General features: G+C 53.1%; 51 protein-coding genes (1 of these 51 running past the window's edge). 7 read left to right on the top strand and 44 right to left on the bottom strand.

From position 1 onward, the window contains the following. Positions 1–39 precede the first annotated feature (39 nt). The 3 genes from PEL01S_RS22670 to PEL01S_RS22680 form a co-directional block, all read right to left on the bottom strand. A complete protein-coding gene (locus tag PEL01S_RS22670) occupies positions 40–579 on the bottom strand; it encodes a GDYXXLXY domain-containing protein (protein WP_063183775.1) in 540 nt (179 codons plus the stop codon). Continuing rightward, the gene (locus tag PEL01S_RS22675; RefSeq protein WP_127461926.1) at positions 572–1,801 is read right to left on the bottom strand and encodes a DUF2157 domain-containing protein; all 1,230 of its coding nucleotides are present in this window, start codon (positions 1,799–1,801) and stop codon (positions 572–574) included. Before PEL01S_RS22675 ends, PEL01S_RS22670 begins: the two co-directional genes overlap by 8 nt. Before the next feature lie 243 nt (positions 1,802–2,044). Next, entirely contained in the window at positions 2,045–3,460 is a 1,416-nt protein-coding gene (locus PEL01S_RS22680) for a HEAT repeat domain-containing protein (protein ID WP_063183777.1), read from the bottom strand. A 450-nt stretch (positions 3,461–3,910) separates the two neighbouring features. Between PEL01S_RS22680 and PEL01S_RS22685 the strand changes: the two genes are divergently transcribed. Together PEL01S_RS22685 and PEL01S_RS22690 are read left to right on the top strand one after the other, a co-directional pair. Next, positions 3,911–4,828 carry an NAD-dependent epimerase/dehydratase family protein gene (locus tag PEL01S_RS22685; protein ID WP_127461927.1) on the top strand — a complete coding sequence of 306 codons (918 nt, stop codon included), beginning with the start codon at positions 3,911–3,913 and terminating at the stop codon, positions 4,826–4,828. A 66-nt stretch (positions 4,829–4,894) separates the two neighbouring features. Next, positions 4,895–6,172 carry an ATP-binding protein gene (locus PEL01S_RS22690; protein WP_239551340.1) on the top strand — a complete coding sequence of 426 codons (1,278 nt, stop codon included), beginning with the start codon at positions 4,895–4,897 and terminating at the stop codon, positions 6,170–6,172. Between the two features lie 78 nt (positions 6,173–6,250). On the opposite strand, the gene PEL01S_RS22695 is transcribed toward PEL01S_RS22690, so the two are convergent. From PEL01S_RS22695 to cymR, 18 genes are all read right to left on the bottom strand, one after another. After that, positions 6,251–8,056 (bottom strand): peptidoglycan D,D-transpeptidase FtsI family protein, encoded by a 1,806-nt coding sequence (locus PEL01S_RS22695; RefSeq protein WP_127461929.1) that lies wholly within the window; start codon positions 8,054–8,056, stop codon positions 6,251–6,253. 318 nt (positions 8,057–8,374) lie between these two features. Continuing rightward, complete coding sequence (ltrA, locus tag PEL01S_RS22700; RefSeq protein ID WP_164824312.1) at positions 8,375–9,517, bottom strand: group II intron reverse transcriptase/maturase; 1,143 nt, start codon at positions 9,515–9,517, stop codon at positions 8,375–8,377. Between the two features lie 578 nt (positions 9,518–10,095). Further along, positions 10,096–12,273 carry a methyl-accepting chemotaxis protein gene (locus PEL01S_RS22705; RefSeq protein WP_127461930.1) on the bottom strand — a complete coding sequence of 726 codons (2,178 nt, stop codon included), beginning with the start codon at positions 12,271–12,273 and terminating at the stop codon, positions 10,096–10,098. A gap of 382 nt (positions 12,274–12,655) precedes the next feature. Continuing rightward, a complete protein-coding gene (locus PEL01S_RS22710; RefSeq protein ID WP_063183782.1) occupies positions 12,656–13,945 on the bottom strand; it encodes a peptidase U32 family protein in 1,290 nt (429 codons plus the stop codon). Between the two features lie 33 nt (positions 13,946–13,978). Then, on the bottom strand, positions 13,979–14,920 hold the full coding sequence (locus tag PEL01S_RS22715) for a peptidase U32 family protein (RefSeq protein ID WP_063183783.1): 942 nt from the start codon (positions 14,918–14,920) through the stop codon (positions 13,979–13,981). A 31-nt stretch (positions 14,921–14,951) separates the two neighbouring features. After that, positions 14,952–16,010: an endolytic transglycosylase MltG gene (gene mltG / locus PEL01S_RS22720; protein WP_127461931.1), complete on the bottom strand. Its 1,059-nt coding sequence runs from the start codon at positions 16,008–16,010 to the stop codon at positions 14,952–14,954. Between the two features lie 85 nt (positions 16,011–16,095). Continuing rightward, positions 16,096–16,392, bottom strand: coding sequence for a DUF1292 domain-containing protein (locus PEL01S_RS22725; RefSeq protein ID WP_371860723.1), 297 nt, complete (start codon positions 16,390–16,392; stop codon positions 16,096–16,098). 69 nt (positions 16,393–16,461) lie between these two features. Further along, positions 16,462–16,788, bottom strand: a complete 327-nt coding sequence (locus tag PEL01S_RS22730) for a DUF1292 domain-containing protein (protein WP_010497099.1) — start codon at positions 16,786–16,788, stop codon at positions 16,462–16,464. 6 nt (positions 16,789–16,794) lie between these two features. Beyond that, positions 16,795–17,217 carry a Holliday junction resolvase RuvX gene (gene ruvX, locus PEL01S_RS22735; RefSeq protein ID WP_063183787.1) on the bottom strand — a complete coding sequence of 141 codons (423 nt, stop codon included), beginning with the start codon at positions 17,215–17,217 and terminating at the stop codon, positions 16,795–16,797. A gap of 27 nt (positions 17,218–17,244) precedes the next feature. Further along, positions 17,245–17,508 carry an IreB family regulatory phosphoprotein gene (locus PEL01S_RS22740; RefSeq protein WP_010497096.1) on the bottom strand — a complete coding sequence of 88 codons (264 nt, stop codon included), beginning with the start codon at positions 17,506–17,508 and terminating at the stop codon, positions 17,245–17,247. Between the two features lie 78 nt (positions 17,509–17,586). After that, entirely contained in the window at positions 17,587–20,208 is a 2,622-nt protein-coding gene (gene alaS, locus PEL01S_RS22745) for an alanine--tRNA ligase (protein ID WP_127461933.1), read from the bottom strand. Between the two features lie 385 nt (positions 20,209–20,593). Further along, complete coding sequence (locus PEL01S_RS22750; protein ID WP_010497092.1) at positions 20,594–20,878, bottom strand: hypothetical protein; 285 nt, start codon at positions 20,876–20,878, stop codon at positions 20,594–20,596. A gap of 32 nt (positions 20,879–20,910) precedes the next feature. Then, positions 20,911–22,191 carry an ArsB/NhaD family transporter gene (locus PEL01S_RS22755; protein ID WP_063183791.1) on the bottom strand — a complete coding sequence of 427 codons (1,281 nt, stop codon included), beginning with the start codon at positions 22,189–22,191 and terminating at the stop codon, positions 20,911–20,913. A 265-nt stretch (positions 22,192–22,456) separates the two neighbouring features. Then, on the bottom strand, positions 22,457–23,527 hold the full coding sequence (locus PEL01S_RS22760) for an AI-2E family transporter (RefSeq protein WP_063183792.1): 1,071 nt from the start codon (positions 23,525–23,527) through the stop codon (positions 22,457–22,459). A gap of 195 nt (positions 23,528–23,722) precedes the next feature. Beyond that, complete coding sequence (locus PEL01S_RS22765; protein ID WP_010497085.1) at positions 23,723–23,920, bottom strand: YrzR-like zinc ribbon domain; 198 nt, start codon at positions 23,918–23,920, stop codon at positions 23,723–23,725. A 10-nt stretch (positions 23,921–23,930) separates the two neighbouring features. Further along, on the bottom strand, positions 23,931–24,452 hold the full coding sequence (locus tag PEL01S_RS22770) for a PRC-barrel domain-containing protein (protein WP_010497083.1): 522 nt from the start codon (positions 24,450–24,452) through the stop codon (positions 23,931–23,933). Between the two features lie 35 nt (positions 24,453–24,487). After that, on the bottom strand, positions 24,488–25,639 hold the full coding sequence (locus tag PEL01S_RS22775) for a cysteine desulfurase family protein (protein ID WP_127461934.1): 1,152 nt from the start codon (positions 25,637–25,639) through the stop codon (positions 24,488–24,490). Positions 25,640–25,677: 38 nt separating this feature from the next. Next, positions 25,678–26,100, bottom strand: a complete 423-nt coding sequence (gene cymR / locus PEL01S_RS22780) for a cysteine metabolism transcriptional regulator CymR (protein WP_063183795.1) — start codon at positions 26,098–26,100, stop codon at positions 25,678–25,680. A gap of 173 nt (positions 26,101–26,273) precedes the next feature. Here cymR and mnmA point away from each other — a divergent pair, with 173 nt between their 5' ends. Further along, positions 26,274–27,365: a tRNA 2-thiouridine(34) synthase MnmA gene (mnmA, locus tag PEL01S_RS22785; RefSeq protein WP_063183797.1), complete on the top strand. Its 1,092-nt coding sequence runs from the start codon at positions 26,274–26,276 to the stop codon at positions 27,363–27,365. Positions 27,366–27,426: 61 nt separating this feature from the next. Here mnmA and PEL01S_RS22790 read toward each other — a convergent pair whose 3' ends face one another. The 3 genes from PEL01S_RS22790 to PEL01S_RS22800 form a co-directional block, all read right to left on the bottom strand. After that, positions 27,427–28,716, bottom strand: a complete 1,290-nt coding sequence (locus PEL01S_RS22790; RefSeq protein ID WP_127461936.1) for an extracellular solute-binding protein — start codon at positions 28,714–28,716, stop codon at positions 27,427–27,429. 236 nt (positions 28,717–28,952) lie between these two features. Beyond that, positions 28,953–29,675: a hypothetical protein gene (locus PEL01S_RS22795; RefSeq protein ID WP_063183800.1), complete on the bottom strand. Its 723-nt coding sequence runs from the start codon at positions 29,673–29,675 to the stop codon at positions 28,953–28,955. A gap of 51 nt (positions 29,676–29,726) precedes the next feature. Then, positions 29,727–30,353, bottom strand: coding sequence for a YhbD family protein (locus PEL01S_RS22800; protein ID WP_255320152.1), 627 nt, complete (start codon positions 30,351–30,353; stop codon positions 29,727–29,729). 259 nt (positions 30,354–30,612) lie between these two features. On the opposite strand from PEL01S_RS22800, the gene PEL01S_RS22805 reads away from it, so the two are divergent. Continuing rightward, complete coding sequence (locus PEL01S_RS22805) at positions 30,613–31,293, top strand: sensor domain-containing protein (RefSeq protein ID WP_163767975.1); 681 nt, start codon at positions 30,613–30,615, stop codon at positions 31,291–31,293. Positions 31,294–31,351: 58 nt separating this feature from the next. Here PEL01S_RS22805 and PEL01S_RS22810 read toward each other — a convergent pair whose 3' ends face one another. The 13 genes from PEL01S_RS22810 to PEL01S_RS22870 all read right to left on the bottom strand — a co-directional run bounded on the left by PEL01S_RS22810 (position 31,352) and on the right by PEL01S_RS22870 (position 46,757). Further along, a complete protein-coding gene (locus tag PEL01S_RS22810; protein ID WP_127461939.1) occupies positions 31,352–32,605 on the bottom strand; it encodes a replication-associated recombination protein A in 1,254 nt (417 codons plus the stop codon). Positions 32,606–32,738: 133 nt separating this feature from the next. Continuing rightward, positions 32,739–33,203: a hypothetical protein gene (locus tag PEL01S_RS22815; protein ID WP_127461940.1), complete on the bottom strand. Its 465-nt coding sequence runs from the start codon at positions 33,201–33,203 to the stop codon at positions 32,739–32,741. A 3-nt stretch (positions 33,204–33,206) separates the two neighbouring features. Next, positions 33,207–33,992, bottom strand: coding sequence for a hypothetical protein (locus PEL01S_RS22820; protein ID WP_127461941.1), 786 nt, complete (start codon positions 33,990–33,992; stop codon positions 33,207–33,209). A 138-nt stretch (positions 33,993–34,130) separates the two neighbouring features. Further along, complete coding sequence (locus tag PEL01S_RS22825) at positions 34,131–34,883, bottom strand: tRNA threonylcarbamoyladenosine dehydratase (protein WP_127461942.1); 753 nt, start codon at positions 34,881–34,883, stop codon at positions 34,131–34,133. A gap of 32 nt (positions 34,884–34,915) precedes the next feature. Continuing rightward, positions 34,916–36,703, bottom strand: coding sequence for an aspartate--tRNA ligase (gene aspS / locus PEL01S_RS22830; protein WP_127461943.1), 1,788 nt, complete (start codon positions 36,701–36,703; stop codon positions 34,916–34,918). A gap of 26 nt (positions 36,704–36,729) precedes the next feature. Continuing rightward, positions 36,730–37,992, bottom strand: coding sequence for a histidine--tRNA ligase (gene hisS, locus PEL01S_RS22835; protein ID WP_127461944.1), 1,263 nt, complete (start codon positions 37,990–37,992; stop codon positions 36,730–36,732). Positions 37,993–38,453: 461 nt separating this feature from the next. Continuing rightward, complete coding sequence (locus PEL01S_RS22840; protein ID WP_127461945.1) at positions 38,454–40,415, bottom strand: FAD-dependent oxidoreductase; 1,962 nt, start codon at positions 40,413–40,415, stop codon at positions 38,454–38,456. A gap of 74 nt (positions 40,416–40,489) precedes the next feature. Beyond that, complete coding sequence (locus tag PEL01S_RS22845; protein WP_127461946.1) at positions 40,490–42,028, bottom strand: coproporphyrinogen III oxidase; 1,539 nt, start codon at positions 42,026–42,028, stop codon at positions 40,490–40,492. 201 nt (positions 42,029–42,229) lie between these two features. Next, positions 42,230–42,475: a hypothetical protein gene (locus tag PEL01S_RS22850; RefSeq protein ID WP_127461947.1), complete on the bottom strand. Its 246-nt coding sequence runs from the start codon at positions 42,473–42,475 to the stop codon at positions 42,230–42,232. 70 nt (positions 42,476–42,545) lie between these two features. Further along, on the bottom strand, positions 42,546–42,992 hold the full coding sequence (dtd, locus tag PEL01S_RS22855; RefSeq protein WP_127461948.1) for a D-aminoacyl-tRNA deacylase: 447 nt from the start codon (positions 42,990–42,992) through the stop codon (positions 42,546–42,548). A 41-nt stretch (positions 42,993–43,033) separates the two neighbouring features. Continuing rightward, positions 43,034–45,229 carry a RelA/SpoT family protein gene (locus tag PEL01S_RS22860; RefSeq protein ID WP_127461949.1) on the bottom strand — a complete coding sequence of 732 codons (2,196 nt, stop codon included), beginning with the start codon at positions 45,227–45,229 and terminating at the stop codon, positions 43,034–43,036. Between the two features lie 134 nt (positions 45,230–45,363). Further along, a complete protein-coding gene (locus tag PEL01S_RS22865; RefSeq protein WP_127461950.1) occupies positions 45,364–46,434 on the bottom strand; it encodes a CotH kinase family protein in 1,071 nt (356 codons plus the stop codon). A gap of 92 nt (positions 46,435–46,526) precedes the next feature. Further along, positions 46,527–46,757: a hypothetical protein gene (locus tag PEL01S_RS22870; RefSeq protein ID WP_127461951.1), complete on the bottom strand. Its 231-nt coding sequence runs from the start codon at positions 46,755–46,757 to the stop codon at positions 46,527–46,529. Between the two features lie 431 nt (positions 46,758–47,188). Between PEL01S_RS22870 and PEL01S_RS22875 the strand changes: the two genes are divergently transcribed. Both PEL01S_RS22875 and PEL01S_RS22880 read left to right on the top strand, forming a co-directional pair. Next, positions 47,189–47,827, top strand: coding sequence for a hypothetical protein (locus PEL01S_RS22875; RefSeq protein ID WP_127461952.1), 639 nt, complete (start codon positions 47,189–47,191; stop codon positions 47,825–47,827). Positions 47,828–48,133: 306 nt separating this feature from the next. Beyond that, positions 48,134–48,796 (top strand): YwrJ family protein, encoded by a 663-nt coding sequence (locus PEL01S_RS22880; RefSeq protein ID WP_108532974.1) that lies wholly within the window; start codon positions 48,134–48,136, stop codon positions 48,794–48,796. 70 nt (positions 48,797–48,866) lie between these two features. Here the strand turns inward: PEL01S_RS22880 and PEL01S_RS22885 are convergent, their stop codons facing one another. From PEL01S_RS22885 to PEL01S_RS35605, 6 genes are all read right to left on the bottom strand, one after another. After that, positions 48,867–49,379, bottom strand: a complete 513-nt coding sequence (locus PEL01S_RS22885) for an adenine phosphoribosyltransferase (protein ID WP_127461953.1) — start codon at positions 49,377–49,379, stop codon at positions 48,867–48,869. After that, on the bottom strand, positions 49,376–51,829 hold the full coding sequence (recJ, locus tag PEL01S_RS22890; RefSeq protein WP_127461954.1) for a single-stranded-DNA-specific exonuclease RecJ: 2,454 nt from the start codon (positions 51,827–51,829) through the stop codon (positions 49,376–49,378). The genes PEL01S_RS22885 and recJ overlap by 4 nt, the downstream gene beginning before the upstream one ends. Before the next feature lie 23 nt (positions 51,830–51,852). After that, complete coding sequence (locus PEL01S_RS22895) at positions 51,853–52,803, bottom strand: cation diffusion facilitator family transporter (protein ID WP_127461955.1); 951 nt, start codon at positions 52,801–52,803, stop codon at positions 51,853–51,855. Between the two features lie 96 nt (positions 52,804–52,899). After that, a complete protein-coding gene (secF, locus tag PEL01S_RS22900) occupies positions 52,900–53,817 on the bottom strand; it encodes a protein translocase subunit SecF (protein ID WP_127461956.1) in 918 nt (305 codons plus the stop codon). Further along, positions 53,807–55,039, bottom strand: a complete 1,233-nt coding sequence (gene secD / locus PEL01S_RS22905) for a protein translocase subunit SecD (protein ID WP_082866851.1) — start codon at positions 55,037–55,039, stop codon at positions 53,807–53,809. Before secD ends, secF begins: the two co-directional genes overlap by 11 nt. Before the next feature lie 111 nt (positions 55,040–55,150). Further along, on the bottom strand, positions 55,151–55,843 hold the full coding sequence (locus PEL01S_RS35605; RefSeq protein WP_127461957.1) for a post-transcriptional regulator: 693 nt from the start codon (positions 55,841–55,843) through the stop codon (positions 55,151–55,153). Positions 55,844–56,025: 182 nt separating this feature from the next. On the opposite strand from PEL01S_RS35605, the gene spoVB reads away from it, so the two are divergent. After that, positions 56,026–57,591, top strand: a complete 1,566-nt coding sequence (spoVB, locus tag PEL01S_RS22915) for a stage V sporulation protein B (RefSeq protein ID WP_108532981.1) — start codon at positions 56,026–56,028, stop codon at positions 57,589–57,591. A gap of 13 nt (positions 57,592–57,604) precedes the next feature. Here spoVB and PEL01S_RS22920 read toward each other — a convergent pair whose 3' ends face one another. Further along, positions 57,605–57,671 carry the 3' end of a DUF421 domain-containing protein gene (locus tag PEL01S_RS22920; protein ID WP_127461958.1) on the bottom strand. The gene runs 608 nt beyond the window's last position, so only the last 67 of its 675 coding nucleotides appear in the window; its start codon lies beyond the right edge, outside the window; the stop codon is at positions 57,605–57,607.

Genomic DNA, 57,671 nt, shown 5'->3' on the forward strand with positions numbered 1-57,671 from the left:
GGAAGCCGAGTTTTTTCATATTTTATCATCAATGCAGTGTTACGACCGCTCTTCGAGCCCTTCGATTTTTGCCTGGCCCCACGGGGCCACTTTCATGTGGACGATTAGCCGGCTGGCCTTATCCTCAAGTGTTTTGCCGGTCCCCTCGGGCACGAAGTATTTTTCCACACCGTATTTGACGAGAATCTCTTCCCGCCAACTATTGTCAATCCGGCCTTTCATCACGACCTCGCCTTCCTGCGCCATGGGTTTCGAGCCATATGCACCCACCGGCTGGGCAATACCGTCCGCTCCCGGCTTCAGAACCACGTAGACGGGTTGGCCTTTCTCCGGCTTCCTTGCTGTGTCCTTCCACAGCGACGGGTCCAGACGGCTGATGTCATAGCCGAGGGTAACGTAATCGCCGTACAGCAAACTGCGCGGGTCCACCGGCACCGTTCGGACGCGGATATCCTTTCCGAACCAGCCGACCGCATAGACAGATAGAGCGATTCCAATCAGTACAAGCGCCTGTAGCACGACTATTCCGACCTTAAGCAGAGAACGACGGCTGCCACCGGTAACAGCTTTGTCAGACATGTCCGTTCCCCTCCTTCGTATCGTCGAAAAACCGTTTCTTCCGCCGGTTCAGGAACCAACTCAAGCCGATGAGAATACAGCCTCCGAGAATGAAAAACAGTGATTTGTCCATAAAGTCCCATGTCAGCTTGCCGTAAGCCACCATCGTACTGCAGATGAACAGAATCGTCCCGAAGTTGATCTTGAACCGCCATTCCTCGGCATAGCCGCGCCATAGCACGTACAGCGAGAAGAAGAACAGCGCAAGCAGATACAGGACGTCGACGCCGGAAGGCAGGTAAACGAACGGTGCGAGCAAAATCCATTCGAAGGCGCTGGACGCCCGGCCGTTTCGCAGCTTGCCGATTAGCGAGACGGCAAAGAGAAGGATGAGCGCCCCGAAGTAATAGAGCGGTTCGGCGAGCAGCCTGCTGTCATCCGCAAGCCCTCTTCCATTTCCAGCCATCACCATGACGATGGCGAAAATAAAGGCAGCGGCAAGCGGAGCCGTCTGCAGCGCGTAGCCCCCGTGACGTTCGTCCTTCAGCCAGTCGCCGAGGACGTAAAGCGCCATGGCCGGAATAAACATCCAGAGGAACGGCACGTCCGAGGCGATCGCCCACATCAGCGCCTGCACCGTTACGCTGAAGCTGAAGCACCAGATCAGCAGCGGATGACGCCATTTCCAGCCGTAAAACCCGAGACCGACAACCAGAAGCGCGAACGTGGTATAGCTGAAGGAACCGAACTCCGCTGCGCCGTACCATTGGGCGATATCGAATAGAAGCAGACTTAGCAAATACAAGTAGCGGCTGCGGTATATAAAGGTCGCGGCCATTCCCGCGCACGCCCACAAAATAAACGTTCCCGCATTGTACGAGACCAAATGAAACATTTGGCCGATTAGCACAATGCCTCCTCCGAAGCTGACGACCCCGAGGCTGACCAGCGCGATGCCCAGCTTATCGTGGCCGCGCCGCAGCGCCAGCTCGCCTCCAGCGTAAAAGCCGATCATCAGTAGCACGATCATGGCAAGGCGGACAAGCTGCGGGATATCCTGCCAGTTCGCAGCTATAAAACTGAGAATGCCCAATCCAACCAAAATGCTTCCGAGAATCGGCAGCAGGCCGACGGCATGATTTTTCGTTTCGTACATACTTAGAAGCTGATCTGCTTGCTCGCGGGTAACGATGCCCCGCTCCACCCAAATCGGGGTTTCTTTCTCCAACCATTTTCGGCTCATCGGAATGCACCCCTTGTTTGCGTAAAATCTTGTGTGAGTGTTGATACCTCAAGTATATCGCGTCCGAGAGGAAAAAGAAGTACTAACTTCCGCTAGTACTACGAACACTCGTTCCACTCGAAACATGCACAAAATTCATTCGGATCGTAAGCTTCTTTACCCGTCCGGCCAGTCCATAAACCCGAAAAACCCCATCCCGCATTTGCGGGACGAGGTTGAACGAGATTGTATCGAATAAAACCATTAAGGATAAAAGGTGCTCTGCGACGTTGTTGTCGGACACCAGCGGGAATTGAGCAGGAAACGGATCAGCACGTCCTTTGCCGCGTCGGTGCCGATGTAATGCAGCGCTTCGGCTGCATGTGCCCGAACGTAACGATTGTCGTCATCCAGCGCTTTTTCAAGCTGCGGCACTGCAGCCTCCCCGGCCGCCCCGACGCGGCATAACGCCAAGCCGGCCATGAAGCGGACCTGAGCATCCTCATCCTGAAGACAGCGGATCAAGGCGGAGACAACGCGGTCCGCAGGCGTGCCGATCATCCCGAGCGTCTCGGTGACCGTCTGCCGGACCGGTGCGGACGGATGATCGAGCAGCTTGACCAGCGACGGTACAGTTTGCGCCGCCAAGTGCCTCAATTCGCCGAGCGCGTAGGCCGCATGGACGACTATCTCATCCCGTTCGCTGCCCAGCGCTTGTTCGAGCGGCGCGACCGCTTCGGCCCCGGCAACCGCCAGGCCGTAAGCCGCCGTGCGGGAAACCTTCACATGATCGTGAAGCAGACCGCGCATCAACGCTTCTACCCCTTCGGGCCCTTTACCAGCAAGCTCGTATGCGGCATTCAAAGCATTTGGCTCGTACGAATCTTCCTGCTTGGCCGCCGTCGCTTGAACTGCCTCCGCTCCTCCCGAAACGATAGCGCCCGTCAAGCTCCCCAGCCGACCGGATAACCAATTCCACGTTTCTTTCCACATCGCTTCATGCTCCACAATCGGCGTACTGAACGAGGCCGGCCGTTTCCATTCGGTTTCCCGGCAATCCCAGCTCGGCGCTTGCGGCGCTTCCGTCCGCATGAACTCGAACTTGAGCATATACCTGTGCCGTCCGAGAAGGTTCGGGGTCGACCGATGCCAGATATCATAATGAATCAGCGCAAAAGTCCCCGCTTTTCCGCTCGCTACCGCCTCACCCTCCGGATTGTCCGCTTCGAAGGTCCGGCTCTCGTAATTTTGCGTGCCGGGCATGATGCCCGTCGGTCCGAGCTCAACAGGCGTATCTTGAGGAAAATACATAATCATCGCCCACCATGGATGATGATTGCGCATTCTGTTGTAGCCCCAATAGCTGTCTTTATGCCAGCCTCCGGCCACGGGAGAAGCGTTATAATGTCCGTGGCGGTGCGCGTGCAGCATATAATTCGGCCCGAGCACGCTGGTTAACGCTCCCGTAACGACCGGGTGATCGAATACTTTGTGCAGTTCGCGAATGCGCGGCAGCAGATTGTTCCCAGGGTTCCCTTCATGCTCGTACACATGATTCAACTGATCCGTCAGTGCAAGGTGAAATGACTCGGGGAAATCCGTTTGCAAGATCAGGAACCCTTCGGTTATAAACGTTCTCATTTGCTCATCGGTCAACAAAACAGGGGTTGGACGGCTCATTTCTTTTTCCTCCCAGGAAGTGAAGTATGTCGATGCCCTCATTATAGAAAAGAAGCCGGGCCGCGCCCATGCAGGAAGGTAATTCGGATTTACACAAAAATAAGGATTTTTCCGACGCTAATTCCATCCATTATGCATATTTTATTTTTACAAACGGTCCGATATAATGGTAAGATAGCTATTTTGAACCACACCCCGGTTTTTCCTGATCCGACGTGGATACATCGCGCTCAGCGGCGAATTGAACCATTTCGGCCGAACATCGAATACAAACCGCGAAGGCGTTCATGGACGCTTACAACATCACGATGATTATGATATTTGGCTGACGTCCGAAGGCGGCCATGTGTGGGTCAACGACGTTCATTGGATCATTTAACCAGCAGAATACTTTCCTTAGCTTACTGCGGCACATCAAATGAACGAAATTAAATTAATGGAGGTCTTTACATGAATATTTTAGTAACTGGCGGTGCAGGATTTATTGCATCTCACATTGTAGATGCATTGATAGAAGCAGGCCATCGTGTTTGCGTGATCGATAATTTGTCTACCGGAAACCGGGAGCATCTGAATGAACAAGCGTCTTACTACGAAGTAGATATTTTGGACGAACAGATTGCCGAAATTTTTGCCGAAACGAAACCAGAGATCGTCATTCATCATGCTGCACAAATCGATGTGCAGACCTCCATTCAAAATCCGATGTTCGACGCAAAAGTCAACATATTGGGAACGATTGCCCTGCTTGAACAGTGCCGTAATCATGGCGTTCGTAAAATAATTTATGCTTCGTCGGCTGCGGTTTACGGAACTCCGGAATATTTGGGCGTAGACGAACGCCATCCGCTGCGGCCGCTATCCTTTTACGGTATCTCAAAGCATACACCGGAGCATTACATTGAAGCGTTCTCTTATCTGTATGGTTTGGATTACACCATTCTGCGTTATGCAAATGTCTATGGCATCCGGCAGGATCCAAAAGGCGAAGGCGGCGTCGTATCCATTTTTGTGGACAAGCTTCTGCGGGGCGAGCAGCCGATCATTTTCGGTGACGGTGAACAGACCCGAGACTTCATCTACGTTAAAGACATCGTCTCTGCGAATATGGCCGCTTTGGAAAAAGGCAGCCGGGGATTGTTCAATGTAAGCTGTAATGAGCAAACCTCGGTTAAAGAGCTTTTACAGCTTATGAGCGAGCTGTGCGAGGCAACATTTGCACCGGAATATAGGGCACCGCGAGCTGGCGACATCGTACATAGCCGATTGGATAACACAGCTGCTGCACAGCTGCTTAACTGGCAGCCGCGTTATTCTCTTCGCGACGGACTGAAAGAGACATGTGATTACTATCGCAAATTATATTAAATCCTTGCCAGAAAAGGGCCGGAGAGGCTTCTCAAAACACGCTGCCCAAAGGTGATGACATTGAATTTGCTCCACCAATTGCTGTTAAACATGCTTATCGTGATTACGCCGGTCATGCTGTATCACCTGTTTTGGATAGACCGACTGCAGCATGTGAACGTGCGTACGAACCAGATCATCGTTACCGTCATCTGCACGGTTGCCTCTTTGGTCAGCATGATGCATCCGTTCGAGCTCTCCCCCGGATATTTGTTCGATTTCCGCTTGATTCCGCTCGCCTTGTGCTTTTTCTATGCCGGACCTTTGCCGGCGCTAGGCGTAGCCGCCATTATTATGGCTTACCACTGGAAGTCGGAACGGCTCGGACTTCATACGCTGCCGATTTCACTCGGCTTCAATCTCATCCTGCTGTGGTACTGCAAACGCCGGATCGCCGATGCGGCCCGGCTGCTCAATACGGCGACAGCAGCCGCACTGGGATTCGTTTTGTCATTGATTACGGCTTTTGTCGCCTTGTTCACGCTGTGGCAGGAGCACATTCCAGTTACAGGATACTTCTTCCTGTTTTTTGCTTCATTCAGCCTTATCCATTCATTTACCGCCGGACTTGTCGTCTATATCATCAGGCAGATCAAGCGAAATATCGATATGCGCAAGCAGTTGCAGCATAACGATAAAATGAATATGCTGAGCGAGCTGGCAGCCTCCTTCGCCCACGAAATCCGCAATCCGATGACCGTCGCCCGCGGGTTCGTGCAAATGATGCGTCAAAACGACTTGGCGGAAGACAAGCGGCAAATTTACAGCCAGATGGTATTGGAAGAGGTCGATAAAGCGCAGGCGATCATTAACGATTACTTATCCTTCGCCAAGCCCCAGCTGGAAGAGATCGAGCTGGTAGACGCCAAGCCGCTTATTTTACAGACGGTCCAAACACTGCAGTCGTACGCCGACCTTCGGGGCGTATCGGTGGAAATGCATCTGCAGGACAAGCTGATGATCAGTGCCAATCCGGATAAGTTCTCGCAGTGCATCATGCATTTGTGCAAAAACGGCATTGAAGCGATGCCCGGCGGAGGAAAGCTGCAAATCGTCGGCGTGCTGCAAAATCAGACGGTGTGCATCGACATTATCGATCAAGGGATCGGTATGACGCAGGATGAAGTCGGACGGCTCGGCACGCCGTTCTATTCCACCCGCGGCAAAGGGACCGGTCTTGGCATGATGGTCACCTATCGGGCCATTCAAAACATTCACGGCCGGATTGACGTAACGAGCGAAGTAGGCAAAGGCACCTGTTTCTCGATTTTGATTCCGTCTCTGCACTCCTCTACCTATCATTAACCTCAATGGAAAAAGGCTGAGTCTTCGCCGTATATCGCGCGAAAACGCAGCCTCCCTCATAATCCCCTTATCGTTCCACTACTTTTTAGAGTTATCAGCCAAAATATTCATCACTTCCTTAAAAAGCGGGATCGCCTTATGGCTGCTCCCTTCCGGGACGTTCTGGACGACCACCGCAGCGGCATAGCGGGGCTGTTCCGCAGGACCGTAGCCGATAAACCAATGATTCTCACCGCGCCGTCCGTTTTTTAACCTAACCTGCGCCGTCCCCGATTTTCCGGCCAGGCTCCATTTCGCCGATCGCAGCGTCTTCCCGGTGCCGTGCTCCACCGTCTCGGCCATCCAACCCAGCAGCCGCTTCGCCGTCGCCGGCTTGATAGGTTTAGCAGCCTGCTCAAGCTCATGAGGCGGGAACGACTGGTATAACCGATCGTTCTGGAACCGGATTTCCCGCACGATTCGCGGCGATGCAACCTTCCCTTGATTATACAGCGTCACGACCAAGTTAGCCGCTTGCAGCGGCGTCATTAACACGTCCCGCTGTCCGATGGCCGTCTGTACCAGCGCCCCTTCGTCCGACTTGTCCGAAGCAGTGGCATAGATTTGTCCCTGCTCCTCGGCATCCCATTGCCGAAAACCTTTCCGGGTCAGTACGTCTCCGCTCCAGCCAACGGGCATCTCCAGCCCAAGCCTGCGCGCGTAGGCCTCCAGCTTGTCCCCCCCGAGCCGCTGCGCCACCTTCGCAAACACGATGTTGCACGACTGGGCAAAGCCTTCTTCCAATGTCAGCGTGCCGTGTCCTTCCTTCTTCCAGCAGGTAAAGCCGTATTTCCCAAGTGCGCCTGTACACTCGAACGTTTCGTCCGCTTTGACTACCTTCTCTTCCAAGGCAGCCGCAGCAGTTACGGTTTTAAAAATCGATCCGGGGGCGACCGCTTTTAACGCCTTGTTGCTCCAGCTTCCTTGGGCCAGATCGACATGCTCCGGCTGGAATGCAGGCGTGCTGGCCATCGCGATCGTATCCCCGTTTTGAATATCTAATACGACGACGGCCCCTTCCCTCACGTGCAAGCGTTCCAAGGTCCGTTCGACTTGCTGTTGTATCCCGGAGTCGAGGGTCGTGACGACTTTAAGCGGGTAATACGGATTGCTTGGAGCGATTTGCCGCGTATCAAGTCCGGGCAGCGGACGCTTCCAGCCGTCGGTAAAAAGCGAGACGGAAGACGGCCCAATGCCCTGCAGCCAAGGCTCAAACGTTTTTTCCAGCCCGGCATTGCCGATTTTGCTCGTGAGCTGCAGCTCCCCCTTATGGAATTGGTCGGTGAACTGTCGCGTAATCCGCTCCGGATTTTGCCCGATGAAGCCGAGCACCTGGCTTGCCGGCTGCCACTCGGCGTAGCGCTGCTTGAAGGTCATCGCCCGGACGGATTTCAGACCCAAAGCCTCGATCTTGGCCGCCTGGGCGTCGGTCAAAGGGACCGGACGGCCGGACATGGACCAAACCGCCGGACCTTTCAACTGGCGGAAAAAGGACTGCCAAGAGGAAAGCGGAACGTTCACGATGCTTGCCACCCGGTCCATTACAGTAGACGTATCTGCGGACTCTTCCTCATGGATAGGGAAAACAATCAACACCTTCTGTGCCGTTCCCGTCAAAGGAACGCCGTTTCGGTCCGTAAAATCGCCCCGCCCGCTATCGAGTACAAGACCTTGAGCCCGCTGAATGACCGAATTTTCCACCAAGTCGATCTTTCGTTCCGTCAAGCTGCGGGAGGCCGCCACTTGAATCCAGAACAACCGTAAATTCCAAGCAACCAAAATCCCGATGACCAGCAGCAATACGATAAAAATCCGGTTCTTTTGCAGCTTTGTTCCGTTGTCCATCCCGAGCACCTGCCAGCACCTTGTATGATGATACAAGTATGGTCAGGAACCGCCCTCTGCAAACGGCTAGAGTAAAGGGCTGAATAATTTCAGCCCCTCCTCATCAAACCGTACATGAGGTTTTCCCTCATACGGCTTTCCGATGTTCGTCATTCATGGGCATGCAGATTACAAAAGCGTCTTTAATCCATGGAGTTTCGTCATGTACTTTACTTCTTGAAATGAACTCATCCATCTTTTTCGTTGTCTTTTCTTTGCGTACCATCTTGTGAACCGCTGAAGGATGTACCAATCCAGCTTGGCTAGCTTCTCTTGGCTTTAGACGGTGTAGTAATAGTTCCGCCAGCCTTGAATCTTCGGATTTAGCCACGCGACCTGCTCTTCCATTGATTTGGATCGCATGCATGGCGGAGATAGTCGTTCTTTCACCACGCCTCGAATTCGTTCCTCCGCTTTCCGGGTCAGCCACTGTTGGGTCGTGTAATAGACTCGTCCTTGTGACGTTTCCGCTTTCGTCTTCCGGTGATGCATGCCGAGGAAGTCGAAACCTTCCTCGCCCGTCCACAGCCCGACGATTCGCGTTTTGGTCGGATGTAGGGTCAGTTCCAGTCGCTCCATAATCGTTTGAATGAGGGCGTAGGCACGATCTGCATCCTTCTTCGTCTTGCAGACGACCACAAAGTCGTCTGCGTAGCGCGTCAGTTCTCCAACTCCTTGACCGTGGCGTTCCCACAATACATCGAAGTAGTTCAAATAGATGTTCGCCAAGAGTGGCGAGATGACTCCGCCTTGCGGAGTGCCTAAGTCGGCACGTCGAACGCTTCCTTCTTCCATTACACCTGCGCTTAGCCACTTTCGAATCAGCTTTAAGACTCGTCTGTCGCTGATCCGCATCGCGACCAGCTTCATGAGCTTCTCTTGGTTAATGCTGTCGAAGTAGCCTTGGATGTCGACGTCGACCACCCAATTCCCTTTGCGGTTACAGGCTTTTCGAATGCGTTCGAGCGCTCCCTTGGCGCTGCGTTTCGGACGGAAGCCAAACGAGGCTTCCTGAAAATCCATTTCAAAGACCGGTTCAATGACGAGCTTCGTTGCCATTTGTATGACGCGGTCTCGTACCGTTGGGATGCCGAGCGGTCTTTGTTTGCCATCCTTCTTCGGAATGTAATGTCTTCTTACCGGTGCTGGGTGGTATTCACCATCCTTCAACAACCGATGGCATTCCTCGATGAATACAAACTCCCCTCGCTTCTCGATCTCCGCGAGGGTTTGACCGTCGACACCCGCGGCTCCTTTATTGGCGCGAACTCGACGCCACGCTTCCCACAGAATATCTCTGCGGTACACCTTGTCATACAGGGCATGAAATCTACGCTTTTTGTTTTCCTTGGCCGCATGACCTAGCTTCTCTTGGAGTTGTTGAACGTTTTCTTTTGGTGTCGTTAGCCGTTTGGCATTCACTAATTCGTACCTCCTTAAGAAACATGAACAAAGCAGGGCTCCTTCCCTCCCGCAGGTTGTGTTGTCCTGCGCTCCTCGGTACTATGAACCCCTCGGACTCCCTTCCTGCAGACAGCTCACTTCACCTTCTGGGCTTATAGAATGTCTCTTTACGGATTCAAAAAAAAAAACTCGTGCAGGGGAGGGTCTCCCCAGTTCACTGCATGATCTTTCATGCCATACCGATCCCCTTACACCGGAGGATTCTTCGCTGTCGTTCCAAGTTCTTCACAGCTTCCATGGCCTTCGTCCAGTTTAGCGAGACTCGGCTTCCTCTTTTCCCCCTTGCGGGGCCTTTTTGACGATGCGGCAGGATTCACTTGATGTTACGGTCTGGTATGTTGCTCGCCCTGCCTCTGTCAGGTACTTTTGTCGATGCGCTTTTACGCACGGATTTCGCCATGCGCAAGCATCCTAGCTACGAAGGTGGCTTGGCCCCTCCTTCGGTTGGACTTTCACCAACTAGATCATGCGTGCCTCTGGGCACGCCAAAACAAAAAGCGCCTTCCCCACTGGAGAAGACGCTTTGCAGACCTGCATTAAACTTGGAATTTCGACAACTGTTCCTTCAACGAGTTTGACAGGTCTTCGAGACTGTCGGACAGCTTCACAAGACCGGAGCTAATGCTCATTTGCTCCGAGCTCAGAGATGCCACCTCTTGCGAAGTCGCGGACGATTCTTCGGCCACAGCGCTGACGTTCGACATCGCATCGCTCAGCACCATCTGCGACGCTTCAAGCTCGCTGATCGACTCCGTTACTTCGGACAACCGTTCAATGAATTCGCCCATCTGCGAATCGACTTGCTTAAAGATCGAATCGGCTTCTTTCACGGATTCGATTTGTTCCTGGAAAATCGGGTAAGCCTGCGAGAGCACGTTAACCGTCTCGTCAATTTCCTTCTGAATCGTTTCGGTAATTTGGCCGACGATCGCGATCGATTGTCTGGATTGGTCGGCCAGCTTGCGGATTTCGTCCGCAACGACCATGAAGCCTTTCCCCGCCGCACCGGCCCGGGCCGCTTCAATCGTAGCGTTCAACGACAAGATGTTCGTTTGCTTCGTCATGTTGCTGAGCACGTCCAAAATTTTGCGGATGGAGCGGGTGCTTTCCTTCAGGTTATCGACCTTCTCCACCATCGAGCGGGTCATCGCTTCGGTTGCGTTCGTTTTGCCGATCAGCTCGGACATATACTCGATCCCTTGCTTACTCGACGCTTGAACTTCCGAAGCCGCGGAGCCCATAACGATGTTGGCGTCGACCACGCTTTTCATCTGCATGCCGATATTGTGAGTCAGCTCGTTGCCGCGCTCGGATTTCATAGCCAGGCTGGATGCGCCGCTGGCGATTTCTTCAGTAGCGACGGCGATTTCTTTAGCCGACGTAGCCGTTTTCTTCGAAGCGTCCGACAAGCTCCCCGCCGTTTGCAGTACCTCTTGAGCGGAATGATTCGTCTGCTGTACCAGCGTCGTAATTTTTTCCATCATCTGGTTGAAGCTTTGACCAAGCTGTCCGATCTCGTCTTGGCTCGTAACGGTCATCCGCACCTTCAGGTTGCCTTGCTCCCCTTCTTTCATCAAGTTGCGGAGCTGAACGACCGGGCGTCCGATCATTCGTACGATGAAGTATCCGATGACAATGGCGATAATCATCGCCACAAAAGCCATCAGCCAAGTCATCCCGAAGATGACTCCCGCATCCTTCACAAGCTCCGCCACTGGCATCGCGCCGATCAAAAGCCAATTCGTTTTGGCCGACTTGAAATAAACGAGCTGCATGTCGCGGCTGCTGTTTTGCAGGTTTCCTTTGTCTTCTGCAAAGGCTTCCTTCGTTACCCCCAGATCGCTCGGTTTGCCAAGCACCGCAACGTCCTGGTTATAGATGTAGTTCATGTCAGGTGTGACGATGACCGTTTTTCCGCCTTCGCCCATCGAGATTTGACTGAGCTCCTTACCAACCGCTTCCAAGTTAATCTCCAACAGAAGCACGGACTGCACGGCATTGGTCGTCGTGTTCTTCAGCACGCGGCCCAAACCGAACGAAGCCGTGCCGGCATTGCCAAGCGAATCCGAGTAGCCCTTCGCTCTGGATTCCAACCAAGTCGCTTTACCGTTGCCTTCAACGATCTTCTTGAACCAATCTTCCTGTGCCAGGCTTTCCTTACTCATCGCTGAACCGGCCGAAGCTACCGGCTCTCCGCTTGCTTTAAACAAATAGATCGACTTGAGCGTTTTGTTCGAGTACGAATAAACGTTCAGCTTGTCGCCAAGCTTCTGCCGGAGCTGGAGAAAATCGTAGCTATTTTTATTCACGGTATCCATATCCGCAAGCAGCTTTTTCAAATCTTCGTCCAGCAAAATTTGCATCGACAAGTCTTCGTAGGTGGCGTAGAGCAGATCGAGCTTCTGCCCGGCTTGCATAATGGTTCCTTCCGACGCGTCGGCCACCTTTTTCTGGATTACTCCCTTGGAGATGTTATAAGAAGTCAGACCTACGGTCAACACGAAAAACAAGATGCTGATAAAAAAGATAAGGAACAGCTTGCCCCCTACCGACCTCAACAAGTTCAAAAGACCTACTTCCTTCAGTGAACCCACTACTTTAGAAGCACTCGAACCTTCGGAACGATTCGGGTCGGATGAATTAGGGAGCCCTTTTTTCAACGATTTGCCGGCTTTTTGCAGGCTGGCTTTAAGTGAAGACCATTGATCCTTCACAGGAAACACCACCTAGATATGTATTAGTTTTAAAAGTATGCAAGTATTTAACCGGTTAATGTTGGTATTCGACATGAACTGTCAAAATCCCTTTAGTTCATTGGATTGCGATCAAAAAAATAGTAGTTCCACCGCCTCAATTCATAATCGCCTTACGAAATATATAAATTTTTAATTAATAAAAAAAGAGTATCTTTATCTATATCGGGACCAAGTAGGTAAAATGTTATAGATATTTTAACAAAAAATACGATTGCATGACCGAAGGCGCATACTTGGGCCATTGGACCGACTCTCGCCGGGATTATCCGTCTGAAAGCGCAAAAAAGCTCCGTCCCTAAGGGACGGAGCGTCGTCAAGCGGCGGTTACAGCCGCGGCCATTTACGAATTTCTCATTTTTTTGCGCATCATATCAAACGGACGGACCGGTTGCTCCACCTTCATCCGGATGAGCTGCAGCGGATGACGCGCAGCGTCGAGCGATTTGCCCTCTTCATCGTGCAGCTCACCCACCGTCTGCTTGAAGAACGTGCCCTTCGGACCGAAGAACTCCACTTCCTGCCCCGGCTTAAAATGGTTCCGCTGCTGGATCAGCGCGGTCTCCGTCGCTTCGTCATACGCCATCACAACGCCGACAAAATCATACGGAGCCGCTTTGTCCTCAGGCTCGAAGATGTGGTCCTCGTGCCCCGGGCGGTCGTAGAAAAACCCGGTATTGAGCGGACGGTTAGCCGCCTTCTGAATCTCGTACAGCCACTCCGGCTTCATCTCGTAATGCTCCGGATCGGCAAAATACGCATCGATCGCTTGACGGTACGCATTGACGACCGTGGCGACGTAATGAACGCTCTTCATGCGGCCTTCGATTTTGAAGCTGTCGACGCCGGCGCGAATCAGCTCGGGAACGTACTCGATCATGCACAGATCCTTCGAGCTCATCGAGAACGGATTGTCGCCCGTTTGGAACAACGGAATTTCCTTGATACCGATCTGCGGTCCGCTCAGCTCTTCCTCGGTAGTAAACAGATCGTATTTCCAGCGGCAGGACTGCGAACAGCCGCCGCGGTTCGAGTCGCGGTCCGTGAAATGATTCGACAGCACGCAGCGTCCCGAATAGGAGCTGCACATCGCCCCATGGACGAACACTTCGATCTCCATATCGACGTGCGTCTTGATCTCGACGATTTCTTCCATGGTTGCCTCACGGGCAAGCACGACCCGGTCGATGCCTTCTTCTTTCCAGAACTGCACGGCCTGCCGGTTCATCGTGGACTGCTGGGTGCTCAGGTGAATTTCCAGCTTCGGAGCCGCGCGTTTGCACGTCTCGATAATAATCGGGTCCGCCACGATGATCGCATGCACGCCAGCATCCTGAATGCCGCGAAGATAATCTTCCAGGCCTGACAAATCTTCATTGTGGGCATAAATATTCGTTGCGACGAATACTTTTGCGCCATATTTCTCTGCAAACTCGACCCCTTCCCGCATTTCCTCGAAGGTGAAGTTATCTGCGTTCGACCTGAGCCCGTATTGCTGCCCGCCGATATAGACCGCATCCGCCCCGTAATGAACGGCGAATTTCAGCTTTTCCAAGCTTCCGGCCGGCGCGAGCAGCTCAGGTTTCTCGAACCGCACTCGCTTGCCAAGGAGCTCTTGCTTCAACAATGTCATGATATTCCACCTCGCTTATATCTTCGAATAATATTAATAAACCTGCTCTTTGAAAAAGAATCCGTACGTCAGCTCGCGCCGTTCGTCCTGCAGCGCGCGGATCGCATCCAGCCACTCCTCTTGAAACTCGTAGCCGTCCGGATTCGCCGTATACGCGTCTATCACTTGCCGGTAACCACGCACAACCACTTCATTGTACTCCGGCGATTTCAGCAGCGCCTCCAGCTTGAAGCTGTCGATACCGCCTTCCATCAGCTCATGCAGGCTATCCAGCATACAGATGTCGTCCGAGCTCATAATGTGCGTGCCGTTCGCATCCTCGTAGATCGGATATCGCTCGTTCGGCCGCTCCTGCTCGATCAGGAACAAGCCTTCCTCTTTATCGAGCTCCAGCTTTTCAAGCTCTTGAGGACGCCCTTGATGCTCTTTATAATTGGTCAACAGGCTCCGCTTCGAGTGATATATATTCGTAATGCCATGAACTTGCACTTCCACTTCCATCGAGCCATCAAGCTGACGCGCGATTTCCAGCGTCTCCTCCAGGTTCAGCTCGCGGGCCAGCACCATGCGGGCCGCCCCTTTACTTGCCCAATAGCTAGCCGTCGCATAGTTGGTGGAGGTCATCTCCGCGTTCCAATGCAAACGCATGCCGGATGCGAAGCCGCGAACCGCCATCAGCACGGCCGGATCGCCGAAAACGATGCCGTCGATACCCGCTTGCTGCAGCCGGCCTACATACTTTTCCAGCTCAGGCAGCAAGTCGTTGTCCATAATATTGTTGACGGCTGCGTACACTTTCGCTCCGTGTTCATGCGCCCATGTAACGAGCGATGCCAGCTCCTCCGCCGTTACTTCCCCTGGCAGCCGCAAGCCGAACCGATGCTCGCCTACGAGGACAGCGTCCGCCCCTGCCTCGATATACCGCTTCGCTTCTGCGGATGATCCGGCCGAAATCAATAGTTCCGGTTTTTTCATCGCCTGCTCACCTTCTCCTCACATTGTAAAGCTACGGCTTGGCGCTTTTGGCGCTCTCCGCGATATTCTTCTTATGCTGCTCGAACGTCTCCGCAAACAAATGCGCCTTGCTTCCGTCCTTTTTCGTGACATAAAACAAATATTTGGTATCTGCCGGATAAATCGCCGCTTTGATCGAGGCGAGGCTCGGACTTGCAATCGGTCCGGGCGGCAGCCCTTTATTCAAATACGTATTATAAGGACTTTGAATCTGCAGATCTTTCTCGAACAGCCGGTCCTTCGGCTTGTCGAACAAATACTGCACGGTCGCATCGATTTGCAGCGGCATGCCCTGCTTTAAGCGGTTATGAATGACGCCGCTAACGAGCGCGCGCTCGTCCTCGACAACAACCTCGCGCTCGATGAGCGAGGCCAGCGTCAGCATCTGATGCACGGTCAAGCCGCGTTGGGCCAATGTCTGCTTCCAATCCTGCGGCAGCTGCCCAAGCTTCTTGTCGAGCTCTTGCGTCATCGTCTCGATCATCTCTTGCGGACTCGTCCCCTTTTTCCATTCGTACGTTTCCGGGAACAAATACCCTTCGAGACGGGACCGCAAGGACGCGTCGGCCGGAATCTGCGCCGCTGCGGAGCCTTCTGCCCCCTTGTAGCCTTGTACAAGATTCATGAACTGCTGCAAGTCAACGCCTTCCTGCTGCTGCAGCTTTTCCGCGATCTGACGCACGGTATAGCCCTCAGGCACCGTTAGGCGAATGCCCGCTTCCTTAACCGTATCTCCCTGGTTCAGGTGCTCGATGATCTCGTCCGGCGACATTCCAGGCTTCATGGCGTACTCGCCTGCTTGGAAGCGGCCGCCTTCCTGCTTGTATTTCAAGTACCACGTAAAAACGCGGGCGCTGCGAATAATGCCTTTGCTCTCCAGCTCAGCCGCGAGCTGTCCCGTTCCGGCGCCCGGCGGCAGCGAGATGCGCTGCTCCGTCTCCGAAGCCGGCATCGGCTGAAGCGAGCGGGTGACATACCACCCAAACCCTGTCCCGGCTCCGGCCACCATTGCAACAATTCCTATGATTCCCCAAATCCATACCCGTTTCACGGCGCCGCTCCTTCTACATCTCCGCAAACAAACGAAAAAGAGCGGATCATCTCCGCTCAGGCTTCCTTAAGAAAAAAGTTGTACATTACAACTGTTCGTCAGCCGGAAAAGTCAACTCGTCGAAAAGCTCGGAGACGTTTTCCCATTCATCGTCGTCTTCGATCGTTTCAAGCTCAAGCTCCCCGTCATCTTTCCGTGTCACACGGTAAATTTCCGGTTCGTCTTCCTTGCCCGCCTTTGCTTTTTCCAGCATCGCGTACCCTTGATCACCCAGGATCAATTCGGAGACGATACGATAGACGACGGATTCCTGCTCTTCGTCATACAAAATAATATCATCTCCGAACGTTTCCCGCAACTGACGGGTCGGCGTCGCTTCCATATTCGGGTTCAACGTTCCAGCCTCCTTATGCAAACGGCAAGCCTCCCATACGGGAGGCCGGGCGCCATCTTACTTGGACGATTCTTCTTCCTCGTCGTCGTATTCGTCCATCAGCGTGTTGAACGTTTCCTCCACGATATTCCATTCTTCTTCGTCCTCAATCGTGTACAGCTGCAGGTCGTCGCCGTCCTCTTCATAGCGGAACGCGTACACTTCGTCGGATTCCTCGTCGGCATCGACAGGAACAACCATCATATACTTTTTATCCGAGCCGTCCACTTCGAATTTCATGATGACTTCGAATTCTTCTTCGTTGCCTTCTTCGTCGGGAATGTAAATAATTTCGGGCTCTTCTTGCAGCTGTTCCTGATTGGTATTTTGATCTTTATCTGTCACCGTTCTTCACCTCTTCGAGTTGGATTGTGCATCCATATATCCTTGCAAAATGAGCGCAGCCGCCATCTTGTCGATGACCAGCTTTCGTTTCTTGCGGCTGACGTCCGCCTCCAGCAGCGTGCGCTGGGCGGAGGCGGTTGTCAGCCTTTCATCCCACAAATGCACCGGCAATTGTAGGGTTTCATGCACTTGCTCTGAAAATGCGATACAAATTTCTCCACGCGGACCGATCGTGTTGTTCATGTTTTTCGGCAGGCCTACGACGATCTCCGTGACGCCGTATTGCGCGATAAGCTCCCGAAGGCGGGCCATATCGCGCTCCTCGGTCGTTCTCCGGATCACTTCAAGCCCCTGCGCGGTCCAACCGAGCTCGTCGCTGACGGCGACGCCGATCGTCTTGTCCCCGTAATCCAGTCCCATCAAGCGCATTAGGTTCTCCAGTCTGGCGGCTTTCTTTTAAGATTTATATTGCTGCAAGTAGGAACGAACCAGTTCCTCGATCAATTCGTCCCGCTCCCGCTTGCGGATGATGCTGCGCGCATTGTTGTGACGCGGAATGTAAGCCGGGTCGCCCGAGAGCAAATAGCCTACAATTTGGTTGATCGGATTGTACCCCTTCTCCTGCAGCGCATCGTACACCGCTAGAATGACTTCTTTGGGCGAGGTCTCGATCTCTTCCGCTTTTACATTGAACTTCATCGTTTTATCCATCGAACTCATTTAGAGGCACCCCCCTGCATTTGATCAATACTGACTTATTCGCCACGATCCTAAAAATTCCTGTTTACGGCAAAATTATTATTTTGCCGCGACGAGCTGCTCCACGCTTTGCAGCGCTTCCTGCAGCTTGGAAGCGTCCTTGCCGCCGGCCTGCGCCATATCCGGACGGCCGCCGCCGCTGCCGCCGCAGCGGGAAGCGACTTCCTTGATCAGCTTGCCCGCGTGGTAGCCCTTTGACACCAGATCCGGCGTCACGGCCGCAACCAGATTGACCTTGTCCTCCGCAGCGGCTCCGAGCACGATCACGGCCGAGCCAAGCTTCGTTTTCATCTGGTCGACAATATTGCGGAGCGACTCCATGTCTCCTGCGCTCACCTGAGCGGCAAGCACCGTTACGCCGTCCACCGTTTTCGCCTGATCGGTGAGCGAGCCTGCTTCAATGCCGCTGAGCTTCGCTTTGAGCGATTCGTTCTCGCGCGATACTTCCTTCAGTTGTGCAAACAAGCCGTCGATCCGTTTCGGCACGTCGCCGATGTTCGATTTCAGCAGGCTTGCGGCATCGCGCAGCAGTTGAAGCTGTCCGTCCAAATATTGGTAGGCGTTTCGTCCCGTCGTCGCTTCGATCCGGCGCACACCGGAGCCGATTCCCGACTCGCTGACGATTTTGAACAAGCCGATCTGGCTCGTGTTCCGCACATGGCAGCCTCCGCACAGCTCCAAGCTGTAACCGCCGACTTGCACGACGCGGACGATATCGCCGTATTTTTCGCCGAACAGCGCCATCGCGCCCATAGTCTTAGCTTCGGCAATCGGCTTGAGCGAAATATCGACTTCGATGCTCTTCCAAATTTGCTCGTTAACCCGCTGCTCGATATCCTGCAGCTCTTCTGCGGAAATACTGCCGAAGTGCGAGAAGTCGAAGCGCAGGCGCTCAGGCGCAACCAGCGATCCGGCTTGGTTCACGTGCTCGCCGAGCACTTCCTTGAGCGCTTTGTGCAGCAGGTGGGTAGCCGTATGATTTTTAATGATATCTTCGCGCACATCCTGCGTGACCGTTGCCTGAACGGTGTCGCCCTTGCGCAGCACGCCCGCTTCCACGACAACGGTATGCACATGCTGTCCGTGCGGCGCTTTGCCCACGTCTTCAACCTTGAGCACCGTATCGCCTGCGGTAATATATCCGTGGTCGCTGACCTGACCGCCGCTTTCGGCATAGAATGGGGTTTGGTCCAAAATCACTTGGCACGTCTCGCCCGTTCCGACCAAATCAACGAACTGGTTCTCATGCACGACCGCAATCACTTTAGCAGCAGTTACCAAATCAGTATATCCAACAAACTCGCTTTTAACCGTGAAATCGGCCAGCGGACCGCCCTGCACTTTCATGCTGTCGGTCTCTTTGCGGGCCTCGCGGGCACGGTCGCGCTGCTCCTGCATCGCTCGATCGAAGCCTTCGCGGTCGACCGTCATGCCTTTCTCGGCGGCGAAATCCTCGGTCAGATCGAACGGGAAACCATATGTGTCGTACAGCTTGAACGCATCCGGGCCGCTGATGACCGTGCTACCTTCGTTGCGGGCTTTGTCGACCATTTCAGCCAAAATCGCAAGGCCGTCGGACAATGTCTCGTGGAAGCGCTCCTCCTCGATGCGGATGATCTTTTCGATGAATTCGCGTTTCTCGACCACTTCCGGGTAGTAGACGCCCATCACGTCACCGACAATCGGCGTCAGCGTATACAGGAACGGCTTGTCCATGCCGAGCACCTTGCCGTACCGCACCGCGCGGCGGAGCAAACGGCGGATGACGTAGCCGCGGCCCTCATTGGACGGAAGCACGCCGTCGCCGACGGAGAAGGCAACCGTACGGATGTGGTCCGCGATCACTTTCAGCGCCACGTCGTACTCTTCGTTTTGCTTGTAGGTCACGCCGGCAAGCTGGGCCGTTTTCTGAATGATCGGCTGGAACAGATCGGTGTCAAAGTTCGAATCGACATCCTGCAGAATAGAAGCGAAGCGCTCCAGACCGGCACCGGTATCGATGTTTTTGTTCGGAAGCGGCGTATAGCTGCCATCCTTGTTATGGTTAAACTGCGAGAAAACCAGGTTCCATACTTCAAGGAAGCGCTCGTTCTCTCCGCCCGGCCAGCATTCGGGATCGCTGAGATCGCCGTACTTGTCGCCGCGATCGTAGAAAATTTCCGTACACGGGCCACAAGGACCTTCGCCGATGTCCCAGAAATTCTCCTGGAGCTTGTAGATGCGCTCTTCAGACAATCCGATCTTTTTATTCCACAGCTCGAACGCTTCGGTATCCTCGGGATATACCGTGACGGACAAGCGGTTCGGATCGAAGCCGATCCACTCAGGGCTCGTCAGAAACTCCCAGGCCCACGTGATCGCTTCCTCCTTGAAATAATCGCCGATGGAGAAATTGCCGAGCATTTCAAAGAACGTATGGTGACGGCGCGTTTTGCCGACGTTCTCAATATCGTTCGTGCGGATGCACTTCTGCGAGTTCGCGATCCGTGGATTTTCCGGGACGACGCGGCCGTCGAAATACGGCTTCAGCGGCGCCATGCCTGCGTTGATCCACAGCAGCGACGGATCGTTATGCGGCACGAGCGGTGCGCTGGGCTCGATCGTATGTCCCTTGCTTTCAAAAAACTTCAACCATTTTGCGCGAATTTCACTTGCTTTCATTGGGTTCATTTTCCTCCCGACACTTCATTTTAATACAAAAAAACGCCCCTGAAACAGGGACGATTTGCTCGCGGTACCACCCTGGTTATTGTGCGGCAGCATGGATGCGCCTTCACAATCTCCTCTGTACGGACGATAACGGGCCCGCCCGGCGGACTTTTTGAATCCGCGCTCCGAAATGAGCATTCGGTCATCCTTCATTAGAAAGGTTTTCCCAGCTGGAGCTGCGAGACTGCAAGCAAGCTTGGCGTGTCGCCTCCAAAACCTTCTCTCTGGCTAATGGACTATGACGTACTTAAATTTCATCAACGCTTTGATGTGCCTGTAAATAAGCACTATTTATCAAAATTATAGCTTTCGGGCAGCAGACTTGTCAACAGAACGTCTACTGCTCCCAAGCCATGCGCTGGACAAGCCGGTGCCTGAACAGACTGATCACGAAATCCTCGTAGAAATCGTGCCGGACAATCCATTGATACTCGGCGTCTTCGTGGGCATAGAATAAGACGTCCGTGATCACGTCGTTATCGTCGAAATAATCGCGAATCCGCTTAACTGCCTTCTCCACACCGGCATCAGGGCGATGGAGCTTCATCCGGAACTCGACATCTTGTCCGTTCGATTGCTCTTCAATGGTCAGAAGCTCCCGGTCATATTCATAGTACAGCATAAGTGAAGCCTCCTTCGGTTAACCGACTGCTGTTACATCAAATATCTCACATACACGTATACATTTGCAACAGCTATCGAAAGCAGCATGAGCGGAAAGGCGATCACGAAAAATTTCATGAACGAAATCGGATGTCCTTCCTTTGCCGCCATACCGGCTACGATCAGATTCGCGCTCGCGCCGATCAGCGAACCGTTCCCCCCGAGACAAGCCCCGAGCGCAAGACTCCACCAAAGCGGCTCCAGGTTGCTGACTCCCATCGTGCCCATTTCCTGAATCATCGGAATCATCGTCGCCACGAACGGGATGTTATCCAAAAACGCCGAGGCGATGCCGCTGAGCCAGAGGATCAGAACCGCCGATTTCGTCACATCGCCGCCCGTTACCCCGACCGCGTAGTTTGCCAACGCGGCGATCACGCCGGTTTCAACCAAGCCCGAGACCAGCACGAACAATCCGACGAAGAAAAAGATCGTCGTCCACTCGACCCGCTGAAACGCCTCTTCCAGAAAGTGCTCACCGGTCAATAGCAGAAGCAGGAATGCGCCGGCGAGCGCCACAGTCGCCGATTCCAAATGGACCATCTGGTGAACGAAGAAGCCGATCAAGGTCAACCCAAGCACCACAAGACATTTTTTTAACAACACCGGATCGCGGATTTCCGCTTTTTCGTTCATTTTCATCAGTCCAAGCCGCAGCTCTTCTGTCGTCTGAATCTGTTTGCGGTAAAACAGTACAAAGAAAGGTACGGTGATCGCGAGGATGATCGCAGCAATCGGCGCCAAATTGTTGATGAACGCCATAAAAGTCAATTCTTTCACCGCGCTGCCGATCATGATGTTCGGCGGATCGCCAATCAGTGTCGCCGTGCCGCCGATATTGCAGGCGAGAATTTGCGACATCAGAAAAGGAACCGGATTTACTCGCAGCTGCCGCGTAATGCTGAAGGTTACCGGCACCATCAGCAGCACGGTCGTCACGTTATCGAGAAACGCCGAGCCGATCGCCGTGACGAGCGAAAGCACGACCATGATGCGGACCGGATGACCGCCCGCCTTTTTGGCCGACCAGACCGCTATATATTTGAACAATCCCGTTTCGGCGGTAATGCCGACAATAATCATCATGCCGACCAGCAGGCCCAGCGTGTTGAAATCGATATGATGAAGTGCCGTTTCCTGGTTGACGATCCCCAGCACGACCATCAAAATGCCGCCGATCATGGCAACGATCGTCCGATGAATTTTTTCCGAAACGATAAAACCGTAGGCTACCGCAAACAATCCGATAGCGATAAGAGCTTGTTGATCCATAATGAAACCCTCTCTCCGATGCAATTTATTGGTGCCGTCAGCCCGCGCCGCTCTTCCGCACAACCCTAAAAAAAGCAAAAAGAAGCCCTTGGTGACAGGCTCCTCCGAAAATCAACGCGATTATGTACTTGTCTTGTGCAACAGGCAGGCATCCGGTCAACGGCCGGATATCGAAGACACGTTTCCCCCGCCGCTGCCAACTTATATATACGCACAAGGCAGTCGATTGGTTTCGCCCGATAAAAAATTTTTTTCTAAAAAATATTCACGTCGTCTTCCGATGAATGTAATACATAAACACATGCTGCAGAATCACTTTCATGACCGCAAAAAACGGAACCGCCAGTATGAGCCCCGTTACTCCGGCAATCTCCCCACCCACAAGCAGCGCGAAAATGATCACAAGCGGGTGCATATTGAGCGAACGGCCGACTACTTGAGGCGAGATTACATTTCCTTCGAGGATTTGACATGCGGTGTTGATGAGTCCGACAAACAGCACCATCTTCCAAGAAATCGTGGACGCCACGATTAGCGCCGGCGCCGCCCCGAGAAACGGACCGAGGTAAGGGATAATGTTGAACACCGCAACGACGCTGGCCAACAGCAGCGCATAAGGCATGCCGATCAGCCAATACCCAATGTAGGCGAGCAGCCCGACGATCATGCATACGGTAAACTGGCCGCGGATATAGTTGCCTAGCGCCATATCGATATCCATCAGCATGGACACGATTTCTTTGCGGTGCGTTTTCGGCACGATCGCCAACGTCGATTTTTCGATCAGTTGAAAATCTTTCAGGATATAGAAGGCGACAAACGGAATAATGAAGAGAAGAAAGACCGTATTGATAGTGCTGCCGATACCGTGAATGTATTCCGCAATCGCGAGCGAGATTCCGTTCTCCAGCTTGGAAAGCGACTGCTGAATCCCCATCCGTACGCTGTCCGGGAGAAAGCTGAGTCCGTTTAAGCCGTTTACAACGCTTTGCGCCTTAAAAGCGACATCCGGCATTTTATCGTTCAATTCCGCAAGCTGGCGCACGAACATCGGAATGAGGTTCATGAGCACGACGGTCGCCGAAGTAATGAAAACCGCATAAATAAGGAGCACAGCCATCGTACGCGGCACTTTGCGGGCGCCGAGCAGCGTCACCACCGGATTCAGCACGTAAGAAATGATCAGCGCGATCGCGAACGGCGTCAAAATTTTTTTCAAAAAATCATACAAACCCGCAATTATCGGACGGAGCTGCAGCAGCATGTACAAAATAATCAAGCCGAGCAGTGTGTAGATCATGCCGACGAGCAGCCGTTGTTTCGGGAACCGGTCCATAGCGCCCCCCTTTACCTCGATCTGACTTCTGATGAAAAGTTGGCCTTTTTACAGTATATGTACAAGTCCGCCCTCTTAACCCAGCGAACAAAAAAACCGCTTCCCGAGACGCCTGTTCAAAGCGTCCGGGAAAGCGGTTTGACTATACGATGATGGTCGAGCCGGAACTCCCCTATCGAATCTTGGAGCATTCCGTCAGTTGGCATGAAGCTCGGGCATTTCCTCTTCAAAAAACAAATCGTCGAGTGAGCTAAGCGTGCCGTCTTCCTCCACTTGGAATACGGACATTTTTTCCCCGTTCACCGTCAGTTCGATAAAACAGCCCCAGCAGTAAAACTGATGGGAGCCGATCTTGCCAATATCCTTGGAATTGCAATTTGGACAACGTAACATCGGTATCACCCTATTCTTCTTTTGGTCCGAAGATTTCTTGAAGCGCTTCGCTGGCGTGAACGGGAACAATTAAGGCGTCGTCGCCGACCTTGACCGCATCCGGCATCGGCAGCCATCTGCGCCCTTCCGTTAGATCCGAGATGAAACCTTCGGTCAATTCGTAACCTATTACCTTTATGCCCCCATCCGCTTCCAAATAAACGTCCTCGATCACCCCGAGCTGCTGCCCGTTGACGGTAATGACCGGGAGACCCTTCAGCTTGCGTTCGCCAAACAGCAGCGCCCTGCAAGCGGAGCTTGGATTCAGCGGGCGGACGGCTTGTTCTGCGGCAATCGTAACAGCGTCGTCACCCATCGCTATCACGTCTTTTCGCTCAATACACGTGGCTTCGGAAAACCAATGCCCCGCTTCGAGCAGCACGGACTCGACCTCCCAGCCTTCGTTCAGCAACAGGTCTTTGGCGCTGCCCACTTGTTTCCCTGTCTCTACGCAAATGACCGGCAATCCGATAACATCGCGCGCTTTTTTCAACGAGCTTCTCTCCCAGCCGGCAAATCGGAATTTGCCTATCCTTTAGTACGTAAGCGGCTGATAATGGTTTCAACGGCCGTGGCGGCAGCAGCCATTTGCCCGGAGTCGTTGCCCGGTCCGAAGCTGAATCGGATGGCTGATTGCGTCACCTCATCCGGCAGCTTCATCGCCTTAAGCACATGAGAGATTTCCAAGGAGCCGGACGTACAAGCCGAGCCGCTTGAAGCCATCACTCCCGCAAGATCCAGATTCATCAGCATCGTCTCGGTAGAAATGCCGGGGAAGCTGACATTCAAAATATGCGGAAGCTTCTCTGTAGGATGACCGTTGACGACAAACTGCCCGAAGGCCAGACGCCGTTCTAATCCGGTGACCATTTCTTGACGTAGTTTTTCCATCTTTTGTTGCACTTCATACCTATTTCGGTCAAAAATTTCTACGGCTTTTGCAAAGCCTGCGATGCCTGCCGTATTTTCCGTCGCCGGACGGCGTTTCCGTTCTTGAGCGCCGCCGTAGAGCAGCGGTGTGACGCGAATGTTCTTGGCTATATATAACGCGCCGACCCCTTTGGGACCGTTCAGTTTATGCGCGGAAAAACTCATCAAATCTACCGGCAGCTCACGAAGATTGATAGGGACGTGAGCCAACGCTTGAACGGCGTCGACATGAAAACAAATGCCGCGCTCCCTGGCAAGGTGTCCGATCGCTTCGATCGGCTGGAGTGTACCCACTTCGTTGTTGCCGTACATGACGCTGATCAGGATCGTATCCGGCCGAATGGCCTCTTCCACATCGTTCGGCGAAACTTGGCCGAATCGGTCCACAGGTACATAAGTCACTTCGTATCCAAGCTGTTCCAATCGCTCGCAAGCATGAAGAACGGCATGATGTTCGATCTGTGTCGTTATGATATGCCGGCCGCGTTCCCGGTACGCCTCAGCCGCACCGAACAACGCCATATTGTCGCTTTCCGTTCCGCTCCCTGTGAAAACGAGCTCGGACGGCGCGCAGCCGACAAAAGCGGAGATCCGGTCCCGGGCGGCGCTAAGCGCCATTCTGGCTTCCCGACCGGCTTGATGCGTGCTTGAGGGGTTCCCGTACGCCCCGGTCCAATATGGAAGCATTGCTTCCACGACTTCGGGAAGTACGGGCGTTGTGGCGGCGTGATCTAAATAAATGAGCTCCAAAGCTTTCACCACATCTGTTAGGAGGATTTCAAAGCGGTCTAAATGTAAAACATGTAGCTGTCATTCAGATTTCCTTCGTCTTTGTAAGAAATCAAATCATGCAGCGTCGTCGAATCAAGCACCTGCGCAATTCCGTCGCGAATCCGAATCCAGAGCTGGCGCTTGGCCGGATCGTCTTCCTCGGTGAAGTCGACCGGGCTGATCGGACCTTCAAGCACCCGAATCACGTCGCCGGAGGAAATGTCTTCGGGCGATTTGGACAAAATATATCCGCCGTATGCGCCGCGGATGCTTTTAACAAGACCTGCGTTACGCAGCGGAGCAACCAATTGCTCCAGGTAATGCTCGGAAAGCTGATGCTTTTCTGCGATGCTTTTCAGTGAGGTGGGGCCTTCTCCGAACTTCGTCGCGAGCTCCATCATGATCGTGAGTCCGTAGCGGCCTTTGGTGGAAATCTTCAACTTGTAGCACCTCGTTTACATTTCATACATTTTTGTATCGTTTCTATGGTAACATAAAACCTTGTAATTTGGGAGAAAAACCGTGGCATATTCATGAAAAATTTTATTCTTTCTTCATTTGAATGTATAATACTTTTAATGTACGAACGATGTACAGGTATAGAAGCGAGGTAATGATCATGACAACAAAACCGCGAGTCGTTCTCGGGATGTCGGGCGGCGTCGATTCTTCGGTATCCGCGCTTGTCCTGAAGGAACAAGGGTACGAGGTCATCGGCGTGTTCATGAAGAACTGGGACGATACCGACGAATTCGGGCATTGCACGGCGGAAGAGGACGCCGAGGACGTGCGCCGCGTCTGCGACCAAATCGGCATTCCCTATTATACGGTAAATTTTGAGAAACCATACATGGATAAGGTGTTCGCCTACTTCCTCGACGAGTACCGCAAAGGGCGGACGCCGAATCCCGACGTGATGTGCAACCGGGAGATCAAATTCGGGGAGTTTTTGAACAAAGCGCTCGAACTCGGCGCCGACTATATCGCCACTGGACATTACGCCCGCGTTGAGGAGCGGGACGGCAAATATCGGCTACTGCGCGGGGTCGACAACAACAAGGATCAGACGTACTTCCTGCATGCGCTGAACCAATACCAGCTGTCGAAAGCGATGTTCCCGATCGGACATCTTCCGAAGCCGGAAGTCCGGGCCATCGCAGAGAAAGCGGGGCTCGCAACGGCGAAGAAAAAAGACAGCACCGGCGTCTGCTTTATCGGCGAAAGGAACTTCAAGGAGTTCCTGAGCGGCTATCTGCCCGCGAAGCCGGGAGAGATGAGAACGCTGGAGGGCGAGGTAAAGGGACGTCACGACGGCCTTATGTACTATACGCTCGGTCAGCGTCAAGGCCTCGGCATTGGCGGCTCCGGCAGCGGAGAGCCTTGGTTCGTCGCTGGCAAAGATTTGGAGAAAAATATTTTGTATGTCGTTCAGGGCGAAAAGCATCCGGCGCTCTACTCGACCGGACTGCTTGCTACCGATTTGAACTGGATCGCCGGCGAACCGCCGAAAGAGGCGCTGCACTGCACGGCGAAGTTCCGCTACCGTCAACCCGACCAAGGCGTGACGGTCCATTTCGGCGAAGGCGGCCGCTGCGAAATCGTATTTGACCAGCCGCAAAAGGCGATTACCCCAGGGCAATCCGTCGTCTTCTACGACGGGGAAGTCTGTCTCGGCGGCGCGGTAATCGACAAGATTTTGCAATAAGTCTGCAATAAAAGGGAGCTTTCCGGTGTAAGCCGGAAGGCTCCCTCTTTTTATGCCGGCTTTATTTTTTCAAGGCTTGATCCAGCTTGAATTGTCCGATTGTATTCAACTCAACCAGCATGTGGTCCAATTCAAGCTCTCCTTCAATCACTCGAGTCATAGATTGTTGAACCTGCTCATAAAACTCGGTTGAAAATTCATAGGGGACGGAAGGCGTATAAGCGTCTTGGGGATATAGTTTATAAAATGCTTCCATGTTGTTGTCCTTCTTTTGCGTGCTGTCGATATAAGCTGGAAGACTACCGTGGCTACCTACCCGGCTATTCAGCTTGGCAAACTTCTCGCTATGGATATACTCCAGCAGCTGCCAGGCTCCGTCTATGTTTTTGGAGCCGGAATAAATTCCGAACAAGTTATTGGGAGTAAGGGACGTGCTCCGGTCGGGTGTAGCGGGATTCACTGGCTCCGTAGCGATTCCCCATTCGAAATCAACGTTTGAGAGATACTCCAATTCATACGAGTACTCTACCGTCATGGCGGCTCGCCCTTGTGTGAACGGATTTTCAAGCAGCAGGTTTCCCTTTTGCATGTCACCCGGTTGGTTGATATAAACCGTGCCTTCCTTTGTTCTTGAAATAACCATATCCATAATACGTCTCCAGCTTGGAGCATTGATCATGATTTTCTGCCCCGCTGTATCCGTCAAGCTTAAGCCTTCGGTTTCTGCGATATTTTGAACAAGCCGGAAAGGATGGCTGATGTTATGGTAGTAACCATATGCGCTTCCGTTATTGCGCTCTGCTTTTGCAAACCGTGCAGCCAGTTGAAACACTTCCTCCCAGCTCATATGATCCGTTGGATAACGTATCCCGAATTGATCGAATAACGTCTTGTTATACAACAAGGCTTTGGATTGAAAGGTCGGTGATAGGCCGTACAATCTTCCCCCGCCTTTATTCCTTAGGTAAGCGGTCATATTTTTGTTCATCCGTTCCAGGTTGACGTCTTTTGATTTTTTTAGAAGTGGCTCCAGATCGACAAGCATTCCGTCCTCAACAAAGCTTTGAAGATCAAAGTTGAAGATGAGATCGGGCTGTTCTTTTTTTACAAGCTCCCGATACCCTTCCATGGAAAAACCTTTCTTATAGTAATCATCCAATGAGACGACTTCGATCTCGACATGAGGGTTTTGAGCAGTAAAGAGCTTACCGTAAATCTTATAAAAACTTTGTTTATCGTGATAAAATACCTTTAGCTTCGTTGCTTTGTCTTCGGGCTTCATGCCCGTACAGCCGGTTAAGAGACAAATTAAACAAAGAAGCAGTTTCAATCGTTTCCCCAGTTGATTCATTTTTTCGCGGCTCCCTATTTTATAAATCAGTTACTTCTGTCAATTCAGCCTTCCAAATCTGGATAACCATACCTATCGTAACATAAAAAGCCCGCTGAAGTTTTGTTCAGCAGGCTCTCTGTACTGCATTATGAAGTTTATGAATACGATGCAACTTGTTCGGAAATTACTTCCTGCTGTGTCGGGGAAATGTGAATTTTTCCCGGCCGGCGACGACGGAGCCAAGACGGCTCCTGTCAGATTTGCCGGTACTCTTGAATCTTGGCTCCCTTGAACGGATTCAAGCTTTCCTTGTATTCGACCAGATCGATTTCACAGCCCGGGCCGATCGTAATCCGGCTGCCACGGACGACTTTGGCCGTCGTATTCTCCAAATAAATTTCGTCCCCTTCAATCGTTTCGGCGTCGAGCTTCGCGTCGAGCATCGGCAGAAACGACTTGAGAAGCGACTTGAAGCCTTTTTTGCGTACCGTGATCACTTCGCCGCCGATTTCCTGCGCGGAGCTGGCGCCGTAAAGCGAAATATCGATAACGCCCGCATTCAATAGTCCGTCGATCCGGAACGCTCCCTTGGCATTGAACGTCTCCGCCTCGCAGTCTCCGGCAACCGTCAAATCCCCTTCCAGATCGATCCGGTCGCCGTTCATGCTCCCCTGAACCCGCGCGCTGCCCCGGCATTTAAAATCCAGATACGAGACGTTTCCTTCCAGCTTGACTTCCCCGTAAACTTTAATGTCCTCGCTCTCGACACTGCCATACATCGACGACACACCGTTCACTTGAATAAACTTGGCCTTCACTTGGCCGGAGATTTCGCTGATTCCGTTCGTCTTGAACTGAAAGCAATCGATATCGCCGTAAACTTTGCCTTCGCCGCTAATTTTCACGTCCTGGTAGCTTCCGCCCGAGGAAGAACCGCTGCCCGAAATAACAAGATCGCGGCGGTTATTGCTGTCCATAGTTATCCCTCCGTACTTGCTGCATTTTTTATTTTGGCAAAACGCACTTCATTATGATAATTTGATTTTCAATTCCTCTGCACACTGGCCTATCGAAATCCGCGCTACCAACCTTACCCGCGGCTCGAAATACACTTCGCCCGGACTTGTTGCAATCACGAAGCCGGACATGCCCATCTTTCGAAAAAAGATCAACTCGGCAGTTTTGCCTTGAAGCTTTGGATAATGCTCCGTCATGGTCTGAATCAGGCCTTTTCCTTCCTCCAACGTCATCTCTCCGGTTTGCAGCAGCTTGTCGAGCGCATACATGCATATTATGTTTTTAAAATCGTAGACCGCGCTCGCTCCCTGCTGTTCGATATAAAAATCGAGCGTCTCTTTCGTAACAATGTTGCGTTTTTCCAGTTCCTCACGCCCAAGGGCAACTTCGCTCAAATTTGGAGAAAATACATCCGCCAGCTCATCGAGCGATAAATCGTCTTTCATATTCACGATTTTATCGATCCGCGCCAAAATGCTCTCCTTTGGAAAAAAGGTTTCCTGTCCCGTAAATGTCGACTTTCGAATAAACCATTCTTCCGGAATGAGATTTTTACGTTTCCAGCGGTATAATTGGCCGTAAGAAATGCCTGTCAGTTCAAGCAAATCTTTTTTGGAGATCAATTCCCGTTCCGTCACCTTCAACGCCTCCTTACGAAAGTAAGTGTAACATAACATTGTTACGTTGTAAATTGCAAAATAAAAAAGCTTCCGTATCGAAGCCTTTTTTGAGGAAACTATGCGGTTTTCCGGAGACATGACATACTTGTTGACGGTGCAAACTGCCTGGTTTGTTTCGTTATCTGCCCGCTGCTCAAACACTAATTTAAAATAATTGAAGGGGGAAACGTCGCCCGAACCGTCAAAGGGTTCAAAACGATATGAGGATGTGGAACCATTGAATACGCAAAAACCAGGATTTATCGGGGCCTTTTACTATTTGCTATATCTCCTGCCCGCAGGCATCATCGGATTCACGCTGACGATCGTCGGTGTCGCCTTGTCCATCGGACTTATGCCGCTGTTCGTCGGCTTTCCGCTTATGCTCGTGACAGCGCGGTTTGCCAAGCGTATGACTGTTTTGGACGCAAGGCTGGCCGTCCGGCTTCTTCAATCCCCTTCGACTGCCGCAGATTCCGTGCATACGGAAAGCCTTGATCCTGAGCAGTATGGCAAAAGAGGCCTCTTCGCCCAACTAGGCGCGGAGCTTTCCAATCCGTCAACTTACGTCGGACTGCTATTCCAAATCGTCAAACTGCCCTTGGGCATCATTTCGTTTACGCTTGCCGTTACGATCGTAGCCGTTAACTTGGCGCTTTTGGCGTCTCCGCTCGTCTATTGGATCTTGCTGCAATCGATCGGCATTGATATTTTCGAGAGAGAATTATTCGCCCGTTTACTTCCGGCGGACTTAAGCTCGCTTCAAATCTCGCTTATTTACGCAGGAATCGGTCTGCTGCTGCTGCCCGTAACCAATAGCTTGATCCGTCAAAGTGCCTTATTCTTCGGACGCATCGCTGTCGAAATTTCCGATCCGGCCGGAAGAAGAGCCGGTGAAGCTCCGCTGCAGCGGGCCTAAGCGGGCTTATTTCCCCGGAAATGTTCCACCCTCGACTCCGCCGGGATCCCCTGCGGCTTCACTCTGCCGCAGGCTTGTTATATTTCGCGAAAATCTTCGCTTCCACCCCGCTATTTTGCGGGTGATAAAATCGCTTGCTCTTCACTTCTGGGGGAAGATATTCGTTCCGGGCGTTCGGATGATCGATAGGATTCGTATAAGTTCTCGTACCGTCACGGACATCTGCAGGAACTTCGTAAGCTTTCGTCTGCTTGACATAATCGAGCGCCCCATTGATCGCTTTGTAGACCGCATTGCTTTTCGGGCTCTCGCAAATGAACACGACGGCTTCAGCGATCGCCATTCGCGCTTCCGGCATGCCGACAAACTCGACGGCATCTTTGGCAGCCAATGCGATCTGCAAAGCAGTTGGATTGGCCATACCCACATCCTCCGTCGCATGAACGACGATTCTGCGGCAGATGTATAGCGGGTCCACACCAGAATACAGCATACGCGCCAGCCAATAGATGGCCGCGTCCGTCTGGCCGCCGCGGAGCGACTTGCAAAAGGCGGATGTCATATCGTAAAAATCGGTGTGGGTTATCGCATTAATACGGGACTCGAATGATTCCTGAATCGTCTGCAGCTCGATCGTCTGTGAATCGTGCAGCGAATAAGCGGCCGTTTCCAAGGCGATCAAGGCATTTCTTACATCGCCATTGCAGACGTCGCATAAATAATCCATCGCTTCCTGCGTAATCCCATACTCCCCGCCAAGCCCTCTTTCCGGGTCTGCCAATGCCTGACGCAAAATTTGCTCCAGATCGTCTTTTTGCAGCGCTTCAAGCCGGTACACGCGACAGCGGCTGACAAGAGGTGGGATGATATCGTGTGCGATGCTTTCCGTCGTCGCGCCGATCAGAATGATGGTTCCGTCTTCGACGATGGGCAGCAGCGACTCCTGCACGTTGCTTTTGAGCGCGTGGATTTCATCCAAGAACAGAATCGTCCGCTGATTGTACAGCTTCAGATTGTCTTTCGCTTTACGGGCGACTTCCCGCAGATCCGAAACCGACAGCGAGACGCCGTTCAATTTCTCAAAATGCGAGCTCGTCATGCCGCTGATGATCGTGGCGAGCGTCGTTTTGCCGCTGGAAGGCGGACCTTGCAAAATCATGGAGCCGATCTTGTCCGTTTCGATGAGCCGGCGCAGCACCTTGCCTTCGCCGAGCAAATGCTTCTGTCCGAAAAATTGCTCCAGATTTTGCGGACGCATTCTTTCCGCCAGCGGCTTATATTCGTTCGTCCGGTTAAAATCGAATAAGTCCATGGTTTTCTCTGACCGCCAATCCTGAATATTCGCAAAAAAAGCACAGGCCCCTGACGCCGCATATGTGCTGCGAATGGGTGACCCATGCTTTTTATTATAAAAGCAGTTCGGACGATTTACAAAGGTTTAAGGCTCAACCCGAACCAAGCTGACCGATACCAAGGGCAAACCAGCGCTCCATAATATGCCGGACATTCGACACTTGATCGGGGCTGCACTCCACAATCACGACAACGTCCACATGGTGCCCTCTCCGCTTGCGTTCTTTTCGCCGTTTGAAATGAATCATCCAGTCCAACGCAAAACCAAGAGCTGCGCCTGCCGCAAGGCCGAGTAATCCGCCCATAATCGGACCGATGGCCCAGCGGAAGCCCAGCGACGCTCCTAGTACGGAACCGATTGTGCCGATGACGGCGGGGCCATCCAGCATGCTGATTCCGTCCGAGTGGTGGATCGTATCGAATACCAGCGTCTCCTGCGGACCGCTTTCCTTTAGCGGAACCGCTGCGATTGCTTCGGCAAGGATGCCTTGGCGCTCCAGCTCGCAGATCGCAAGCTCCAGCTCTGACGAATGACGAAAAGTCGCTACGATATACATCTTCTACCGCCCCGTCGCCCGGCAGAAGCTGAGGCGCAGCGCCCCATATGTGCGCTCCAGCCACTGCTTCTGGGCCTTATCGAACAATTTATTGTATTCGACTGAATACACATAAGCCTCGTAAGCCGCGAAGCAGTAAAAAGAAGGCATAAACAAGGCCCATTGCGCGTTAATCGAGTGCCACGCCTGTACGTTACTCCCGGCCATAGTAACGAGTACAATTTCCGCAATAGCCGAGAAATACATCAAGCCGATCCACCCGGCCAGGAGAAAAAAACCGATTGGAATGCGGCGAAGATACAGCTGCCCAAGCCCCGGCATGAGCATGGACCAAGCTATAGCGAGCCAGGGCGAGGTTTTGTCCAAATGATTCAAGGACATTCCGCTCATTTTAAAGGAAACAATGGGCGCACGCTCCCACTCGGCCAGCACCCATTGCTTGTTCAGCTCAATCGTGCTGCGGTAGCTGTCCCAGATGGTGTAAATATACACGGGAATATACAGCAGCAGCCAACGGGGATTCAGCACCTGCTTCGACAGATCGACATGACCCGTAAAAGAGCAAACCATCGACGTATTGATTCCCGACTGCATGTTGAGCCCAATTTCCCACAGTATCAAGATAAACCCTTTGATTTGGTTACCGAGGAGCAAATGGCCGAAACCCGGGAATGCGGCCGACCACCAAGCGATCACCCAAGGCTTGCGCAAATGCAGCAGGTTGATATTCAAGGTTCCGAAATAAGCCAAATAGCGCTTGTGGCTTCCCGCAGCTGGGCTTCGTTCCATGGTCCGCACTCCGATTGAAAAAAGATGAAGTCGCCTTTGGACTTGCTTTTTCTATCTTGCCCCAAAAATGACAAAAAAAGCATCCTTTTTCGCATTTGCTGCAAAGGATGCTTTCTTGATGCCGAATGGCTGATTATGCTACTTCAGTCCGGCCTTGGACAGGAGATCGCGGACAGCGACGCTGACCATGATCAGCCCGGCGACCGGCGGAACGAACGCGTTGCTGGCCGGCGGCTGCTGCGCCTTACGAATCTCAGGCGCATTCTCCGGCACAATCCGCTGCGTGACGTCAACCCGCGGCTTGATCGGCTCTTCCGTCGAAAATACGACTTTAACGCCCTTCTTGATGCCTTCTTTCCGCAGCTTGTGACGAATCACGCGTGCCATCGGATCGACGCTCGTCTTAGAGATATCTGCCACCTGAAATCGGGTCGGGTCCATCTTGTTGGCGGCGCCCATACTCGAAATGAGCGAAATCTTGCGCTGCAGGCATTGCTTGATCAGATGAATTTTGTAGCTGATCGTATCCGAAGCGTCCAATACATAATCCAACGGATAGTCGAACAGCTGCTCATACGTTTCTTCGGTATAAAACATGCGCAGGGCGATGGCATCGCATTCCGGGTTGATTTGCAGGATACGATCTCGCATCAGCTCAGCCTTCGGCTGGCCGACCGTCGTCATCAAAGCATGAATTTGCCGGTTCACGTTCGTAATGTCGACGACATCTTTGTCGATCATGATGATTCGGCCGACGCCGGTGCGGGCCAGCGCTTCGGCGGCGATCGAACCGACGCCGCCGATGCCGAGAACCGCCACCGTACTATTTTTCATAACCTCAAGCCCTTCCGGGCCGATCGCCAGCTCCGTACGGGAAAATTGATGCAGCATGGCTTACTGTCCACACTCCTCTTATTCGGGTCTTAAGCTTTGGCGGAAGGCTGCTTGAGCGCCAACCGAATGGACAGCTCCTCAAGCTGCTTGGCATCCACGGGACCCGGAGCTCCCGTCAACAGGTCCGATGCGCTGGCCGTTTTCGGGAAGGCAATCGTTTCGCGCAGGTTGGTGCGGCCGGTAATCAGCATCACGAGCCGGTCGAACCCGAAAGCAATCCCCCCGTGAGGCGGCGTACCGTATTCGAAAGCCTCCAGCAGGTAGCCAAATTTCTCCTGCACATCTTCCTTGGGAAGGTTCAGCGTAGCAAACATTTTCTCTTGCACTTCGCGCTGATAAATCCGCATGGAGCCGCCGCCGACTTCGTAGCCGTTCAGCACAAGGTCGTAGGCCTGCGCACGGATTTGGCCCGGATCGGTGTCGAAGTAATGCATGTCTTCTGCCTTCGGACTAGTAAACGGATGATGCTCCGCCACATAGCGCTTCGCTTCTTCGTCATAGCTGAGCAGCGGGAAGTCTACCACCCATGCGAACTTGAATTTGCTGTCGTCGATCAGGCCCAACTGACGGCCGATTTTCAAACGAAGGTTACCAAGCACGTCGGCAACGACCTTCTTCGTATCGGCGGAGAACAGCAGCAGGTCGCCTTCTTCGGCTTCCAGACGCTGCTTGAGCTGCTCCAGCTCCTGCTCGTTGAAAAATTTCACGATCGGCCCTTTCAGCTCGCCGTCTTTATACGTCATCCACGCAAGCCCTTTGGCCCCGTAGCGTGCGGCATATACACCGAGATCGTCGATTTCCTTGCGGCTCCAAGCGGCGCAGCCTTTGGCATTGAGCGCCTTCACCTGGCCGCCCTTTTTAATGATGTTCGCAAATACTTGGACGCCCGATTCGGCGACTATGTCCGAAACGTCCTGCAGCTCGAGGCCGAAACGAAGGTCCGGTTTGTCAGAGCCGTATTTGCCCATCGCGTCCGCATAGCTGATGCGTTGGAACGGCGTTTCGATGTCGGCGCCGGCCGTTTCTTTAAACAGACGAACGACGAGCTTCTCCATCATATCGAGCAATTGATCCTGCGACAGGAACGACGTCTCGATGTCCACCTGTGTAAATTCCGGCTGGCGGTCGGCGCGCAAATCTTCGTCGCGGAAGCAGCGGGCGATTTGGTAGTAGCGCTCCATGCCGCTTACCATCAGCAACTGCTTGAAAATTTGCGGCGACTGCGGCAATGCGAAAAATTCGCCTGGGTGAACACGGCTTGGCACCAAGTAATCGCGTGCGCCTTCCGGCGTGCTATTGATCAAAATCGGCGTTTCCACCTCGATAAAGCCGTTCTCGTCCAAATAATCGCGGAAAATTTTGGCCGCTTTGGCGCGCAGCATCAACGTACGCTGCATTTCCGGACGGCGCAGGTCGAGATAGCGGTGCTTGAGACGCAGCGATTCGTCGATTTCGATCCCGTCTTCGATGAAGAACGGCGGATTTTTCGCGGCATTCAAGATTTCGATCTCCTTGATACGAACTTCGATCTCCCCTGTCGGAAGGTTCGGGTTGACGGTTTCCGCATCCCGTTCTACAACTTCGCCGCGTACCGCGAGCACGTATTCGTTCCGCGCCCGGTCGGCCACCGCAAGCGCTTCGCCGGAAAAAGCCGGATTAAATACGATTTGCACGATCCCGCTCCGGTCGCGCAGATCGATGAACAATACCCCGCCCAAGTCGCGGCGGCGCTGGACCCAGCCGTTCAGCGTTACCGTTTCTCCCACATTAGCTTTGCTCAAAGTGCCGCAATGATGCGTTTTTAAGATCGTCGTCATGGTGTTTGTTACCTCCATTTTTATCGTTAAACTTGCCCAGCCCGCTCGCGCAGCGTCTGCACGAGATCGGAAAGAGCCAACGTTTCTTGTTCGCCGGTAGCCATCGTTTTCAAGGTAATCTCACCCTTCGCGAGCTCGTCGTCACCAAGAATGGCGACATAAGCTGCGTTGTACCGGTCGGCCGATTTCATTTTCGCTTTGATTTTGCGGCCCAAGTAGTCTTTTTCCGCGGATAGTCCCGTCAGTCGCAAATTTTGCAGCAGCTTCACACACTCGCGCTCTGCGGCTTCACCGAGGCCAATCAAGTACACATCCAACGGTTTTGCCGCCGGAATATCGACTCCCTGCGCCTGCAGCACAAGCAGGATACGCTCCATCCCCAGTCCGAAGCCGACGCCCGGTTGGTCGGTTCCGCCGATTTGTCCGACGAGGCCGTTATAGCGCCCGCCACCGCCGATCGTATCGATTGCGCCAATACCGGCCGCTTTGTACTCGAACGCAGTGTGCGTATAGTAATCCAGTCCCCGGACCAGCCGCGGATTGATGCGGAACGGAATTTCCATCGCGGTCAAATACTCCTGCACCGCTTGGAAGTGCGTCCGGCATTCCTCGTCCAAGTATTCGAGAATGGTCGGCGCGCCTTCGCCATATTTCTGATCGACCTTACAGTCGAGAATCCTCATCGGATTGCGGTCGTAACGCGATTGGCAGTCTTTGCACAGCTTATCCTTCACCGGAGCAAAGAACTCTTGAATTTTCTCGCGGTATACGGCCCGCACGGCCGGGTTGCCAACAGAGTTGATTTCCACCGTGACGTCTTTTAGCCCAAGCTCTTTATAGAACGTATAGCCGAGCGCAATGACTTCCGCATCAAGGCTCGGGTCCACCGAACCGAACGCTTCGATGCCGAACTGGTGAAACTGGCGGTAACGGCCAGCCTGCGGCTGCTCATAGCGGAACATCGGGCCGATATAATACAGCTTGCTGACATCCGGCTCGCCGTACAGCTTGTTCTCCACATAAGAACGAACAACGCCGGCCGTCCCTTCGGGACGAAGCGAAATGCTGCGGTCGCCTTTGTCGAGGAACGTGTACATTTCCTTCTCGACGATGTCCGTCGTCTCCCCTACGCCGCGCTGGAACAGTTCCGTGTGCTCGAACATCGGCGTACGGATCTCGCGAAAATTGAAACGCTGACACAGTTCCCGGGCCTTCGTCTCAATATACTGCCATTTCTCAATTTCGCCGGGCAGCAGGTCTTGCGTGCCCTTCGGTTTTTGAATGCTCATCTAAGCCCAGACTCCTTTCTGTCGCGTTTCAGCACAAAAAATAAAAAACTCCCGCCCCTGAACTAATTCAGGGACGAGAGATTGTACTTTAACCAAAGTCTCCCGCGGTACCACCCACGATTCGAACGAGCTTGCTGCTGCCGGGCCCGGCTTATGCAAAATAACTCGCTCACACTCTTCAAGCGGGTAACGTCCGCCAGCCGCAAACGACTACTATCCGGCACTGGCTCTTACGCCTTCGTCTGGCCGGGGTTCCCCGTTCGTCCTCCGGGAGGTCTGTTCATCCGATTCGCATAAGGAAGCTTGCAGCCTGGGCTTCCCTCTCTGGATACGCAAGGTTCGAATTACTTTGTCCCATCAACAGATCTACAAGATATGACATGGAATTAGAATTTATTCTACCCGCGAAGATATCCAAAGTCAAGAAAAAACATGTGCATGCTTGCAAATTTTCATGTGGATTATTTTGCCGCCTTCAGCGCGTTATATACGTCTTTTATCAGCATATACGTATCGCCGTTGGTCAGCTCCTGCTTGTTCGCAATGCCGTCCAATGTCGCGGCGGCAAGGAATCCTTTGCTCTGCAGCGTCTGCAGCGCTTGCTCGGGCGCCGTTTCCACCTTCAGCAGAAGGGCGATCATGTGCGCCGCTTGGTCCAGCGTAACCGGCAGCGTCTTCGGATCGGTGCCTTTGGCGAGCGCCTCTCCCGGGTTCCCGGCCATGGCCTCGGGCTTGAATTTGCGCATGCCCAAGAGAAGGTTGACTAACCGCTGCTGGTTGGACTTGCTGTCCAGCGCAAAGTTGTTGTCGTATCCGCCTGTCGCAAGACCGAGCGTGACCGCTACCTTCAGGCCTTCGTACGCTTTATGCTCCATGAACGGCTGCGCCTTGATGCTGAACGGCTTCAGTACCATGCCCTGATTATTCAGCGTATCCTGAAGCTTCGTAATGGCTTCCTTATTGGCGGACATTTGACGGAACGTGATTCCCGAGTCCTCCGCGATTTTCGCTGCCGCTCCGGCCGCTTCGGCGGCTGCCATGCCAACCGGAATGACGCGTGCGGTCCCGTGCGGGAGCGAATCGAAGCTCGCCGCGCGTCCGACGACCAGCAGCCCGTCCACTTTCAGCGGCACAATGCTGCGGAACGGTACGGCGTATTGCTGAGGCACGGTAATAACCGCACCGGTGTCCGCAGGCGACATGCGCTGAATATCGACCGGATAGGAGCCGAAACCGATGCGATCCCATTGATCGCGGTTTTCGAGCACGTCGATAATGCTGAGGCGGTATTCGCCTTGGATGTGACGCGTTTCGCGCACATATAGCTCCGGCGCTGTATCGTCCAATACGATGCCGGCAAATTCAGGATATTTTTCCTGCATGTATTTCACAATATTGGGAAGCTCGTCTTTGCCGAGTTTAAATGCTTCTTCCCGCGATTTGGGGTCGGTTCCGTCGATTCCGAAAATTTGCAGTGCATTGATCAGCATCGTATCGTTGTTCTGACGTCCGATGTTCAATCCCCGCATCCGCACGCGATCTTTATTGACCGCTGGATAATCCTTCATGTCTTTGTAGCCCCAAGCGCTCATTTCGTTCGCGCCCGTTCCGGCGTCGTTGTCTCCTTCCAGACGCTTGCGGACCTTGTCCCATACGTCCGGCGTGACGTTCTTCAACCGGAAGACGAGCGTCACAGCCATACGCGCCTTCTTGTCGCCAAGATCTTCGCGCCCCGTCGTATAAGGAACTCCGGCGGCTGCGGCAATATCCGCATCCTGCGTCGCATCGATAAGCGCTTTGGTTTGGACGGTTTTGACACTACCGTCGGCCAGCGTCAGCTTCATGCCCGTGATTTTGGAAACCGTTCCGGAAGGCGAAGTGATCGGCTCCATCGATTTGACCTTCAGCAGCACGTCAATATTTTTCTCCGCGGCTACCAGCGAGTTAAAGGCATTTGCAGCCGTCACGACATCGAATGAATCTCCTTCGATTTTGCCGTACCATTCCGCAAATATGCCCTTGTTGAGCATTTCCCGTTTATGAAGGACACTTTTGTCCGGCTCATAGTTCATGTCCAAGCTGTTCAACCATCCGAGAGTCATCAGTCCACCCAAGATCTCGCGGTCTTTTCCGTCAACCAGCAATGTCTTCTGGCCGTTGCGCGCCGCGGAAACGGCTGCCGCCACTCCCTCAGGGTCGGTACCGGCCACGATAAGGTCATAGCTGTCTTTTGGAGCACTTACCGTTTTCACTTCTTCCAGCTTCTGGGCCGCTTTTCGCTCACTGTTCCCCGTTCCTGCCTTCGTTCCCCCTGATTTCCAGTAATGCCATGCGCCGGCGCCAGCCGCAATTAGAACGATCAGTGCGATTACTAGTACGTATCCTTTTGCGCTGCCTCCGGAATTGTTCGATTTCCCTGCCATAATACACCTCTGCCATGTTATGATTTATGCCTGATCATTTGAAATTAAAACGAAGCGTGATCCGTTACACCGCCTCATGACGGCTGGCTGGCCGGAACGCCATAAGCATCGTTCAGCAGCCTGATTTTTTTGTCTACATACTCTTGATAAGCCTCATTATAGAAGGAGGGCTCCTTCGGGTTCGGCATCCGTTCGATGCGCTGCTCGTAGCCGTCCTCATGCTCGACTTTCGGATAAAGCACTTTGCTTACCGCGCCGCAGCCGAGTCCGATAATCGTCTGACGCTCTTCCATCATCAGAATGTTGTACAGACTCTCGAAGCCTTCGAGCGAATAGCCGACGTTCTCCTGATTGCCCAAAATGTTTTTCTGCCGGTACATATAATACGGCTTGTACCCGCGGCGCTCCATCCATTCGGAGGATGAGCGGATCATCTCGGCTATTTCGTCCCGCTCCGCCACTTCGTATTCGCTTTTGTTCTTTGTCATCTTGGAAGCGCGCTTGAAGGAGAGCGTATGAACCGTCAGCGACTCCGGCAGGAGCTCGGCCGTTTGATCGAGCGTCCTCTGAAGTTCGGCCATTCCTTCATTCGGCAGCCCGATAATCAGATCCATATTGATGTTGTTCAGCCCAAGCTTCCGGGCAAGCTTGAACTTATCGATCGTTTCCGTCACCGTATGGTGCCGTCCGATCGCATCGAGCGTCGCCTGCGTGAAGCTTTGCGGATTAATGCTGATCCTGTCGACCTTCCACCGTTTCATCACTTCAATCTTGTCTTCGGTAATCGTATCCGGACGCCCGGCCTCGACGGTCAGCTCGCGAACACGATCCATGGCCGGGAACGATTCATGCATCGAGACGAACAGCGCATCCATCTGCTCAGCCGTGATGCTCGTCGGCGTTCCTCCGCCCCAGTAAATCGTCGTTATGCCGACTCCGGCTTCCCGCATCCAGCGGCCCATCTCGCGAATTTCGTAATGCAGTCCTTCCAGGAACGCCTCGACGGACCCGTTATTTCCCCGAATATCGTACGCCGGAAATGTACAATAAGCGCATTTGGTCGGACAAAAAGGGATTCCGATATAAATGCTTACTTCCCGGTCCAAATGGAACAAATCAGGGATCACTTTCAACTGGCGTTCGGCTATTCCGGCGAGCAGCTCCACTTTCGGTTCGGTGACGAGATACTCGTCGCGCAGCGTTTGCTTGCAGCTTTCAATCGGTTGTTTCATCATCATGTTATGCATTAGCTTGGTCGGACGCACGCCTGTCAAAATCCCCCATGCCTGCTCCAGCCCGGTATACTCGCGAAGCACTTGAAGCAGCCCATAGACGACCGACCGCTTGACGATGCGTTTATGCCCGGCGTCCCGCGCATCCATCGCCCGTTCATGCTCGTTGTCGTAAGCGGCTCCCGTCTCCCGGTCGGTCAGTCGGATCTTGGACCTGATTACACGCTTCGTTTCATCGGCTTCCACCTCGGCGCGAACGTGCAGGCGCGCATCGTCCGTTCTCTCGTAGACCACTTCGACCTCTTCGAAAAAAAGCTTGCCTATATGAAACAGCTCATTGGCCTGTTCACCGAAACCGACACGCTCGAATTCGATTTTCAATGCATTCCATCCTCCGTTAATCGTCTGTGCGAGTCTGCCGCCGGATGCCGAAACCAATGCTTCGTTACACTTATAAGACGGGACTGCTGCACAAGAAGTTTCATATTGGAACAAAACTAGCAATAGTTTAGCATATTTGGCTGTTTAATGAAACAAACGGGCCGCTTTCGCACAATCCACGAAAACGACCCGTCTTTTTGGTCAGCGGAACGGTTTGCGTGCCGTCCGCTTCAGTTGCTCGCTGGAAGAAGAGAAATCGGCACGGATTTCCGTATCGTCCATGCCGGACGATTGCAATGCCGCCGCCTCCGCCAGACCGCCGGAAACAAGCTGCAGTTCCGGCATCAGTAAGCTTTGTTCTTTCGGCGATCGGTACATAATAGGCATAGACTCCTTAAATGTCGGGCAGCCGCACAAGATGAAATCGTGCGCAGGCTTATCTCTCATTGTCTCCCGCCTGAGCCTTGCTTATTCGTATGGATAAAAGTCGCTGTATGTGCGGCTCCTTTTTCGGATTCTAAGCCTGCTTGCTTTCGACGATGAGCGTAACCGGTCCGTCGTTGACGAGCGATACGTCCATCATTGCACCGAACCGTCCGGTCTCCACATGAAGCCCCGCTTCGCGAAGCATACCGTTAAACCGTTCGTAAAGCGGCTCCGCAAGCTCGGGACGAGCGGCTGCCATGAAATTGGGCCGTCTTCCCTTCCGGCAGTCCCCGTATAAAGTGAATTGAGAGATGGACAGCACCTGGCCTCCGGTCTCAAGCACCGAATGGTTCATTTTCCCTTGCTCGTCTTCAAATATGCGCAAGCCCGATATTTTATCGGCAAGGTACCGGGCATCCTCTTCGGTATCGCCGTCCGCAATGCCGACAAGCAGCACCAAGCCGTGGTCGATGCGGCCTACCGTCTCACCGTCCACCGTCACTTGTGCCGCTTTGCTTCTTTGCAGTACCACTCTCATGAACGTTCTGACTCCGTTTCAAAAATAAAATTTCCACGCCTTTAAGCCTGCATAATGCGCTGTACCGAATAAACGTCCTTGATCCGCTTGATTTTTTCCACGACCGAATGAAGATGATCGATATTGCGGATCAGTATCGTCATGTGGATGACCACCATCTTATTTTTATCCGAGCGGCCGGAAACGGCGGAAATGACCGTTTTGCATTCCGATACGACCTGCAGCACTTCATTCAGCAGTCCGCGCCGGTCGTGACCCGTAATTTCGATCTCGACATTGTAATTTGCCTCGATGTTGTCCGCCCACTCCACCTCGATCACGCGATTCCCTTCTTCGCTGCATTCCGGCGAAGGGATGTTCGTACAGTCCGAACGGTGAACGGAAACCCCACGTCCACGCGTAATATACCCGATAATCACATCACCCGGAACCGGATTGCAGCAGCGGGCAAACCGCACGAGCAGGTTGTCCACTCCTTTGACCCGGACCCCTCCGGTCGGACGGCCTTTGCGCTCCTTATCCGACACCGGCGCTTTCATTTCCTTAACCTCGGACGTAAGCATCGCCTGCTGCTGGGCTTCCTCCGCTTCCCTGCGAACCTTCTCGGTCAAACGGGTTACGATCTGGGCCGCGGTTATACCGCCGAAGCCGACGGCCGACAGCATGTCCTCAATTTCGTTAAAATTGAATTTCCGGGCGACCTCCAGCATCTCGTCATCTTTCGTCAGCGCAGGAACGTCGTAGCCGAGCCGTTTCAGCTCGCGCTCGATCATTTCGCGACCCTTGAGCACATTCTCTTCGCGGCGCTCTTTCTTGAACCATTGGCGGATCTTGGTCCGGGCGTGCGACGATTGAGCGATTTTCACCCAATCCTGACTCGGTCCATACGAATGCTTGGACGTCAATATCTCGATGATATCGCCTGTTTTCAGCTTGTGGTCGAGCGGGACGATGCGACCGTTGACTTTGGCGCCGATCGTACGGTTCCCGACCTCCGTATGAATCCGGTAAGCAAAGTCGAGCGGGACCGAGCCCGCAGGCAGTTCGATGACTTCCCCTTTCGGCGTAAATACGAACACCAGATCGGAGAAAAAGTCCATTTTAAGCGATTCGACGAATTCCTGTGCATCCTGCGTATCGTTCTGTAGCTCTAGAATCTCGCGGATAAAATGCATTTTGTCTTCGTAGCTGCCTGACGGGACAGAAGTGCCTTCTTTATAGGCCCAATGCGCGGCGACCCCGTACTCCGAGGTGCGGTGCATCTCAAACGTGCGGATCTGCACTTCCAACGGCTCGCCTTTCGGACCGATGACCGTCGTATGCAGCGATTGATACATATTCGGCTTCGGCATGGCGATATAATCTTTGAAACGGCCGGGCATCGGCTTCCACAGCGTATGGATGATCCCCAGCGTGGCATAGCAGTCTTTAATATTATCGACGATAATCCGCAGCGCCAGCAGATCGTAGATTTCATTGAATTGCTTGCTTTTCACCGTCATCTTCTTGTAAATGCTGTAAATATGCTTGGGTCTTCCCGAGATATCGCCGTCGATCCCCATCTCCTGCAGCTTCTCGCCTACGGAAGCAATGACGTCGCTTAAGTACTGCTCCCGTTCGGCGCGCTTCTTCTGCATCAGGTTCACGATGCGGTAATACTGCTGGGGATTCAAGTATCGCAGAGCGATGTCTTCCATCTCCCACTTGATCGCCGATATCCCCAGACGATGTGCGATTGGGCAAAAGATCTCCAGCGTCTCGTCCGCGATGCGCCGCTGCGCTTCTTCCGACTGGTGCTTGAGCGTTCGCATGTTGTGCAGACGGTCCGCCAATTTAATAAGAATGACGCGAATGTCCTGTGCCATGGCGACGAACATTTTGCGGTAGTTTTCGTTCTGGTGCTCTTCCTTGCTCTTGAATTTGATTTTCTCGAGTTTGGTGAGGCCGTCGACGATCATCGCACAGGTAGCGCCGAACTTTTCATGCACCGTTTCGAGCGATACCGTCGTATCCTCCACCACGTCATGGAGCAGCGCAGCAATGATGGAAGTCGTATCCATCTGCATGTTAACCAAAATATCCGCTACGGCAAGCGGATGCAATATATAAGGCTCCCCGGATTTGCGCACTTGGCCGTAATGCGCCTGATCCGCAAATTCATAAGCTTCCCGGATTCGTTTCAGGTCATTTTCTTTCACATATGTGGATGCCTTCGCAAGAAGCTGCTCTATCCCCATCCGTTCATCCATTCCCTTAATTCGATTTTAATCCATTATGCCCTTGAACCGGGGGCTGCGTCAAGAATTTGCGGGACAAACCGACATATTACGCGCAAAACGGACAATTGTACACGCTCCGCGTACGCTGACGGTTACAAATCCCGCAGCGCATCGGCAACTAGCCTTCGGCGTTCTTCGATGTACCTGCGGATCATCCATACTTCGCCCTCGAACTCGGAAACCGACCATTTGCGGGCCGTATCCCGTACCACATGAGGCCTGATCGCGTTATGCATGGTGTAGGCGACGGGAATGATTTTTGTTACCGTGAACGGGTCGTTCAGCATAGCCGCAAGCAGCTTTTTATATTTGCTCCGGACGGCCGGAAATTTCAGCAAGGTACGGGTTAGCCGGTTATAGCCCGTCACACGCACCAAATCGCTGCCACACGGTTTGCCGAAGCAGTTCCTCCCCCAGGTGCCTTCGTAATCCCATGGAATGATCCGGTATTTTTGTGATTTTCGGTGCCGGTATATGGCATAGTTCTGATCGAAGCCGTCATAATTTCCGGTTAACACGGCCCCTGCCAACCAGCGGAGGTAATTGTCGATGTCCAAGCGAAGCTGCAGATAGGATAATAGCGCTTTAGAGCTGTCCGAGCCGAGCGTATTCAGCTTGCGGATAAACAACGTGAGCTTGCTCCGGTCATCCGAGGATCCGATCATTTGCTTGTAGCCTGAAAACAATGACGATTTTTTGCGGCTCGTATCGTTCGGATACAAGCTGAAGTTCGCATTGTCGTTTACGGCATAAAATAACGACTGAACCGAGATTCCCCGTCTTTGGAAAAAATAGCGGTCGACTCCTTCGATCTCCAGATACACCCCTAAATTTTGGCCGTTGAGCCGGAGCAAGCAATGTCTGGTTTGAGAGCACGGCACCCCGATCCACTCGAAAAAGCGAAACGACAACGCATTCCGAATCAAGGAAGGATCGTCGTACTCGGCATTATAATGGTATGTTTTTCCGCCCCGAACGACTTCGTAGGAACGTTTCGGGTAGTCGCGTGTATGTCCGCCCCGGTAACGAACCTTGATCTCCTTTTTCGTCCCCTCGGACACCATGCTTCCTTGAACGAACCGGTTGCTCCAGACATTTTTTTGCAGCTGTTTCAACTGCTGCTCGCCAATGACCAAATGCCTCACAGGCAGTTCTGCAAACATCGACCTTCCGCCTTTCTCTACAAAGCAAAAAGCCTATCCTTGTGGATAGGCTTTTTGTGCTACTTTACCGTATGCATCCGCAAACAGCTCAGTCACGGCGATTGCCTTGTCAGCATAAGCCTGATGGTTTGACGCCAACTAACATTAGCTCCGGCCGCTGCGGCTGCGGCCACTGCGATGGCTGCGGTGACTGCGGTCACTGCGGTGACTACGGTGGCTGCGGTCACTGCGATGGCTGCGGTCACTGCGATGGCTGCGGTCACTGCGATGGCTGCGGTGGCTGCGGCCGCTACGATGGCTGCGATGGCTTCGGCTGCGATCACGCCGTCCGCTGCGGGAGCCCCATTCGCCTTGATTTCCGCCCCAAATCCACGGTTCACAATTAGGAAATAAAGGATTCATAGTGCAAAACTACCTCCTTTCCTATTGATAGTTTTAGATTATGCTTGCGGTGACAGCGTTGCCATGGACAAACGCTAATTCTTGAAAAAGCGCGCGTTCGCCTTGTCCGCCAAAATCTACCAGAAATATGTCCAATCCTCAAGATACTGGCGGAAATTAAAAGACAACTAGATTTCAGACTATACCGAATGATGCGAGATACATATAAATAAATTACAAATCAACTCCATTGATAAATGAAAGGAGGTTGGTGCCCATGCGGTAAGTTGTCGATTCGGTGACAAGCCGTCGGCAGGGCATCTATTCAGGGAATCAGAAAAACCATAATTTTATTACACGGAGGGGAATTATCATGGTAGAAAACAGCACGTTTAAAAGTTTGATCGGTTCGGAGGTAAAAATTAACCGGGGAGGGCATGATGCCATTACCGGTAAATTGATCGGAGTTCATTCCAACTATGTGGCCCTAAGTTCAGAAGATGGTGCCGTCTATGTTAATACGACTCATGTGAAGAGCATTTCGCAGTCCCCCAACCAAAAAAGCTCCGGGACGAACGGATCGATCACGACGCACATCAAAGCCTCCAGCTTTAACGCTTTGTTGCATGAGCTTCGCCACAACTTCGTGAAGATTAACCGGGGAGGACCGGAGAAACTGGAAGGTATTATCTCCGATGTCACATCGGACCATGCTATCGTCATTACTAACAACGAACTTATTCGCGTCCCCCTCTTCCATATTAAGAGCGTTACCGTCGGACTGAAAAGCCGTGGGAATAAAAACGGGAACAAAAGCAGGAATACCAACGGAAATGCAAAATCAGGCGGCAATAAAAGCAGCAAGAGCAATCGCAGTGGCAACCGTACTAATCGCAGTGACCGAAGCAACCGCAGCCAGCGAAGCGATCGCAGTCATCGCAGCAGCCGCAGCGGTAATCGCGACAGGGGATCGCAAGGCTTTAACTTTTGGACACCTCCTTTCTTCTCTTAAGCCGCGGACAAGGCGCCGAAAGCCTGGCTTACGAACTGCATATGGCCGTTTGGCAGCTATGCTTTGAGGGTCGGGATGCTTCCCTTGTGACATGGACCGGCTGGACAGTAACCGTCTTTTTTATGACGGTTATTTTTCTAATAGGCTTGCAGCCGGCACTAAAAAAAGGCGACTCAAACGAAATTCCGCCCTGCCCCCGGACGCGCGCAGATGTTAAGCAGCCACCGTGTGTCCGGCGGCTTCGGGCGGTCACTTGGGAGACATCGCTTCCACTTAAGTATTGCGAAAAGTAAGGAGGTGTTTCATATGAAAACGATGCGCTCGTATATTAATCAATACGTCGAGTTGTCCGTCTCCGGCAGGAAGGATTGTGTACGCGGCTTATTAATTGATATCGGCAGCGACATTATGGTTCTTCACGATGGAGAACGGTTTTTATACCTCCCGCTCCTGCATCTGCAGCAGATGTCTCTTTCCGTCAAACAAGAGGCAGGTGTGGAATTTTCGGGGATTTCATGGGAACCGTCGCAAGATTTATCGTATCGAAAAGTGTTGATGAACGCCAAAGGGATGTTTACCGAACTATATATAACGGGGAATCAATCGATTCACGGATACGTAACGAGCATCATGAACGACTTTTTCGTCTTCCAATCGCCGGTCTTTCATTCCGTTTTGATCGCTATGCGGCATTTAAAATATTTAATTCCTTACAGTCCGAATGCAACGCCTTATGCCATGAATCCGACTTCCTTTCCGGTCAGTACACCGACCATGGCTCTGGCGCGAACGATCGATCAACAATTGAAAAAATTAGAGGGGGAGTTCGTCGTATTGAATCTGGGAGAAAACCCTGGCAAGATAGGTCTGTTAAAAACCGCCGACACCCCCATTATCGAAGTCATTACTTCCGGCGGCGCGTCGATGTTCATGCATATCGATCATGTCAAAACGGTCCACCGCCCTTGATGCGATGTCTTGGATGGACAAAAAAGCGGCCCAAGGAATTTTATTCCTTCAGGCCGCTTTTCCATGAATATTAATACTGTACGAGCGAAAATACTTCGATCCCGTCCAGCTTATCACGTCCGTTTAGCTCCAAAAGCTCGATCAGGAACGCCGCCCCGACCACTTCTCCGCCCAACTGCTTGACCAGGTTGATCGAGGTTGCGATCGTGCCCCCTGTGGCCAGCAAGTCGTCGGCGATCAGCACTTTTTGGCCCGGAGTAATCGCATCGTTATGCATCGCAAGTTTGTCTTTGCCATACTCCAGTGCGTAATCCGCTTCAATCGTCACCCCTGGCAGCTTTCCGCTTTTGCGGATCGGCACGAAGCCGACTCCCAGTGCGATCGCGAGCGGCGCGCCGATCACGAAACCGCGCGCTTCCGGCCCGGCGATGCAATCGATTTCTTTATCCTTCAAGAGGCGGGCAAGCTCTTCAATAACGGCTTTGTAGGCTTGGCCGTCTCTCAGCAGTGTCGTAATATCCTTAAAGCTGATTCCCGGCTGCGGGAAGTCTTCGATAACGCGAATATAATCTTTGAAGTTCATACAATTTCCTCCATCGTGGAATGATTTGGTTCCGGTCCTCTCAGAAGCTTCAAACGAAGCTCCTTTGCGGAGCAGTACAAAAGCTCCTGCTCTACGTCCGGCCGTTTCGAACGGCTGCGGTAAAGCAGCGAGGCGGATAAATCTTTTTTCTCGGAGGAGGGCACAACCCTGTACCCTTCCCCTTCCGGCTCGATCAAGCCGATCTCGGTAAAAACGTCCAATATAAACAGGACGAGATGCGGCGAAAGCGCGCAACGTCTTGCGATCGCCTGAACAATCTGGCCGCCTCCGGACCGGTTCGCGGCTTCCGGCCGCAATGCCATGACGGCGCCGTATACGGCTTTGAAACTCTCGCGGCCCGGCATGATGCTGCCTTGCTTATCCTCTTCGGTGCCTCCGAACGCAGCGTAATACCGCTGCGCAGAGGACGCTTCGGCGGCCAGCGCGTGCAACTGCTCCATCCTCTGCGGGAGGGAGTAAATGAACACGTCCGAAGCCCCCGATAACGGCGTAAGTCCTGCACGTTCGTTCGCAGGCCGAAACCGGCCATGAATGTCGGCACACCACAGCGTGTATTGGGCAGAAGGCGATTGGAGCGGAGCCGGAACCGCCTCCCCAAATACGATAACTGCAGGTGAAAAGTCATGCTGCCCCGAATGATGCCGTTCAAGCCGTTCGCACAGCTCCGCCAGCTTCTTTTCCGGCTTCGGAGCCCCCCGCCAATCGAACAGCTGTATTTCCGGCACGCGCACGTCCTGGATCATAATTTGCGGACGGCGTACTCCGTTCCATTCGTTGATGGATAGCTCCCCGAGCACTTCAAGCTGTGCCGACGGCGATATCCATTCCGCCAGAGAAGCTTTACCGAATCCGACCCCATCCATGGCGGCCGCCGTTTCATCCTGCGCAGACCGGAGAGACAGCTTCAAATGCTGCTGCTCCTTGCCCATCGTGCGCATGTCATTTAAAGCAAGATCGCCGAACACGAAACGTGGGGACGGGTTCCCCATCCCGAACGGTCCAAGCCGCTCCAGCTGTCCGATGCTTTCCAAGGTTACATCACTGAAATCGCAGACCAGATCCGCATCCAGCTGCGGTATGTAATCGTCCGGCGTCAGCCATTCTTTCGCCAGCTGCTCCAAGCGGAGCCCTAGTTCCGGCAAATGAGCCCTTGCAAGCGTCATGCCCGCAGCCATCGGATGACCGCCGTAATGATCCATCAAATCGGAGCAATGCGTTAAGGCACGGTACATGTCGAAGCCGGCGATCGAACGCGCAGAGCCTTTGGCCATACCAGTTTCCGGATCAATGCCCAAAATAATGGTCGGCCGGTAAAAGCGATCGACGATCTTGGAGGCAACGATGCCGATCACACCGACGTTCCACTCTTCGTGAGCCAGTACAATAGCATCGGGCAGTCCGACGTCCGCTTTGCGTTTTTCGACCATGTCTACGGCCTGCTTGGCCATTTCGTCGACAATGCGCTGCCGCTCCTTGTTCAGTTGATCCAGCTCGAATGCCAGCTGATCCGCTTCCTGTTCGCTCGTCGTTGTCAGCAGCCTGACCGCCGTGTCTGCGCTGAGCAGACGGCCGCTTGCATTGATTCGGGGCGCCAGAGCAAACCCGATATGCGTAGAGGTTACCTCCCGAACCGGAACGCCGGCTATTTCCAGCAGCGATCGAATACCATAATTCGATGTCGATCTCATCCGTTCCAAGCCTTGCTTCACGATGATCCGATTTTCGTCCGTCAGCAGCATAAGATCGGCCACCGTACCGATGGCGGCAAACTCCAGCAACTCCTCGGGCCAACGGCCGAGCAGCGCTTGTGCGAGCTTCAGAGCGACGCCTACCCCTGCAAGCTGCTTGTATGGGTATGGACAACCCGGCTTTTTCGGGTTGATCAATACGTAAGCGTCCGGAAGCACCTCCGGCGGCTCATGGTGATCCGTGACGATGACATCGATTCCCAGAGCGTTCGCATGCGCGATTTCCTTCACGGCGCTAATGCCGGTATCGACCGTTACGATCAGCCCGACACCCTGCTCCTTCGCCGCGTCAAGCGCAGCGGTATTGAGACCGTATCCTTCGTGAACGCGATGCGGAATGTAATAATCGAACGTGCAGCCGAGCTGCCGCAGCAGATGAACCATCAGCGTCGTGCTGCTGACACCGTCCGCATCGTAATCGCCGTAGATGCGAATATGCTCCCCGTTGTCGATCGCTTTTCGAATTCGTTCCACCGCTTGTTCCATACCATCTAAAAGGAACGGATCGTACGTCTGATCCGTTCCTCCGTTTAAAAAATGTGCGGCTTGCGCGGAATCTGTTATTCCCCGGACAACGAGCAGTCTTGAGATGATCGGCGGCAAATGAAGCTCCTCCGCCAACCTTTCAGCCGCATTGCCGTCTGCCGCGCCGATATTCCATCTTGCCTTCGCCTGAAGCATGACGGCCGTTCCCCCTATTCCTCTTAATGAAGCAGCGTGGGCATATCGTCAGGCTCCGAATCCGTACTCTTGTACGGATAACCTGCATCGTACGGATTGACGTGAACGAACACGTCGGAAACGTGCAGGAACCGTTTCATGAGCGTAAGCTTGACGATTTTGGCAATATCATGCCCTTCCTGAATCGAGATGCGCGGATTGACGCTGATTTTTACGTCGACAATGACATAATGGCCGTGCTCCCGCGCCCGCAGTTGATCCACAGCAATAACGCCTTTAATGCGCTGTACCGTTTCAAGCAAATCTGCCGCATCTTCTTGATGCAGTACGTGGTCCATCGTGCTGTGAACCGAATCCATCAATAAACGGTATCCCATTCGAAGCACCATGACCGCGACGACCAAACCCGCAATCGGGTCCAAGTAATATAGGTAAGCAATTCCGAAATAGGAGCCGAGCATCGCGCCCCCGACGCCGATAAAAGCGGCAATCGAAGAATAAACATCGGAGCGGTGCTCCCAAGCGTTAGCGATCAGGGCTTGACTCGCCAGCTTCTTCCCAAGCCGGAACTTGTATTGAAACATCGCTTCTTTGACAATGATGGACAAGATCAGCACCGTCAGCGCGAAGCCTTCCGGCGGTTCATGCACGCCGCCATAGATCGATTTCACGGCCGAAATGCCGATTTCCACGCCGACCACAAGCAGCAGTACCGATAAAACAATAGCCGCTATCGGCTCCGCCTTGCCGTGTCCGTACGGATGATCTTCGTCAGGAGGCTTCTTGGCCGCGCGAAGGCCGACCAGCACTGCCACCGATCCTACGACATCCGACGCCGAATGGAACGCATCGGCCATCAATGCTTTACTGTTGGCCATATAGCCGGTTACGCCTTTCAGAAGGGCCAGGGCAAGATTTCCTGCTATGCCGATCCATGCGCCCGCTGCCGCTTGCTTGTAACGTTCCTCCGTCATGGGCCACTCCTCCATGAGATTGATAGAAAGGCCGCGGAAACTTGCCGTTTCGCGCGGCCGGCCGCAGATGAACCATGGCTTCGGTAAAAGCGGTTCTTACGCTTTCGCTGCAGAGCTCTTTTTCGAGTCGATCGATTTGCTTTTCAGATCGTACCAGAGCGGGCCTGCAATAAAGATAGAAGAATAAGCGCCGCTAGTCAGACCGACGATCTTCGCAAGCGCGAAGAGCTGAATGGAAGGACTGCCGAGTATAAGCAAACAAACGGCGGCAATCAATACCGTAAGGACCGTATTGATATTTCTTGTCATCGTCTGCCAGATACTGTCGTTCAATAAGTTCGCCAAATCGTCCGGCGTCTTCAGCTTGGCAAAACGCAGATTTTCGCGGACCCGGTCAAAGACGACGATTTTATCGTTAATCGAATAACCGATCGTTGTGAGCACCGCTGCCATAAACGGCAGGTTCACTTCCAGGCGGAATATCGCGAACACGCTGATGACCAAAAAGGCGTCGTGCAGAATCGCAATAATTGAAGCAATCGCAAACCGCCACTCGAAGCGAATCGTGACATAGAGACAAATGGCCAAGCTGGCTACCCCGATCGCCATAAGCGCTTTATTGCGAAGCTCCAGCGCCATATCCGGCGTAACGGTATTGACTTCTTGCGATACGCCGTTGCCATAGTTTGCCTTGAATTTCTCCAGAACTTGCTTCTGGGTTGCTTCCGGCAAGATATCGTTAAATCTCATGGACAAGCGGTTGTTGTTGTCCCCGCCAAGGGTCATCACACCGGCTTCGACGCCGACGCTTTTGAGCAGTTCTTCGGCTTTGGCTTTATCCATCGCTTGTCCGGCCGATATGTCCATAGACGTACCTGCCCGGAATTCTACCCCATAGTTCAGACCGCTGACCGACAACACGACGGCGCCGATGATACAGATGAGAAGCGATATGATATAGAACGTTTTGCGATGTTTGACAAAATCAAAAAGTATTTTAGTTTTAGAGTTCACGGATTTCCGACTCCTTTACGCCAAAATAGACCGGCTTCTTGAACAAATTGCTTCGGATGAGCAGCAAGGTCAAAAACCGCGCAAAGAAGACGTTCGTGATCACACTAAGCACGATGCTGAGCATCGTCGTAAGCGCAAATCCGCGGATGGCTCCGTTCCCGATGTAAAACAAGACAAAGCCGGAAATGATGTTCGTAATATTGGCATCCATAATCGTTCTGAACGAATGCTTCGAGCCCGCCTTCATCGAGGAAAGGATGCTCTTGCCGCTGCGGATTTCTTCTTTGATCCGTTCCGCGGTAATGATGTTCGCATCGACCGCCATCCCGATCCCGAGAATAAATGCTGCGATCCCCGGCAGAGTCAGCGTCGCATGAATCCAGTCGAATACGATGAGCAGCAGCCAGGAGTAGGTGATGATCGATATCGAGGCGACGAGACCCGGTATACGGTAAAAGATCAGCATGAATAGCAGGATCAGCACGGAACCGACAAGGCCGGCTTTCACCGTTTCCTGCAGGGACAATTGGCCAAGCGTAGCGCCTACGCTCTGGGTATATTTCTCGGTAAGCTTCAATGGAAGCGCGCCGAGGTTGATCGTGTCTTTCAGCTTGTTGGCTTCGTCATACGTATAATTGCCTGAGATCGTCGCTTTGCCGTCGGTCAGCACCTGCTGTACGACCGGCGCGGACAGCTGGGTCTCGTCCAAATAAATGCCGAGCGGTTTACCGAGCAGCTTCTCCGTGACCTTGCGGAATTTCTCCTTATCCTTGACTTCGATCGAAATCATAGGACGGTTCTGCTGGTCAAAACCGACTTTGGCAGCGCCCTCTACGAAGTCGCTCCCCAGCATTTCCTTCGTGCCATCCGGCCCGCGGAACGTGAGCTGTGCAGGCTCTTTGATGATCTTTCTTACTTCCTCTTCATTCGACACCCCGGCCAGCTTCACGCGGATTCGGTCGCTTCCCTCGGTTGTTACTTCCGGCTCTGCAATCCCGAGGCTATCAGCCCGTTTCTCCAGACTGATTGCGGTTTGCTTGAGCGATTCGGGAGTAACCGGCTTCCCGGGCTCAATCGGCTCCACAACGTACAAAATCTCAAAGCCGCCTTTCAAATCAAGCCCCAGCTTCACTTGCTTGACAAGCTGCGGACTCGTCACTCCGATCGCGGCAAAGACGATCAGCACGATAGCGAAAAAAGCGACGATTCTTTTGATGTCCATAAAAGTCTCCTTCCATACTCAATATTCCTATTATACCTACGTGCGAAAAACGAGTCAATTTGCCTCTTTTTTCCTTTCCATAAAGACGCGCGCAAAAAAGAAGCCCGCTCGCTAGCGATGGGCATCCTTATATATGCTCATGGTCATCCAGTTCATGAACTGCGTCGCCTTCAAAGATAAAATATCGTTGACGATCCGGTGCAGCGGAGGAACGCCGGTCTTATGGTATTTGTCGCTGACGCACTCCCATATCTCCTCTCCTGTCACCTGCTCGTAACCGATCATGCGGAACTCTTCGGCTTTACTCCGGCAAATTTCCTCGATGACCCGGCTGAGCTCCTCGTCGTTCATAGGCTCATCCTCCGGTTCGGGGTCCGGCTCCGATTCCATGTGCTTCATCCAAAGCTCCGGCAGATTGCCCGCTTCGGGTTCGCACTCCTCAACTTGTTCCTGAGCCGGGACTGGACCGATCTCCTGCTGAGGCTCGCCTGGTTTCGGATCGGCCGCTCCTTCTTCCTCAAGCAAATGCGAGTCCGGAATCCGCTCTTCCGCCAGCTCGCCGGCCTCCCTCTCCGAGTAAAAAAGTTCCATATAAGGGATCGACTCCGTAAGCGGCTTTTCGGCTGCAGCTTCCCCTGTCCCGTCTTCTTCCGGATTCCGGGACTCCGAGTTACCCATATTCTCGTTCCCGGCTTCCGGCCCCGTTTCCGTGGTGGAGGCGGCGGCGTCTTGCTCCAATCCCGCTTCTATGGAATCCTGACCCTTGCCGTCGCTGCGATCCTGTTTCCAACTGTCGTTTTCCATCTTGCAACCCTCCCGCGTGCGCAGCCTCGTTATTGTACCTATTCGCTGTACCCGAGCGTTTTCCTGCCGTTTGTGCCTGCGGCGCGATCTAAAAATTGTTGCATGCTCTTGGACAGGTTGTGCATATCCATTAATAACGAACGGGAATACAAGCCCATCCAGAAAGAAAGAAGGTCGGTCCCTTGACAAAACAATCGTTTATCCAAGGAACGCTCATCCTCCTTGCAGCAGGCATTGTCAACCGCATCCTCGGCTTCATTCCCCGGATTACGCTTCCGCGGGTAATCGGTCCGGAAGGAATCGGCCTTTATCAAATGGGGTGGCCGTTTCTCATCGTCATTCTTACGATCGTCACCGGAGGCATCCCGGTCGCGGTAGCCAAATTGATCGCTGCCGCTGAGGCCGAAGGCAACGAAGTCAGAGTCCGGACGATCTTTCGGGTAGCGCTTGCTCTGGCGACCGTCATCAGCTTTATCTTCACCGCCGTCATCGTCCTCGGCGCCCGCTGGATTACCGACCATCTGTTCACGGACTCTCGGGTATACTACACGTTCCTGTGTATGACGCCAATCATCCCGCTCGTCGGTATATCAGCCGTATTCCGCGGGTATTTTCAAGGACGGCAGGACATGATTCCGACGGCGCTGTCCCAAGTGGTCGAAACGCTCGTGCGCATCGTTACCGTGCTCGCCTTTGCCTTCATGCTGCTGCCTTACGGCATCGAATTCGCTGCCGCGGGAGCGATGATCGGCGTCATGGTCGGCGAGTTGAGCGCCCTGCTCGTTCTGGTGCTGCTATACCGGCGTAACCGGTCGCAGCGGCTGGCGCCTCGCCGGACAACGACCGGAGCTCGACGGTCGTTCAACCGCTTCGAGAGCTTGAAAAATCTTCTTCAATTGGCCGTGCCCGTCACCGGAAGCAAGCTGGTCGGCTCCGGCTCGTATTTTCTCGAATCGATTCTGATTATTCAGAGCCTCGCTGTCGCAGGCGTGGCAACCGGTGTAGCGACGGCGCAGTACGGAGCATTGCAAGGCATGATTATTCCTGTGCTGATGCTGCCTAGCGCCCTTACCTTTTCCCTCGCGGTCTCGCTTATCCCGTCCTTGTCCGAGGCGGCGGCCAAGAATGACATGAAAACCATCCATATGCGGCTGCACCAATCGCTGAAGCTCGCCTTGGTGACTGGCGCCCCCTTTGCCGTACTGATGTACGTGCTGGCCGAGCCGATTTGCCAGTACATGTACGGACAGCCCGGAGTCGGGGCGATGCTTCGGATGATGGCGCCTGCGGCGCTTTTCATTTATTTTCAGGCGCCGCTGCAATCGACCCTCCAAGCGCTCGAAAGACCCGGAAGCGCACTGATCAATACGCTCGTCGGGTCCGTCGTTAAGTTGACGCTGATTTATATCTTGGCCAGCCGGCCGGAATTCGGCATCTTGGGGGCGGTTGTCGCCATCAGCGTGAATATTATGCTCGTTACCTTGCTGCACTGGAACAGCGTCGTGCGCCTGCTTCAGTTTCGCATGCAGGCCGGAGATTTTCTGAAAGTCGGAATAAGTATGGCCGTCGCCGGCTTTGCCAGCTATGTCGTGATGTATACCCATTGGATCGCTAGCGGCTTTACGCGTTTTTCCTTCTCCTGCCTGACGGGAGTTATCGTTTATCTGCTGATCGCCATGCTGCTTAAGCTCATTAACCGCGACGACGTTTTCCGAATTTTATGGCTTGGCAAACGGATTGTGAAATAACGGAGGCGCCAGCTCATCTTTTTTTGTCGATAAACCAGCGGCCCCGATGATCGATGGAACAAAAAAATACGTCCTTGAAA

This window comes from Paenibacillus elgii NBRC 100335, from assembly GCF_004000865.1.
Classification (GTDB): Bacteria; Bacillota; Bacilli; order Paenibacillales; family NBRC-103111; genus Paenibacillus_G; species Paenibacillus_G elgii.

What these genes read in the sequence shown, in the direction of transcription:
- PEL01S_RS22825 (WP_127461942.1), bottom strand. Translation starts at nt 34,883, where the DNA reads ATGCTGCATCAATTTTCCCGTACGGAGCTGGCGATCGGCCCGGAAGGG.
- PEL01S_RS22695 (WP_127461929.1), bottom strand. Translation starts at nt 8,056, where the DNA reads ATGGACAACGGAACAAAGCTGCAAAAGAACCGGATTTTTATCGTATTG.
- PEL01S_RS22750 (WP_010497092.1), bottom strand. Translation starts at nt 20,878, where the DNA reads ATGCTGTACTATGAATATGACCGGGAGCTTCTGACCATTGAAGAGCAA.
- PEL01S_RS22740 (WP_010497096.1), bottom strand. Translation starts at nt 17,508, where the DNA reads ATGAGTTCGATGGATAAAACGATGAAGTTCAATGTAAAAGCGGAAGAG.
- PEL01S_RS22760 (WP_063183792.1), bottom strand. Translation starts at nt 23,527, where the DNA reads ATGGACCGGTTCCCGAAACAACGGCTGCTCGTCGGCATGATCTACACA.
- PEL01S_RS22840 (WP_127461945.1), bottom strand. Translation starts at nt 40,415, where the DNA reads ATGGCAGGGAAATCGAACAATTCCGGAGGCAGCGCAAAAGGATACGTA.
- PEL01S_RS22715 (WP_063183783.1), bottom strand. Translation starts at nt 14,920, where the DNA reads ATGAAAAAACCGGAACTATTGATTTCGGCCGGATCATCCGCAGAAGCG.
- PEL01S_RS22725 (WP_371860723.1), bottom strand. Translation starts at nt 16,392, where the DNA reads ATGGAAGCGACGCCGACCCGTCAGTTGCGGGAAACGTTCGGAGATGAT.
- ruvX (WP_063183787.1), bottom strand. Translation starts at nt 17,217, where the DNA reads ATGCGCTTGATGGGACTGGATTACGGGGACAAGACGATCGGCGTCGCC.
- PEL01S_RS22895 (WP_127461955.1), bottom strand. Translation starts at nt 52,803, where the DNA reads ATGACGGAGGAACGTTACAAGCAAGCGGCAGCGGGCGCATGGATCGGC.
- PEL01S_RS22880 (WP_108532974.1), top strand. Translation starts at nt 48,134, where the DNA reads ATGAAAACGATGCGCTCGTATATTAATCAATACGTCGAGTTGTCCGTC.
- PEL01S_RS22875 (WP_127461952.1), top strand. Translation starts at nt 47,189, where the DNA reads ATGGTAGAAAACAGCACGTTTAAAAGTTTGATCGGTTCGGAGGTAAAA.
- PEL01S_RS22790 (WP_127461936.1), bottom strand. Translation starts at nt 28,716, where the DNA reads ATGAATCAACTGGGGAAACGATTGAAACTGCTTCTTTGTTTAATTTGT.
- PEL01S_RS22675 (WP_127461926.1), bottom strand. Translation starts at nt 1,801, where the DNA reads ATGAGCCGAAAATGGTTGGAGAAAGAAACCCCGATTTGGGTGGAGCGG.
- PEL01S_RS22670 (WP_063183775.1), bottom strand. Translation starts at nt 579, where the DNA reads ATGTCTGACAAAGCTGTTACCGGTGGCAGCCGTCGTTCTCTGCTTAAG.
- secD (WP_082866851.1), bottom strand. Translation starts at nt 55,039, where the DNA reads ATGGACATCAAAAGAATCGTCGCTTTTTTCGCTATCGTGCTGATCGTC.
- PEL01S_RS22850 (WP_127461947.1), bottom strand. Translation starts at nt 42,475, where the DNA reads ATGAGAGATAAGCCTGCGCACGATTTCATCTTGTGCGGCTGCCCGACA.
- PEL01S_RS22765 (WP_010497085.1), bottom strand. Translation starts at nt 23,920, where the DNA reads ATGTTACGTTGTCCAAATTGCAATTCCAAGGATATTGGCAAGATCGGC.
- alaS (WP_127461933.1), bottom strand. Translation starts at nt 20,208, where the DNA reads ATGAAAGCAAGTGAAATTCGCGCAAAATGGTTGAAGTTTTTTGAAAGC.
- PEL01S_RS22755 (WP_063183791.1), bottom strand. Translation starts at nt 22,191, where the DNA reads ATGGATCAACAAGCTCTTATCGCTATCGGATTGTTTGCGGTAGCCTAC.
- PEL01S_RS22885 (WP_127461953.1), bottom strand. Translation starts at nt 49,379, where the DNA reads ATGAACTTCAAAGATTATATTCGCGTTATCGAAGACTTCCCGCAGCCG.
- PEL01S_RS22865 (WP_127461950.1), bottom strand. Translation starts at nt 46,434, where the DNA reads ATGTTTGCAGAACTGCCTGTGAGGCATTTGGTCATTGGCGAGCAGCAG.
- PEL01S_RS35605 (WP_127461957.1), bottom strand. Translation starts at nt 55,843, where the DNA reads ATGGAAAACGACAGTTGGAAACAGGATCGCAGCGACGGCAAGGGTCAG.
- PEL01S_RS22820 (WP_127461941.1), bottom strand. Translation starts at nt 33,992, where the DNA reads ATGGAACGAAGCCCAGCTGCGGGAAGCCACAAGCGCTATTTGGCTTAT.
- mnmA (WP_063183797.1), top strand. Translation starts at nt 26,274, where the DNA reads ATGATCATGACAACAAAACCGCGAGTCGTTCTCGGGATGTCGGGCGGC.
- PEL01S_RS22795 (WP_063183800.1), bottom strand. Translation starts at nt 29,675, where the DNA reads ATGGACAGCAATAACCGCCGCGATCTTGTTATTTCGGGCAGCGGTTCT.
- PEL01S_RS22810 (WP_127461939.1), bottom strand. Translation starts at nt 32,605, where the DNA reads ATGGACTTATTCGATTTTAACCGGACGAACGAATATAAGCCGCTGGCG.
- hisS (WP_127461944.1), bottom strand. Translation starts at nt 37,992, where the DNA reads ATGAGCATTCAAAAACCGAAGGGCACGCAAGACCTGCTGCCCGGCGAA.
- PEL01S_RS22815 (WP_127461940.1), bottom strand. Translation starts at nt 33,203, where the DNA reads ATGTATATCGTAGCGACTTTTCGTCATTCGTCAGAGCTGGAGCTTGCG.
- dtd (WP_127461948.1), bottom strand. Translation starts at nt 42,992, where the DNA reads ATGAGAGTGGTACTGCAAAGAAGCAAAGCGGCACAAGTGACGGTGGAC.
- PEL01S_RS22860 (WP_127461949.1), bottom strand. Translation starts at nt 45,229, where the DNA reads ATGGGGATAGAGCAGCTTCTTGCGAAGGCATCCACATATGTGAAAGAA.
- PEL01S_RS22710 (WP_063183782.1), bottom strand. Translation starts at nt 13,945, where the DNA reads ATGACATTGTTGAAGCAAGAGCTCCTTGGCAAGCGAGTGCGGTTCGAG.
- PEL01S_RS22685 (WP_127461927.1), top strand. Translation starts at nt 3,911, where the DNA reads ATGAATATTTTAGTAACTGGCGGTGCAGGATTTATTGCATCTCACATT.
- recJ (WP_127461954.1), bottom strand. Translation starts at nt 51,829, where the DNA reads ATGCTTCAGGCGAAGGCAAGATGGAATATCGGCGCGGCAGACGGCAAT.
- PEL01S_RS22680 (WP_063183777.1), bottom strand. Translation starts at nt 3,460, where the DNA reads ATGAGCCGTCCAACCCCTGTTTTGTTGACCGATGAGCAAATGAGAACG.
- aspS (WP_127461943.1), bottom strand. Translation starts at nt 36,703, where the DNA reads ATGACGACGATCTTAAAAACGCATCATTGCGGCACTTTGAGCAAAGCT.